Source organism: Streptomyces tailanensis (assembly GCF_008386495.1).
GTDB classification, from domain to species: domain Bacteria; phylum Actinomycetota; class Actinomycetes; order Streptomycetales; family Streptomycetaceae; genus Streptomyces; species Streptomyces tailanensis.
In genome coordinates this window covers 73,983-120,460 of sequence record NZ_VTHJ01000024.1, presented here as the reverse complement: position 1 = coordinate 120,460, position 46,478 = coordinate 73,983, and the positions used below count along the sequence as shown (strand labels likewise).

The window sequence follows — 46,478 nt, the reverse complement described above, 5'->3', positions numbered from 1 at the left end:
CTGGTGAATCTCCTTCGCCAGGACCGTAACCCTGGCATCAGGGACTCCACAAATCTCAGTACAGCTCAAGTGTGGCTGCTGCTGGGGCGTCGGTTACAGGCGCTTCGCTGTGCGGTCGCGCAGCAGAAGCCACTGACTCGCGTCGGCGCCGCCTGAGCGCGCAGCCGGTCCATGCAGCAGCACGGCGTAAGCCGTCCTCTCCGCCTTGCCCGGGGCGGCATACTGGCCGGGCGCCTCCGGGGTCGGGAATGACTTCGTCATGCCTTTCCAGGCATTGTCCGCGTTCGGAGTGCTGAGCATCGGCCCTCCCGGGCTCAATAGGGTCATGCAGTGAAGTAGACGCACGCGTGCGTGCAGCCCCGATAGGCATTCACCGTCCATTCGAACGGCATCCGGGAGGCCCCGGGCGCCCGGTTCAGGATCGTCTTCGCCCGGACTTCGTGGAACGTCATACTGCGGAACTCGGGGGTGTCGAAGGTGCGGCTCGTCACCGCCTCCGCGCCGAACAGCGCGGCGTCCCGGGCCGTGGCGGGGTTCTCGGCCAGATGGTCCCAGCGCATGGACGCCTCCTCGGTTGCTCTGCGCCTCAGAATGGAACACACGTTCCCTTGATCGTGCGAACTGGTTTTCGAACATCGTGTGGAGGTCTCGTCGGGCGCTCTCTGGGCCCGCCGCACTCGGCCCTTCGGGCACCCCGATTTGGGCCGTCCGGCCGGGTGGTGGTTGGCTTTCCGCACACCCCCGAGTTACCGAGTGCTGGAGGAACGCAATGGCGCAGGTCGAGGCCACGACGGAGCGAATCGTCGCGGCGGACGCGGAGACGGTGTTCGACACCCTGGCCGACTACAGCGGCACCCGCGGGAAGGTGCTGCCCGAGCACTTCAGCGAGTACGAGGTCCGCGAGGGCGGTGACGGCGAGGGCACGCTCGTCCACTGGCGGCTCCAGGCCACCAGCAAGCGCGTCCGCGACTGCCTCCTGGAGGTCACCGAGCCCTCCGACGGTGAGCTCGTCGAGAAGGACCGCAACTCCTCCATGGTCACCGTCTGGCGGGTCACCCCGGCCGGCGAGGGCGCGTCCCGTGTCGTCGTGACCACCACCTGGCAGGGCGCCGGCGGCATCGGCGGCTTCTTCGAGAAGACCTTCGCCCCCAAGGGCCTCGGTCGCATCTACGACACCCTTCTCGCCAACCTCGCCGCCGAGGTCGAGAAGTAGGTAAGTAGGTCCGCTCAACGGGCAACAGAGCCGGGCGTGTTGCCGCCCTCACCGGTTCGAGTGGATCTCTCTGACGCTCCCCGGAATGCCGTAACTCGTCGCACTTGCCGACAGTTGCCGCTTAATGCGGCAATTGGGCGGTAAGTGCGACGAGGAGAGCGGTACGCATGGGCGCGATCACACTGGTGAAGGACGAACCGGCCACCACCCCCGCACCACCACCGGTCGTCGATCCTCCCCGACCCGGCCCGCACCGCGTGCGGTGGGTCTTCTTCGCCCTCATGCTCGTGCTGCTCCTCGCCGCACTGGAACAGATGACCGTGGCCACCGCGCTCCCACGGATCGCCGGCGAACTGCACGGCACGGACCGGATGTCCTGGGCGATCACCGCGTACCTGCTCACCGGCACCGTCGGACTGCCCATCCACGGCAGGCTCAGCGAACGCCGTGGCCGCAAGGGCGTCTTCCAGTTCGCGATCCTGGTCTTCGTGATCGGCTCCGTGCTCGCCGGCTCCGCACACACCATGGACCAGCTCATCGCCTTCCGGGCGCTCCAGGGCGTCGGCGCGGGCGGACTCATGACCGGCGTCCAGGCGATCATCGCCGACATCGTGCCGCCCCGCGCGCGCGGCCGCTTCATGGCCCTGGCCGGCGCCGCGTTCGGACTCGCCTCCCTCACCGGCCCGCTCCTCGGGGGCTATTTCACGGACCACCTCTCCTGGCGATGGTGCTTCTTCGTTAACGTGCCCTTCGGGCTCCTCACCCTGGCCGTCGTCAGCCTCGCCCTGAAGCTGCCGAAGACCGCCCCCGGAAGGCGCTTCGACGTGCTCGGAGCGCTGCTGCTGACCGTCGCTTCCACCTGCCTGGTGCTGGTGGCCAGTTGGGGCGGCGGGACGTACGCGTGGGACTCGCGGGTCGTCCTCGGACTCGTCGCCGGGGCGGTGGCGGCGACCGGCCTCCTCCTCGTCGTCGAACGGTTCGCGGCCGAACCCCTCATGCCCCTGCGGCTGTTCAGGGACCGGGCCTTCGTCGTCACCGGGCTCGTGGGAGCGGCCATCGGCGGCGCGCTCTTCGCTGCCGTCAGCTACCTGCCGGCCTATCTGCAGACCGTGGAAGGGACGTCCGCGACGGAGTCCGGGCTGCTCATGCTGCCGATGCTGGCCGGCATCGTCGGCGCGTCCGTCGTCTCCGGCCAACTCATCGGCCACACCGGGCACTACAGGACGTACCCGATCCTCGGCAGCGCCCTCGCCGCCATCGGCATGTGGCTGCTGTCCCGCCTGGAGACCGACACCCCCCGGCTGCACTTCGGCCTCTGGACAGCCGTCCTCGGCACCGGCATCGGCATGGTGATGCCGGTCCTGATCCTCGCCGTGCAGAGCTCCGTGCGCCCCTCCGACACAGGCAGCGCCACCCACGCCAACAACTACTTCCGGCAGCTGGGCGGGATCGTGGCCGTGGCCGTCCTCGGCACACTCCTGACGGACCGGCTCGCCCAGGTGCGCGACACCCCCGCCGAGGCCTACGCCGACGCCGTGCCCCGGATGTTCCTGTACCTCGTGCCGGTGCTCGTCCTCGGGCTTCTCATCGCCTGCTTCCTCAAGGAGCAACCCCTGGTGTCCCACGACGAGGCTCTCGCCGAGCCCGTGCCGCCCGACCACATCCCGCAGGCGCGATCCCCGTACGAACCCGGGGTCCCCGTCTGCGGCACGGTCCAGCGTCCCGACGGCACCGTCATGCCCCGGGCCGCGCTCACCCTCATCGACGCCACCGGCCGGCAGACCGGGCGCGGCGACAGCGGCGAGGACGGGCGGTACGCGCTGTCCGTCCCCGAGCCAGGGGCGTATGTGCTGATCGCGGCCGCGGGCGGCCACCAGCCGCAGGCGGTGAGCGTGACCGTCGGCGAGCGTCCCGTCGAGGTCGACATCGTGCTCGGCGGCGCGGGGCGGCTGGTCGGTGTGGTGCGCACGGCCGACGGCAGGCCGGTGCCCGACGCGACGGTCACGCTCACCGACGTCCACGGCGAGGTCGTCGTGACCACGCGCAGCGGCGAGGAGGGCGAGTACCGCATCACCGAACTGGTCGCCGGGGAGTACACCCTCGCCGCCGGCACCCACTCCTACCGCCCGGCCGCGCTGCCCGTCGCCGTCCGGGCCGCCGGCGAGACCCACCAGGACGTCGAACTCGCCGGGGGCGCCGTCCTGACGGGCACGGTCCGCGCCGGCGGCGGCCGTCCCGTCGAGGACGCCCGCGTCACCCTCCTCGACGCCGCCGGAAACGTGGTCGACACCCTCACCACCGGCCTCGACGGAACATTCCGGTTCGCCGACCTGGCCTCCGGCGAGTACACGGTGATCGCCACCGGATACCCACCGGTCGCGACGGTGCTCCAGATCGCCGCAGGCGGCAGCACGGAGCGGGATCTGCAACTGGGCCACATGGACTGAGCGTTGGCCGTTCACTGACCAGGGGGCGTGCGAGTGAATCGTGCGCCGTGTGTGCGACCGGCGGTGCGCGGGAGGCTCCTCCTGTGTAATTCGCGTATTGGCACACATCGCGACGCTACGCCGCCGTACGGTAGTGGGGGCGCGGCAGATCTTGCGAGCCGTGGGGAAGAAAGGGCCTTGGCCATGGACCGTGGCACCGACACGGGCGCGACAACCGGCCCCGGAGCCGGTGACGGCACGGCGGAACACGCCGCGGCCGGCCGCGTCCCCCTTGCCGTGGTCGTCGTCGACCGCGGCGGTCTCGTGTCGCACTGGAGCAGCCGAGCCCGGCGGCTCTTCGGCGCCACGAGGGACGACGCGGTGGGCCGCCCCGTCCTGGACCTGCTGCCCGTATCCGGCGCCCTCCCCGAGGAGGAGGACGACCCCCCGCGCTCCGGGGCGTACGGCCCGTACGACGGACCCGGCCACGACCTGGAGTCCTCCCTCGACGGACAGCTCTCCTACCCGGCGGCCGGCCGGGCCCGGATCACCGTGCCCGGGCGGGAGCGCGTGGACGTCCTGTGGTGGGGCTATCCGCTGGTCGTCCCCGGGCCGGAGCGCCTTCTCGTGCTGGCCGCCGACGCCGGGGCGCTGCGCCACGAGGACGAGGACGTGGCCGTCGAACGCATCGTGCCCGGCTTCGCCCTGCACACCGACTTCCCCGGCGCCGAGGAACTCGCCCGCCGCCTCCCCGAGATCCTGCCCAGCATGAGCGTCGGCGAGAGCACCCGCATCGTCGCGCAGGTCCTCGAACTGGGCTATCCGATACTGGAGTTCAGCCAGAACGACCGGGTGCCCGTCACCCCCGACTGGGGCGTGGCCCGGCGCACCGAGCGGCAGGCGCGCCGGGAGCGCGCGGCGCGCGCCGTCGCCGAAGGGCTGCCGGTACCGGAAGGCCTGGAGGACGAGCGCCAGGACCTCGAACACGCCGCCGTACGCGAGCGCCTGGAGTTCCTCAACGAGGTGAGCGGACGCATCGGCACCTCCCTCGACCTCTCCCGGACCATCATCGAGGTCAGCAAGGCGGTCGTACCCCGTTTCACGGACGTGGCCGGCACCTACCTGCGCGAGCAGGTCGTCGCCGGTGAGGGCTTCCCCGACGGGGTGCCGGACACCAGCACCATGTGGCACCGGGTCGCCGTCGAGCACACGGACGAGCCCGGCCGCTGGGACGACGTCGTACCGGTCGGCGAGGCCATGCCCTTCCCGGCGCACACCCCGTTCTTCCAGTGCATGACCACCGGCGAGCCCGTGCTCGTGCCGCGCATCAGCGAGCAGATGGGGCACGCGATCGCCGCGCAGTTCGAGAAGCGCGACATCCGGCCGCTGATCACGGGCCGTTCCATGCTGGTCGTGCCGCTCAAGGCCCGCAACGTGGTGCTCGGCTTCATGATCCTGCTGCGCCACCCGGAGCGCGAGGTATTCAACGACATGGACCGCGTCACGGGCGCCGAACTCGCCGCCCGCGCGGGCCTCGTCCTCGACAACGCGCGCATGTACACCTACCAGGAGAACGTCGCCGAGACGCTCCAGGACAGCATGCTGCCGAACATCGCGGGCCACATGGCGGGCTGCGACATCGCCACCCGCTACCTCCCGGGCACCCTGCTCGGACGCGTCGGCGGCGACTGGTTCGACTCGGTGAAGCTGCCGGGCGCCCGGACCGCCCTGGTCGTCGGCGACGTCATGGGGCACGGCCTCAACTCGGCCGCGATGATGGGCCAGTTGCGCACCGCCGTGCAGACCATGGCCGCGCTCGACCTGCCGCCCGCGCAGCTCCTGCGCAACCTCGACGACCTCGCCCAACGCCTCGGCGAGCACTACCTCGCGACCTGCCTGTACGCCGTCTACGACCCCATAGCGAGCGAGCTGCACCTCGCCAACGCCGGCCACATCCCACCCGTGCTGGTCCGCGCGGAGGACGGCCGCAGCGAGCTGCTCGACCTGCCCACGGGCGCGCCCATCGGCGTCGGCGGGGTGCCGTTCCAGGCGGTACGCGTACGGGTGGAGCCCGGCGACCGGCTGGTGATGTGCACCGACGGCCTCGTGGAGGTGCGCGGCGAGGACATCGGCCTGGGCCTCGCGACCCTCTGCGAGTCGGCCGCCCATCCCGCGGCCTCCATGGACGACGCCTGCGACACCGTGATCCGCGCCCTCGCCGCGACCTTCTCCGAAGCGGGCCGCGGCGGCCGGAAGGACGACGTGGCCCTGCTCATGGCCCGCCTCAACGGCATCGAGCCGGAGGACGTCGCCGAGTGGCGGCTCTCCCCCGACCCGATCGAGGTCGGCCGGGCCCGTGCCGTCGTCCGCGAACAGCTCTGCGTCTGGGGGCTTCAGTCGCTCACGGACACCACCGAGTTGCTGGTCGGTGAGCTCGTCACCAACGCCGTACGCCACGCGCGCGGCCGCCGGATCGAACTGCGGCTCGTACGCGGCGACACACTGCTGTGCGAGGTCTACGACGAGGACCAGACCCTGCCGACGCTGCTCAGCGCGGGCCCCACCGACGAGCTCGGGCGGGGGCTGCGGGTGCTGAGCACACTGGCGCGGGAGTGGGGCACCAGCCGTACCGGCGGGGGCAAGACCGTGTGGTTCGAGCTGACGCTGCCACGACGCCGCTGAGCTGCCGGTTCCTCAGGGGGCGTGCGAGGGCGCGCGTATTCGGAACAAGAGGTGAAGGTACGCGCCTGGTGCTTGTCGCCGCGGGCCGGGCGCGGTAGACCGATCTCGGCCACCGCGACGGGCGGATCGGCGTCGTACCCAGGGGAGTTGGGCATGAGCGTGACGAGTCGGTACAAGGAGGCATGGGAGGGGTTCTGGCGGGAGGCGCCCCAGGAACCGGGCGCCGTCTTCTGGGACGCCGAGCCCGAGCGCACCGTGGGCGTCCATCTCGCCCTGTTCGAGCCGTACTTGACCGCCCCCGGCCTGCCGCTGGTGGACCTGGGCTGCGGCAACGGTACCCAGACCCGGTTCCTGGCGGACCGTTTCGCCCGGGTGATCGGCGCCGATCTGTCGGCCGCCGCCCTCGACCACGCCCGGCGCGCCGACCCTGACCACGGGGCCGAGTACCGGCTCCTTGACGCGGCGGAGAAGACCGAGACCGAGGCGCTGCACACGGAACTCGGCGACACCAACGTCTATCTGCGGGGCGTCCTGCACCAGTGCGAGCCCGACGACCGGCAGGGCCTCGTCGACACCGTCGCCACGCTGGTGGGGGAGCGCGGCCGGGCCTGTCTGGTCGAACTCGCCGAGGCCGCCAAGCCCGTGCTCATGGGCCTGGCACAGAACCCCTCCGGCCCACCGGCCAAGCTCGCCCCGATCTTCCGGCACGGCATCGCCCCCGGCGAGGTCACCGACGAAGCGATCCCGGAGTACCTGAGCGCGGCCGGGCTCACCGTCCTCACCAGCGGTGAACTGCCGCTGATCACCACCGAGTACACGCCCGAGGGCACCCGGATCGAGCTGCCGTCGAAGTGGTACGTGGCGGGGCGTTCGGCCTGACATCGGCCGTGCCCGGGCCTCCGCGGGCGGTCCCCGTCAGTCGCCGCCGAACGCCTCCAGAATGCGCTCGGCGGCCAGTGTCGCCGTCAACTCCCCGTTCCTGACCTGCTGTTCCAGGCCGGGTGCGAGGGCTCGTACGGCCGGATCCGCGTGCAGGCGGGTCAGGAGTTCGTCGCGGACCATGGTCCAGGTCCAGTCGACCTGCTGCTCGCGGCGCTTGGCGGTGAGGCGGCCGGTCGAGTCCAGGAGGGTGCGGTGCTGTTCGAGGCGGTCCCAGACGGTGTCGAGGCCGGTGGACTCGCGGGCGCTGCAGTGCAGAACGGGCGGGGTCCAGGCGGCGTCCTTGCCGTGCATCAGCCGCAGGGCGCCGGAGAGTTCGCGGGCGGCGGCGCGGGCGTCGCGCTCGTGCGGGCCGTCCGCCTTGTTGACGGCGATGACGTCGGCCAGTTCCAGGACGCCCTTCTTGATGCCCTGGAGCTGGTCGCCGGTGCGGGCGAGGGTGAGGAGGAGGAAGGAGTCGACCATGTTGGCGACGGCGGTCTCGGACTGGCCGACGCCGACCGTCTCGACGAGGACCACGTCGTAGCCGGCCGCCTCCATCACCACGATCGACTCGCGCGTCGCCTTCGCGACCCCGCCCAGGGTGCCCGCGGTGGGGGAGGGCCGGATGAACGCGGCCGAATCGACGGCCAGGCGTTCCATACGCGTCTTGTCGCCCAGGATCGACCCGCCCGTCCGGCTGGAGGACGGGTCGACGGCGAGCACCGCCACCCGGTGCCCGAGCGAGGTGAGCATCGTGCCGAACGCGTCGATGAACGTCGACTTGCCCACGCCGGGCACCCCGCTGACCCCGATCCGCCGGGCCCGGCCGCTGTGCGGAAGCAGCTCCGTCAGCAACTCCTGGGCCAGCGCCCGGTGCCCGGGCCGGGTGGACTCGACGAGCGTGATGGCGCGCGCGACGATCGCCCGCTTCCCGTCGAGTACACCCTTCACATACGCGTCGAGGTCGATCACCGGTCGTGCCCGAGGTCGGCCGACAGCCGCTCGACGAGGTCGTACGCCGCGTCCGGGATCACCGTGCCGGGCGGGAACACGGCCGCCGCGCCCATCTGAAGCAGGGTCGGCACGTCCTGCGGCGGGATCACCCCGCCGACCACGATCATGATGTCCTCCCGGCCCTCCGCCGCCAGCTCCTCGCGCAGCGCCGGTACGAGGGTGAGGTGCCCGGCGGCCAGCGAAGAGACGCCCACGATGTGCACGTCCGCCTCGACGGCCTGACGGGCCACCTCCGCCGGGGTCTGGAAGAGCGGGCCGACGTCGACGTCGAAGCCGAGGTCGGCGAAGGCGGTGGCGATGACCTTCTGGCCCCGGTCGTGGCCGTCCTGGCCCATCTTGGCGACCAGGATGCGCGGCCGGCGGCCCTCGGCCTCGCCGAAGGCGTCCACCAGGGTCCGGGTGCGCTCCACCGACGGGGACTGGCCTGCTTCGTTGCGGTACACGCCGGAGATCGTACGGATCTGGCTCGCGTGCCGCCCGTACACCTTCTCCAGGGCGTCGGAGATCTCCCCGACGGTGGCCTTGGCCCGGGCCGCGTTCACCGCGAGCTCCAGCAGGTTGCCTTCGCCGCCGGCCGCCCGGGTCAGAGCGTCGAGCGCGCCCTGGCATTCCCGGTCGTCCCGCTCCTCGCGCAATCGCCGCAGCTTCTCGATCTGCTGGGCGCGTACGGAGGAGTTGTCGACCTTGAGGACCTCGATCGCCTCGTCGCTGTCCACCCGGTACTTGTTCACGCCGATGACCGGCTGGCGCCCGGAGTCGATCCGCGCCTGCGTGCGCGCCGCCGCCTCCTCCACGCGCAGCTTCGGGATACCGGCGTCGATGGCCTGCGCCATGCCGCCCGCCTGCTCGACCTCCTGGATGTGCTGCCAGGCCCGGCGCGCGAGGTCGTACGTCAGCTTCTCGACGTAGGCGCTGCCGCCCCACGGGTCGATGACCCTGGTCGTGCCGGACTCCTGCTGGATGAGCAGCTGCGTGTTGCGGGCGATACGTGCCGAGAAGTCCGTCGGCAGGGCGAGCGCCTCGTCGAGGGCGTTGGTGTGCAGCGACTGGGTGTGGCCCTGGGTGGCCGCCATAGCCTCCACACACGTACGGGTCACGTTGTTGAACACGTCCTGCGCGGTCAGCGACCAGCCCGAGGTCTGCGAATGGGTGCGCAGGGAGAGGGACTTGGTGTTCTTCGGATCGAACTGCCTGACCAGCTTCGCCCACAGCAGCCGGGCCGCCCGCAGCTTGGCGATCTCCATGAAGAAGTTCATGCCGATCGCCCAGAAGAACGACAGCCGGGGCGCGAACGCGTCCACGTCCAGCCCCGCCTCGCGGCCCGCCCGGATGTACTCCACGCCGTCCGCGAGCGTGTACGCCAGCTCCAGGTCGGCCGTCGCGCCCGCCTCCTGGATGTGGTAACCGGAGATGGAGATGGAGTTGTAGCGGGGCATCCGCTGGGAGGTGAAGGCGAAGATGTCGGAGATGATCCGCATCGACGGCTTCGGCGGGTAGATGTAGGTGTTGCGGACCATGAACTCCTTGAGGATGTCGTTCTGGATGGTCCCCGCCAGCTTCTCCGCCGGAACGCCCTGCTCCTCGGCCGCCACGATGTACAGCGCGAGCACGGGCAGTACGGCGCCGTTCATCGTCATCGACACGGTCATCCTGTCGAGGGGAATCCCGTCGAAGAGTTGCCGCATGTCGAGAATCGAGTCGATCGCCACGCCCGCCATTCCGACGTCACCGGTCACGCGCGGGTGGTCGCTGTCGTAGCCGCGGTGGGTGGGCAGGTCGAAGGCGACGGACAGGCCCTTCTGACCGGCCGCCAGATTGCGGCGGTAGAAGGCGTTCGACTCCTCGGCCGTGGAGAAGCCCGCGTACTGGCGGATCGTCCAGGGCTGGTTGACGTACATCGTCGGGTAGGGGCCGCGCAGATACGGGGCGATGCCCGGATAGGTGCCCAGGAAGTCCAGGCCCTCCAGGTCCTGCCCGGTGTACAGCGGCTTGACCGGGATGCCCTCCGGGGTCTCCCAGAGCAGGTCGTTCCCGTCGGTGGCCCGCTTCACCGCCGTACGCCACTCGTCGGTGCCGGCGGCGGGGGCCGGGGATCCGAGCTCGATCCCGGAGAAGTCGGGGATGGGCATCAGGACACTCCCATACGGTCGAGGGTGGCGGAGAGTACGGCGACGGCGTCGCAGCCGGCGAAGACGTACCCGTCGACACCGGTGTACTCGGCGGGGCGGCCGGCGAGGAACACATGCTGGGCGCCTGCCTGGGCGAGGCCTGCGGCGACGTCCTCGGCCCGCTCCTCGTACAGCGCGTCGCTGGAGCAGAGGCAGACCTCGGTGGCGCCGCTGTCCTCGAAGGTGCCCTCGGTGACCGGTTCGATGCCGCCGGCCTGGAAGAGGTTCGAGGCGAACGTGAGGCGGGCGGTGTGGGCGGCGGCGGGGCCGAGGGCGGCGAGGAAGATCCGTGGGCGGGTGCCGGTCGCCGCGAGATGGGCGTCGGAGCGGGCACGCAGTGCCTCGTACGCGTCGTCGCGCCGCACGCGGGGCAGACCGCCGGAGGGGCGTGCGGGGGCCGGGGCGCGTTCCACCGGCTTCTCGGCGAGATGGGGGAACTCACTGACGCCGGTGATGGGTTCGCGGCGCTTGGCGAGCTTCGTGCCGCGCGCCTCCCAGGTGTCGGCGAGGTCCTGGCCCAGTCGGCCCGAGCGCAGGCTCTCCGCCTGGCCGCCGGTGCCCTCGATCTTCTGGAAGAACTCCCAGGCGGCGTGGGCGAGTTCGTCGGTGAGGCGCTCCACGTACCAGGAGCCGCCCGCCGGGTCGATGACCCGGGCGAGGTGGGACTCCTCGACGAGGATGGCGGAGGTGTTGCGGGCGATACGGCGGGCGAAGGCGTCCGGCAGGCCCAGTGCGTGGTCGAAGGGGAGCACGGTGACGGAGTCGGCGCCGCCCACCCCGGCGGCCAGCGTGGCGACGGTCGTGCGCAGCATGTTCACCCATGGGTCGCGGCGCGTCATCATCACCGGCGAGGTCACCACGTGCTGCACCTGCCCGGCCGGGGCCCCGCAGACCTCGGTGACCCGGGCCCACAGCCGGCGCGCCGCCCGCAGCTTGGCGATGGTCAGGAACTGGTCGGCGGTCGCCGCGTACCGGAACTCCAGCTGTGCGCAGGCCTGTTCGACCGACAGCCCGGCGTCGGTCAGCTCCCGCAGATAGGCCACCCCGGTCGCCAGCGAACAGCCCAGCTCCTGCGCGGCCGAGCCGCCTGCCTCGTGGTACGGCAGCGCGTCCACGGTCAGCGCGCGCACCCCGGCGTACGCGTCGGCGCACAGCCGCGCGAGGCCGGCCACGGGCGCGAAGTCCAACCGCTCACCCGTGCGGGCCTCATGGCCCAGCGGGTCCGCGCCCAGATTGCCGCGCGCCGCCGACTGCGCGACGCCGCGCTCCTCGTACAGCCGCAGCAACTCCCGTGCGGCGGGCTCCACTTCGCGGCCGACGTCGAGGACGACGGGCGCCAGGTCGAGAAGGACGCTGTCGAGGACCCGGCCGAGCGACGACACCGGGATGCCGCCCTCGCCGAGCACCAGCCACAGGGAGGTGACGCCGTTCTCCAGGTCCGCCAGTACGGCGTCCCCGTCGGCGGCGGTGTGCTGCTGCCGGATGTCCCAGCCGCCGGGGGCGTTGCCCTCGGGCCGGCTGCCGCGTACGAACGGGGCGAAGCCGGGGACACCTGGATCGGGCACGGAGTCGAGCGCGTTGTAGAGGGGGCGGACGCGCAGTCCGTCTTCCAGCGCGGTGGACAGAGCCTCTCCCGCCGCCGCGTCCGAGACGTCCTTGCCCGCCTTGCGCAGCACACCCGCCACAAGGCGCTGCCACTGCTCAAGGGTCGCGTCAGGGAACTCGGCGGCCAGGGAAAGCCCGTCGTCAGGCAGGACCGTCATGCTCGGATGATAGCTGTCGTTAGCAAAGGAGCAGCAGAGGATCCGGCTGTGACCTATCCCTCTTGGGGTGATCACCACACTTCGACGGAAGGGCCTTGCTCCCGGCCGCCGTCGATGCAGGCAAGCCGTCGATGCAGGCAAGCCGTCGATGCCGGCAAGCCGTGCGCCCGTCGTACGTGGCCGGTTTCCGCCCGGGTGCGTAACGTGACGGAACATGAAGATCCTCATCAGCGCAGACATGGAGGGCGCGACCGGTGTCACCTGGCCGGCCGATGTGCTGCCGGGTACGCCGCAGTGGGAGCGGTGCCGGTCGATGTTCACCTCGGACGTGAACGCCGCCGTGCTCGGGTTCTTCGACGGCGGCGCGGACGAGGTGCTGATCAACGAGGCGCACTGGACGATGCGCAATCTGCTGTTGGAGCGGTTGGACGAGCGGGCGCAGATGCTCACCGGGCGGCACAAGGCGCTGTCCATGGTCGAGGGGGTCCAGCACGGGGACGTGGACGGCATCGCGTTCGTCGGCTACCACGCGGGCGCCGGCATGGAGGGCGTCCTCGCCCACACCTATCTCGCGAACTCCATCACGGGTGTGTGGGTCAACGACGAGCGGGCAAGCGAGGGGCTGCTGAACGCGCATGTCGTCGCCGAGTTCGGGGTACCGGTGGTGCTGGTCACCGGTGACGACGTGGCCTGCGAGGACGCGTTGGGGTACGCGCCCGAGGCGCTGAAGGTGGCGGTCAAGGACCATGTGTCGAGGTACGCGGCGGTGTGCCGCACACCCGCGCGCACGGCCGCCGACATCCGCGCGGCGGCGAAGGAGGCCGCGTCGCTCGCGGTGCGTCATGAACCGGTCGACGGCGGGCCGTTCACCGTGGCGCTGGAGTTCGACGCCGAGCATCTGGCGATGGCCGCGACCGTCGTGCCCGGTGTGGCGCGTATCGGGGAACGTAAGGTCGCATACACCAGTCCGGCCATGTACGAGGGAATCCGTACGTTCAAGGCGGTCACCACGATCGTCTCGGCGGCGGTGGAGGAGCAGTATGGCTGACAGCACGCCAGAGCAGGTCGACGAGCAGGCGCTGGACGAGGTGGTCCGTTTCACCTCCGACCTCATCCGCATCGACACCACCAACCGCGGCGGCGGCGACTGCCGGGAGCGGCCCGCCGCCGAGTACGCCGCCGCGCGGCTGGCCGAGGCCGGGCTGGAACCCACGCTGCTGGAGCGCACCGAGGGCCGTACGAACGTCGTCGCCCGTATCGAGGGCACCGATCCGTCCGCCGACGCGCTGCTCCTCCACGGTCACCTGGACGTCGTACCCGCGCAGGCCGAGGACTGGAGCGTGCACCCGTTCTCCGGGGAGATCCGCGACGACGTGGTCTGGGGTCGGGGCGCGGTCGACATGAAGAACATGGACGCGATGATCCTCGCGGTCGTACGGCACTGGGCGCGCGAGGGCGTACGGCCCCGCCGGGACATCGTGATCGCGTTCACCGCCGACGAGGAGGCGAGCGCCGAGGACGGCTCGGGGTTCCTCGCCGACGCACACCCCGGCCTCTTCGAGGGCTGCACCGAGGGCATCAGCGAGTCGGGGGCGTTCACCTTCCACGACGGCAGCGGCCGGCAGATCTACCCGATCGCCGCCGGGGAGCGCGGCACCGGCTGGCTGCGGCTCACCGCGCGCGGCCGGGCCGGCCACGGCTCCAAGGTGAACCGCGACAACGCGGTGACCCGCCTCGCCGCCGCGGTCGCCCGGATCGGTGCGCACGAGTGGCCCGTCCGGCTCACCCCGACCGTGCGCGCCGCCCTCACCGAACTGGCCGCGCTGTACGGCATCGCCACCGACCTCGACGACCTCCAGGATATCGACCGCCTGCTCGACAAGCTCGGCCCGGCCGCCGCCCTGGTCGAGGCGACCGTGCGCAACAGCGCCAACCCGACCATGCTGGACGCCGGTTACAAGATCAATGTGATCCCGGGGGAGGCCGTCGCGTACGTGGACGGCCGGTATCTGCCGGGCGGGGAGGACGAGTTCCGGGAGACCCTCGACCTGCTCACCGGGCCCGATGTGGAGTGGGAGTACCACCACCGCGAGGTGGCCCTCCAGTCGCCGGTGGACTCGGTGACGTACGCGCGGATGCGGGCCGCCGTGGAGGAGTTCGCGCCCGAAGGGCACGTCGTGCCGTTCTGCATGCCGGGCGGCACGGACGCCAAGCAGTTCTCACGCCTCGGCATCACCGGCTACGGCTTCACCCCGCTGAGGCTCCCCGAGGGCTTCGACTACGGGGCCATGTTCCACGGTGTCGACGAACGCGTCCCGGTGGAGGCGCTCCACTTCGGTGTTCGGGTGCTCGACCGTTTCCTGCGGGCCGCGTAGGGACATGGAACACGGGACCGAGGGAAGTAGGGAAGTGGGGAACAGCGTGCAGACCCTGGCGTACGGTTCGTGGCCCTCACCGATCGACGCGGCGCTCGCCGCCGCGCACGACGGGCATCCCGAGTTCGTGGGCTTCGTCGGCGACGAGGCGTGGTGGACCGAGCCCCGGCCCACCGAGGGCGGCCGGCGCACCCTCGTCCGGCGCACCGCCGACGGCACGGAGGAGTCGGTGCTCCCGGCGCCGTGGAACGTGCGCAGCCGGGTCATCGAGTACGGAGGGCAGCCCTGGGCCGGCGTCATGCGGGACGACGGCCCCCTCGTGGTGTTCGTGAACTTCGCCGACCAGCGCCTCTACCGGTACGAACCCGGCGGCGAGCCCCGCCCCCTCACTCCCGTGTCCCCGGTGGGCGGCGGACTGCGCTGGGTCGACCCCCAGCCGCACCCGGAGCGGGGCGAGGTGTGGTGCGTGCTGGAGGAGTTCACCGGGGAGGGGCCCACCGACGTACGCCGGGTCGTCGCCGCCGTACCGCTGGACGGCTCGGCCGCCGAGGACCGGACCGCCGTACGCGAACTCACCGACGACAACCGCCGGTTCGTCACCGGGCCCCGCCTCTCGCCCGACGGCCGACGCGCGGCATGGCTCGCCTGGGACCATCCGCGCATGCCCTGGGACGGCACCGACCTCGTGGTTGCCGAGGTCGCCGACGACGGCACCCTGCGCGGCGCCCGGACCGTCGAGGGCGGCCCGGACGAGTCGATCGCCCAGGTCGAGTGGGCCGCCGACGGGACACTCGTGTACTCCAGTGACCGCACCGGCTACTGGAACCTGTACCACCGCGACGACGACGGCCGCTGTACCGCTCTGTGCGCCCGTGAGGAGGAGTTCGGCGGACCGCTGTGGAAGATCGGATGGCGCTGGTTCGCCCTGCTGGACGACGGGCAGATCGCCGTGGTGCACGGCCGGGGCGCCACCGCGCTCGGCATCCTCGACCCGGAGACCGGCCAGGTCGTGGACGCGGCGGGCCCCTGGACCGAGTTCACCCCGACCCTCGCCACGCACGGCGGCCGCGTCCTCGGTATCGGCGCCAGCCCGCGCAGCGCGTACGAGGTGGTCGAACTCGACGCCGTCACCGGCGAAGCCCGGGTGATCGGGGCCGCGCACGACGACCCGGTGGACCCCGCCTACTACCCGGAACCCCAGATCCGCACCTTCCTCGGCCCCGCCGGACGCGAGATCCACGCCCACATCTACCCGCCTCACCACCCCGACCACGTCGCCCCCGGCACCGAACTGCCCCCGTACGTGATCTGGGCGCACGGCGGACCCACCAGCCGCGCGCCCCTGGTCCTCGACCTGGCGATCGCCTACTTCACCTCGCGCGGCATCGGCGTCGCCGAGGTCAACTACGGAGGGTCCACCGGATACGGGCGGGAGTACCGCAACCGGCTGCGCGAGCAGTGGGGAGTCGTCGACGTGGAGGACTGCGCGGCGGTCGCGCTCGCCCTCGCCGACGAGGGCACCGCCGACCGGACCAGACTCGCCGTCCGGGGCGGCAGCGCCGGGGGCTGGACCACGGCGGCGTCCCTCGCCACCACCGACGTCTACGCCTGCGGAACCATCCTCTACCCGATCCTCGACCTCACGACCTGGGGCTCGGGAGAGACCCACGACTTCGAGTCCCAGTATCTGGAGAGCCTGGTCGGGCCGCTGGCCGAGGAGCCGATGCGGTACACGGAACGGTCGCCCGCCGAGCATGCCGACCGGATCAGCGCGCCCTTCCTGCTGCTCCAGGGCCTCGACGACGTGATCTGCCCGCCGGCGCAGTGCGAGCGGTTCCTGGCCCGGATGGAGGGGCGGCGGCTGCCGCACGCGTACATCGCCTTCGAAGGGGAGGGGCACGGGTTCCGGCGGGCGGAGACGATGGTGCGGGTACTGGAGGCCGAGCTCTCGCTGTATGCGCAGGTCTTCGGGTTGAATCCCCCGGGAATACCTACTCTGGAGCTCGCCAAGTGACACTGTCTTCGCCGACCCGCCCCGCCGTCTCCCCCCTGACCCGGCCACCCTGCCTCGCCCCCGGCGCCCGCGTGGCCGTCGTCGCCCCGAGCGGGCCGGTGCCCGAGGAGCGGCTCGGCGCCGGCCTCGACATCCTGCGCGGCTGGGACCTCGACCCCGTCGTCGCACCCCACACGCTCGACCGGCACCCCGGGTTCGACTACCTCGCGGGCACGGACGCGGACCGCGCCGCCGACTTCCAGGCTGCCTGGTGCGACCCTTCCGTGGCCGCCGTGCTGTGCGCCCGCGGCGGCTACGGGGTGCAGCGGATGGTCGATCTGCTCGACTGGGACGCGATACGGGCGGCGGGCCCGAAGACGCTCGTCGGGTTCAGCGACATCACCGCACTCCATGAGGCGTTCGCCACCCGGGCCGGGCTGGTCACCCTGCACGGTCCGATGGCCGCGGGCGTCGACTTCATCAAGAACACCCGTGCGCAGGAGCATCTGCGGGCCACGCTCTTCGCCCCCGAGTCGGTCCGCACGATCACGGCCGCCGAGGGCAGCACCGCGCTCGTACCCGGCCGGGCCCGGGGCCTTCTCCTCGGCGGCTGCCTGTGCCTGCTCGCCGCCGAACTCGGCCACCCGCACGCCCGCCCCTCCGCCCGGGGCGCCCTCCTCTGCCTGGAGGACGTCGGCGAGGAGACCTACCGCCTCGACCGCTACCTCACCCAACTCCTGCGCGCCGGCTGGCTCGACGGCGTCGCCGGGATCCTCCTCGGCTCCTGGGCACAGTGCGAGTCGTACGACAGGGTCCGCGCACTCCTCGTCGACCGGCTGGGCGGACTCGGGGTCCCGATGGTGGAGGAGTTCGGCTTCGGCCACGACGAAGGGGCGCTGACGATCCCGTTCGGAGTGACGGCCGAACTGGACGCGGAGGCGGGGACGCTGACGCTGGACGAGCCGGCGCTGGTCTGAGGGCGGCCCGGGAGCCTCCTCCCGCCGGGCGCATCCGGCTCGCGCGCGTCATCCTGGAGATATGAGCCCGAAGACGTCGGACCGTGTCCGGACGCGCGGTCACCGGCAGTGGGGTGATCTGCTGACGCCCGGCAGGGTGACCGTGGGGGGCTCACGGTGCTGGCTCTCGTGTTCATCTTCGAGAACACCCGGAGCATCGAGATCCGGCTGCTGATCCCCGAGGTCACCATGCCGCTGTGGATGGCGCTGCTGGGGACGGGAGTGATCGGGGCGCTCTGCGGGGTGTACTTCATGAAGCGGCGCGGGTGACACCCGGTGCGGCTTACCGTTGCGGTGTGTCCGAGAACGTTCGCTACCTCGCCGTAGGTCCCCGCGTGGGGATACGGCACTTCACGCTCGACGACGGGCCCGAGTTCACCGCGCGGGCGCGGGAGAGCAAGAGCCTGCACCAACCGTGGCTGTTCCCGCCGACCACATCCACCGCGTACGCCGCCTACGCGGGGCGGCTCATCGAGGGCCCGACGAGGGCCGGGTTCCTGGTGTGCGAGCGGGAGGATGGCGGGATCGCCGGGTTCATCAACATCAACAACATCGTCGGGGGTGGCTTCGCGTGCGGGGCGCTCGGATACGGGGCCTTCGCGCACGCCGCCGGGCGGGGGCTGATGAGCGAGGGGCTCGGGCTGGTCGTCGAGTACGCGTTCGGAGCGATGGGGCTGCACCGGCTGGAGATCAACGTGCAGCCGCGGAACACCGCCTCCATCGCCCTGGCCCGGCGGTGCGGCTTCCGGCTGGAGGGGTTCTCCCCGGACTTCCTGTTCATCGACGGGGCATGGCGGGACCACGAGCGATGGGCCCTCACGACCGAGATGCGCCCTGGGGGCCGGGCCGGGCGATGAGGGTTTCCCGGCCCGGCCGGGAGATGACGATTTCCGCCCACCCGCGGCCTGCCGTCCCGCAGGATGAGTCCCATGCCGAAGAACATCGTCGTCCTGGACGCCCCCTCCAACCTCGGTCTCAGGCCGCCCGCCCCGGGTACCGTCCCCGGCTGTTACAAGCTCGCCGGCGCCCTGCGGGAGCAGGGCGTCGTACGGCGGCTCGGGGCGCAGGAGGGCTCGACGAGCGGGCTGTCCGCCGAGGAGTCCGCGGTGCGGATCGGGGACGAAGAGGACTTCGGGGACGACGAGTTGACGTAGGCGACCTGTGCTACCCGGCCGCGCGCCGGTCCGCGTACTCGTACACCGAGCCGTCCGGGTGCACCGCGATCAGGTTGCGGCCGACGGGAGTCGGCACCGGGCCCGCCAGGACGCGGGCGCCCGAGTCTGTGAGGACCTGATGGGCCTCGTCGACGTCCTTGACCGCGATGGTGGCGGTGACCTTCCGCAGCACCTCCAGCTCGGACTCGGGGCCGCTCATCAGCAGAAAACAGCCGACAGCGGCGACCTGGACACCACCGCGCTCGAAGCGCATCGCCGGTCCGCCCGAGAGTCTCTCGTAGAAGGGGACGGCGGCTTCCAGGTCGTCGACACAGATACGGAGCGTGGTACCGAGAATCTCCATGCGTACGAGCCTAGTTGGGGCCGACCGGGGACGAGATCGTTTCGGCTGGTTCAAACCGGTTGACGTCTGCTTGGGTGCGACGTTATGCGGGCGTGCGCTCGGGTACTCGGGTGCCATGGACCGCTTGGATCATCTGGAACATCTGGACAAGGACCTGGTCGACGAACTGGCGCTGGTGGCCCGTGAGACCGTACGCGACGAGCTGCGGCAACAGACCCGCAAGCAGCGCCGTACGGCCGCCCTGTACGCCGCGTCCGGCGCCGTCGCCCTGTACGCGGGTGCCGCCCTGGCGCTCGCCCTCGGTCTGGCGCTCGCGCTGGGCCTCCCCGACTGGGCCGCCGCGCTGATCACGGCCGTCGTCCTGGCAGCGGTGGCCTACGCGCTGCGGAGCGCCGCCCGGCCTTCGGCGTCCCGGCCGACGCCCGAGCGTGAGGCGGAGCTCGCGGCGGGCCGTGACCGGGCCGGTGGTGGTGGCGGCGGTGTCGGTGGCTTTACGGCGCCGGGGGTGCCCCCGGGTGGCGCCGGGCCGGCCGGCTATCCGCCGGTGCCGCCCGTCGCGCCCGGCGGTACGGCCGCCGGGGGTCCGCCGCCGACCGGTACCGATCCCGAGGCGCCGCATCACCGGGCCCGGTGAGCGGTGCTTACGTCAACCCGTACGTCATCCCTGTCGCGCCGCCGCAGAGCCGTCGTGGTGACGGGTGCCAGCGGTGGCGTCGGCCGGGCCACCGCCGTGGCCTTCGCCGCCCGGGGGGGACCGGGTGGCGTTGCTCGCCCGGGGACGCGAAGGGCCCGCGGCGGCCGCAGACGAAGTGGAGCGGGCCGGGGGCGAGGCGCTCGTCGTCAGCGTCGACATGGCCGACGCCAAGGCGGTCGAGGACGCGGCCCATCAGGTCGTCGACGCCTTCGGGTGCATCGACGTGTGGGTCAACAACGCCTTCGCCGGGGTTTTCGCGCCGTTCCTGGACATCACGCCCGACGAGTACCGGCGGGTCACCGAAGTGACCTACCTGGCTATGTGTTCGGTACGCGGGCCGCGCGGGTCGTCGCTGGACAGGCATGACCTGTCGAACTCCCCGGAGCGATCCAGGGGAGAATCTCCCGGATTCATCCGGGAGAGAACTTCAACAGCCGGAGGTCGCCGCGCGCTCCGTCGTCGTCGTCCATGCGGCGGCACATGGGTGGCGGCGGGAGTACTGGGTGGGCGGATCCACGGTGGCGGCGCTGATCGCGAACGCGGTGGCCCCGGGTCTGCTCGACCGGTATCTCGCTCGTACGGGGTTCGAGTCCTAACCGGACGAGCAGGGAGTGGTGGGTTCCCGTGGCCACGGGAACCTGCGGAGCCCCGCCGACGGGCCGCACGGGCGGGACTTCGGGGCGCACGGGCGCTTCGACGACGAGGCGCGGCCGAAGAGCGCGCAGGAGTGGGTTTCACGCAACCGGAACCGCGTGGGTGCGGGCTTGGTGGTGTGCGGGTTGAGCGCCGCGACGACCGCCGCACTCCGTCGGCTGGGACAGAAGACGGTCTGGGCTCGGCCCAGATGATGGGGAGAGGAAGCACCATCTGGGCCGAGGACTGGGGGAACTCGGGGGCCCGTCAGCGGTTTCCCTGCTGGAGTTGTGGGAGCACCTTCGTGCGGTAGAAGTCGAAGAAGCCGCGTTGGTCGGGGCCGATCTGGCTCACGTAGACGCGGTCGAAGCCGGCGTCGGCGAAGGCGGACAGCGCGGCGACGTGTTCGTCGACGTCGTCGCCGCAGACCGTGTTCTCGGCGACCATCTGCTCGGTGACCAGGGGCTCCAGCTGCTCGAAGTGGCGGGGAGTGGGCAGGACCTGGCCCATCTCGCCGGGCAGGAGCTGGTTGGACCAGAGGCGGTGGACCGTGCGGACGGCGGCCTCGCGGTCCTGGCCCCAGCACAGCTTCGTACCGCCGCTGACGAGGTTGCCGCCCCCGCCGCCCTTGCGGTACTGCGCCACCAGCTCCTCGTTGGGCCCCATGGTGATGAAGCCGTCGCCGACGCGGGCGGCGAGCCCGGCGGCGCTCGGGCCGAAGGCGGAGACGTCGATCGGGACGGGCTCGTCGGGCACCGTGTAGAGGCGGGCGTTCTCCACGGTGTAGTGGACGCCGTGGTGTGTGACCTCCTCGCCGGTGAACAGGCGCCGGATGATCTGGATCGCCTCCTCCAGCATCTCCAGACGGACGTTCGCCGGCGGCCAGTGCGTGCCGAGGATGTGCTCGTTGAGGGCCTCGCCCGAGCCGAGGCCGAGACGGAACCGGCCGCCGGTCATCACCGCGCTGGTCGCCGCGGCCTGCGCCACGACCGCCGGGTGGATCCGGACCGTCGGACAGGTCACCGCCGTCTCGATCGGCAGCGACACCGCCTCCGAGAGGCCGCCGATCACCGACCACACGAACGGGCTGTGACCCTGCGCGTCGTTCCACGGGTGGTAGTGGTCCGAGATCCACAAGCACTCGAATCCGGCCTGCTCGGCCATCCTCGCCTGCTCGATCAGGTCGGCGGGACCGAACTCCTCGGTCGCCAGGAAGCAGCCGAACTCGGGCATGGGGGCACCTCCGCGACGGATGCGGGCCGGGTCTCGCGGTCCGGGTACCCGGGGGTCACAGCGGAAACCCACGGACGAAACCCACGGACGTTCGGGCGCCCCGATCGGCTCCCCACCGGTTTGGGCGCCTTGACCAGGGGGACGCGGAAGGCCCGTACGCCACAGGACCCGTATGTCCGAGGGCCCTAACGCGCGACCGCCGGAGGCGAACCGTGAGTCGACCCCGCATCGTGATCGTCGGTGCCGGCTTCGCCGGTTACCGGACGGCCCGCACCCTGTCGCGGCTGACCCGGAACCATGCCGACATCACCCTGCTCAACCCGACCGACTACTTTCTGTACCTGCCCCTGCTGCCCCAGGTCGCCGCAGGCGTCCTGGAGCCGCGTCGGGTCACCGTCTCCCTCACCGGCACCCTGCGCCACGTACGCCTGGTGCTCGGCGAGGCCGACGACATCGACCTCGACGCCCGTACCGTGCACTACTCGGACCCCGAGGGCGGCATCGGCACCCTCACCTACGACCGGCTCGTGCTCGCGGTCGGCAGCGTCAACAAGCTGCTGCCCATCCCGGGCGTCGCCGAGCACGCCCACGGCTTCCGCGGTCTGCCGGAGGCGCTGTACCTCAGGGACCACGTGACCCGGCAGGTGGAGCTGGCCGCCGGTGCCGAGGACCCCAAGAGCTGCCGGTCGCGCTGCACCTTCGTGGTGGTCGGCGCCGGGTACACGGGGACCGAGGTCGCGGCCCAGGGGCAGCTGTTCACCGACGAACTGGTACGCAAGCAGCCGCTGTGGCAGGGCGTCCGGCCCCGCTGGCTGCTGCTCGACATCGCCGGGCGGGTCATGCCGGAGATGGACGAGAAGCTGTCGCGGACCGCCGACCGGGTGCTGCGGCAGCGGGGCGTCGACGTACGGATGGGGACCGCCGTGAAGGAGGCCACGCACACCGGAGTGCTGCTGACGGACGGGGAGTTCGTCGACACGCGCACGCTGGTGTGGTGCGTGGGCGTACGGCCCGATCCGCTCGCCGAGTCGCTCGGGCTGCCGATGGAGCGGGGGCGGCTGCTCGTCGAGCCGACGCTGCATGTGCCGGGCCGCCCCGAGGTGTTCGCCTGTGGGGACGCGGCCGCCGTGCCCGATCTGACCAAGCCCGGTGAGTACACGCCGATGACCGCCCAGCACGCCTGGCGGCAAGGCAAGGTCGCCGGCCACAACGTCGCCGCCTCCCTCGGCCGCGGCGAACCCAAGCCCTACCGCCACAGCGACCTGGGCTTCGTCGTCGACCTCGGCGGGGTCAAGGCCGCCGCCAACCCGCTCGGCGTACCCCTGTCCGGCCCCGTCGCCGGAGCGGTCACCCGCGGCTACCACCTCGCCGCGATGCCCGGCAACCGCGTCCGCGTCGCCGCCGACTGGCTCCTCGACGCCGTACTCCCGCGCCAGGGCGTCCAGTTGGGGCTCGTACGGTCCTGGTCGGTACCCCTCGACACGGCGTCACCGGAGCTGGCGCGGGTGCCGGGCGGGCAGAAGAAAGCGGGGCAGGAGAAGACCGGGGTCAAGTCCTCGGCGGCGTCCGGTGGCCGGGGTGGCGCACAGAGGCAGGAAACCCCTGACAAGCCGGGGCCTGTGGCGGTGCCGGGGGCCTCCGGGAAACCGCACGCCTCACCGGTGCCCGGGGCGTCGGAGCGGTCCGGGCCCGCCCGCCGGCAGGACGCTCCCGAGAAGCCCGGGCCGACCGCGGTGCCGGGCGCCCCAGACAGCCCCCGGCGACAGCGCGGGACGTCGGCGCCCGAAGCCGTGCAGGAGCCCGCCGAGGGTTCGGAAGGAGACTCATGAACACCCGTCAACTGACCGAGCTGGCCCAGCAGTTGCGGGTCGACAGCATTCGTGCCTCGACCGCCGCCGGTTCCGGGCACCCCACGTCGTCCATGTCGGCGGCCGAACTGATGGCGGTGCTCCTCGCCCGGCACCTGCGCTACGACTTCGAACGCCCCCAGCACCCGGGCAACGACCGCTTCGTGCTGTCCAAGGGCCACGCCTCGCCCCTGCTGTACTCCGCGTACAAGGCGGCCGGCGCGATCAGCGAGACCGAGCTGATGACCTACCGCAAGCACGGCAGCCGCCTCGAAGGGCACCCCACGCCACGGCGCCTGCCCTGGGTCGAGACGGCCACCGGCTCACTCGGCCAGGGGCTGCCCGTCGGCGTCGGCCTCGCGCTGGCCGAGAAGCGGCTGGACCGCACCGGATACCGGGTGTGGGTCCTGTGCGGGGACAGCGAACTCTCCGAGGGCTCGGTGTGGGAGGCCGCCGAGCACGCCTCGTACGAGCATCTGGACAACCTCGTCGCGATCGTCGACGTCAACCGCCTCGGCCAGCGCGGGCCCACCCGGCACGGGCACGACCTGGACGCCTACGCCCGCCGCTTCGCCGCCTTCGGCTGGCACACGATCGAGATCGACGGGCACGACGTGGACGCCGTCGACCGCGCGTACGGCGAGGCCGAGTCCACCAGGGCCCAGCCGACCGTGATACTCGCCCGCACCCTCAAGGGCAAGGGCGTCGAGTCCGTCCAGGACCGCGAGGGACTGCACGGCAAACCGCTCAAGGACCCGGACGAGGCGATCCTCGAACTCGGCGGCGTACGTGACATCCGAGTCGAGGTGCAGCCACCGCCCGCCGCACGCATGCTGCACGCCGTACGGACCGGACATCTGGAGCTGCCGCGCTACGAGATCGGCGAGGAGGTCGCCACCCGCGACGCCTACGGGCAGGCCCTCGCCGCGCTCGGCACCGCACGCGGCGACATCGTCGCCCTGGACGGCGAGGTCAGCGACTCCACGCGCGCCGAGTTCTTCGCCAAGGAACACCCCGACCGGTTCTTCGAGTGCTACATCGCCGAACAGCAGCTGGTGGCCGCCGCGGTGGGGATCGCGGCGCGCGGCTGGCTGCCGTACGCCTCCACGTTCGCGGCGTTCCTCACCCGCGCCCACGACTTCATCCGCATGGCCTCGATCGGCGGCGCCGGCATCAACCTCGTCGGCTCGCACGCGGGCGTCGCCATCGGACAGGACGGCCCCTCGCAGATGGGCCTGGAGGACCTGGCGACCCTGCGCGCGGTGCACGGCTCGACCGTGCTGTATCCGTGCGACGCCAACCAGACCGCCAAGCTGGTCGGGGCCATGGCCGGGCTCGACGGCATCCGCTATCTGCGGACGTCCAGGGGCGAGACCCCCGTCATCTACAGCCCCACCGAGGAGTTCGAGATCGGCGGCAGCAAAGTGCTGCGCGCCTCGGACAGCGACCGGCTCACCGTCGTCGCGGCCGGCGTCACCGTCCACGAGGCCCTGAAGGCCGCCGAGGCGCTGGACGGCGAGGGCATCCAGGTCCGGGTGATCGACCTCTACTCGGTCAAGCCCGTCGACCGCCCCACCCTGCGCGAGGCCGCCGAACGCACCGGCTGCCTGCTCACCGTCGAGGACCACTACGAGGAGGGCGGCCTCGGCGACGCGGTCCTCGACGCCTTCCTCGACGGCCGCCCGGTGCCCCGCCTGGTACGCCTGGCCGTCCGCACCATGCCGGGCTCGGGCACCCCCGAGGAGCAGCTCCACGAGGCGGGCATCGACGCGGAGTCGATCGCGGCGGCCGGGCGGTTGCTCGTGGAACACGCCATCGTGCGCTGAACGGGCGTCCTCAAGAGGGGAGTTGGAGAATGGGCGACGACGACGCCGCGAGCACGCTGCGGGTCGGCCGCCGCACGGTCGAGATCCACCGCCCGGAGAAGGTGCTGTACCCCGCCGACGGCCACGGTGAGGAGTACACCAAGGGCGATCTCATCGCGTACTACCGTGCCGTCGCCCCCTTCATGCTGCCCCATCTGCGCGGGCGCCCGCTGATGCTGGAACGGCACCCCGACGGGCTCGACGGGCCCATGTTCATGCAGAAGAACACCCCCGAGCACTACCCGGACTGGATCGAGCGGGTCGAGGTGCCCAAGGAGGGCGGCACGGTCGTGCACACGGTGTGCGCGGACGCCGCCACCCTGGTCTTCCTCGCCGACCAGGCCTGCCTGACCCTGCACCGCTGGCTCTCCCGGGTCAGCGGCCTCGACCGGCCCGACCGGATGGTGTTCGACCTCGACCCGGCCGCGGACGACTTCGAGCAGGTACGTCAAGCGGCAAGGGCCGTAAGGGAGTTGCTGGACGAGATCGAGCTGCCGTCCGCGCCGATGACCACCGGCTCCAGGGGCCTGCACATCGTCGTACCCCTCAACGGGCATGACGATTTCGACACCGTGCGCGACTTCGCCAAGGACATCGCCGAGGAGCTCGTACGGGGCCGGCCCGAGCGGTTCACCACCGCCGTCCGCAAGAAGGACCGCGGCGACCGGCTCTACCTCGACGTACAGCGCAACGCCTACGCCCAGACCGCCGTCGCCCCCTTCACCGTACGCGCCAAGCCCGGAGCGCCCGTCGCCACGCCGATCGCCTGGGAACAACTCGACGACCCCACCGTCCACGCCCGCCGCTGGACCCCGGCCGACGCCGTCGAACAGGCCCGCACCAAGCCCTGGTCCGGGCTGATGAGCAGGGCCCGCGCCCTCGGCCCGGCCCGTCGGCGGCTCGCGGCGCGGCGCGGCTGACACAGACAGGTATCGACAGGTACCGACAGGTTTGGCCAACGGCCGTGGGGCCACTCGGTGTTCGAGGGGTGGCCATGTCGAACACATCCAACACATCCAACACATCCAACACGTCCAACACATCGAAATCCCGCCCGATGCAGGTGCTGCGCCACGCGCGGGCTCAGTTCGCGGAGCTGACCGGCATGGCGCCCGAGTCCGTCTCGTCCTTCGAACCGACCGAGAACGGTTGGACGTTGGAAGTCGAGGTCCTGGAAGTCGCCCGGGTACCCGACACGATGAGCCTGCTCGCGAGCTATCAGGTGAAGCTCGACCCCGAGGGGGAGCTCACCGGCTATCGGCGCGTTCGCCGTTACGAACGCGGGAGAGCCGACCCGCATCGCCCCCGCGGCCGCTAGGCCGCCCTCTTGCTCACCCGACAGACAAGCCATCCACAGACAAGGAGGACCGGCCGGCATGACCGTAGTCCCGGCACAGCAGTCCGGCGGCGGTGGCACCAGCGGCCTCTACGACGTCCTGGAACTCATTCTCGACCGAGGAATCGTCATCGACGCCTTCATCCGCGTGTCCCTCGTCGGGATCGAGATCCTGAAGATCGACGTGCGTGTCGTCATCGCCAGCGTCGACACCTATCTGCGTTTCGCCGAGGCGTGCAACCGACTCGACCTGGAGGCCGGGCCGCGCAAGGAACCCGGCCTGCCGGACCTCGTCGGTGAGATCACCGAGTCCGGCGCGCGCGGCAAGTCCAAGGGGGTGCTGTCCGGTGCCGCCGAGACGGTCTCCGACGCCTTCCGGCAGGCCCGTGGGGAGGGCCAGTCCGAAGAGCGGCCACGGGCGCGCAAGACCACGAGCTCGCGCAAGAAGGAGGAACAGGAGTGAGCACGTACGTGTACGGGATCAGCGCGCGCTCACATCCCGCACTCCCCGAAGGCATGGGCGGCGTGGGCGACCCCGCGTTTCCCGTGCGCGTCCTGGAGGAGGGCGAGCTGGCGGCGATCGTCAGCGACGCCCCCGAGGGGCTGCGCCCCAAGCGCCGGGATCTGCTCGCCCACCAGAACGTGCTGGACGAGGTGGGAGCCGGCGGCCCCGTGCTGCCCATGCGGTTCGGCAGCGTAGCCCCGGACGACCCGGCCGTCACCGGCGTGCTCGCCGAACGCGGTGAGCACTACCGGGAACGGCTGGGCGCCCTGGACGGCAAGGTCGAGTACAACGTCAAGGCCACCCATGACGAAGAGGCCGTGCTGCACCGCGTGATGGGGGAGAACCCCGAGCTGCGCGCACTCACCGAGGCCAACCGGCAGGCGGGCGGCGGCACTTACGAGGACCGGCTGCGGCTCGGCGAGATGGTGGTCGCCGCCGTACAGACCCGGGAGGCCGAGGACGCGGCGGAAGTCCAGCGCGTGCTCGAACCGGCCGCCACGGCCGTCAGCGTGGGCCCCGACTCCACCGGCTGGCTGGCCAACGTGTCGTTCCTCGTCGACCGGCGCTCGGCCGAGGTGTTCCTCGCCGCGGTGGACGAGGTCCGCGAGAGCCACCCGCACATCGAACTGCGCGTCAACGGCCCGCTGCCGCCGTACAGCTTCGTGGAACCGGGCCCGTCACAGCCCGCGGAGCCGAGGGAGGCGAGCACATGGGACTGATCACCGAGGTCCTGCTGCTGCCGTTCGCACCGGTCCGCGGCAGCTTCTGGGCGATCGGACAAGTAGTCGCCGAGGCGGAGCGCCAGTACTACGACCCGGCGGCCGTGCGCGCCGATCTCGCCCGCCTCGGGCAGCGGCTCGAAGCGGGCGAGATCGATGAGGAGGAGTTCGACCGCCTGGAGGACGAGCTCCTGGACCGGCTGGAGATCAGCCTGGCCAGAACCACCGGAACACGAAGGGGCGACGGGACGACAGGATGAACCGACTGGGACCGGGCCTCGCCATCGGGGCCGGCTACGTCCTCGGACGTACGAAGAAGACGAAGCTCGCGCTCGCCGCCGACAAGCGCCTGCACCTGAGCCCACGGGCGCTCGCGTACCTGGTGAACAACCCGCACTTCGAGGAGGCAGGCGACCAGCTTGACGAGGCCCCGGAAATTCCAGCCCTTGGGCGGGGGCCGAGCCGGGGTGATGCTGACGCGGAAATCCGGGAAAATTCAGCCCCTCCGGCGTTTGAGGAGCGGGGTCTGGGGCGGAGCCCCAGATGGGGGTCCCCCCGCTCGAGCGAAGCCGAGAGTGGGGGAGGGACGGGTAGGGGCGGCGGGGGCGAGAAACCGCGGTCCGTCTCCTTCGGAGAGGACACCGAGGAGGAACCGTACGAGGATGAGGACGAGGAACGGGCCACCGTGGGCGGGAGCCGACGATGACATTCCCGAGCCGAGTCCCGGAGCCGTACGGCCAGAACGGCAGCGCCAACCTGGCCGACATCCTGGAGCGCGTGCTCGACAAGGGCGTGGTGATCGCGGGCGACATCCGCGTGAACCTGCTCGACATCGAGCTGCTCACGATCAAGCTGCGCCTCGTCGTCGCCTCCGTCGACAAGGCGAAGGAGATGGGCATCGACTGGTGGGAGACCGACCCCTCCCTGTCGTCCCACGCCCGCCGCGACGAACTCTCCCGTGAGAACGCCGAGTTGCGTGCCCGGCTCGCCGAGCCGGCCGACGGCGGGCACCGGCGGGAGCCGGAGCCGGCCATCGAGCGCCGCGCCAGAGAGGAGCCCTCATGACCGGACTGCGGTACGTGTACGCCGTCTGCCGCCCCTTCGACGCGGCTCTGCAACGCCAGCTCACCGGGGTCGGCGGCGCGCCGCCCCGGCTGCTGCGCCACCACGACCTGGTCGCCGTCGTCAGCGAGGTACCGGAGCGCGACTTCGCCGAGCGGCCGTTCCGCGCCCATCTGGAGGACCTGGACTGGCTGACCGAGACCGCCCACGCCCACCAGAACGTGATCGACGCGCTCACTGCCGTCACCACCCCCCTGCCGCTGCGACTCGGCACCGTCTTCCACGACGACAGCGGCGTACGGGTCATGCTGGAGGCCCGCGAAGAGGGCTTCCGGCGGACCCTGGACCGGCTGGCGGGCCGGGTGGAGTGGGGCGTGAAGGTGTACGCGGCTCCCGAGGCCGAGCAGCAGCCCCGGGAGCCGGCGAAGGCCACCAGCGGGCGCGACTACCTGCGGCAGCGGCGCCGGAGCCACCAGGCCGACGAGGAGCTGTGGGAGAGGGCGGAGAGGTTCGCCCGCCGCTTGCACGAGACGCTCTCGGAACGCGCCGAGGACACCCGGTTGCACGCGCCCCAGAATTCCGCGCTTTCCGGCGTACCCGGCCGCAATGTGCTCAACGCGGCCTATCTGGTCTCGCGCGCGCATTCCGAGGAGTTCGTGGAACTGGTGGACCGCACGAAAAGCGAGGAACCGGGGTTGCGCGTGGAACTCACGGGGCCCTGGGCGGCGTATTCCTTCAGCGGGGAAGAACCGAACGGAGAGGAAGTGAATGGAGACGAAATGAACGGTGACGGGGTGGGCACATGACCGTCATAGAACGCCGTGAGGTGGCCCTCGTCGACCTCCTCGACCGGCTTCTCGCGGGCGGGGTGGTCATCACCGGCGACCTCACCCTCCGGATCGCGGACGTCGACCTCGTCCGTATCGACCTCAACGCGCTCATCAGCTCGGTGAACGCACAGGTCCCGGCGCCCTGGGGATGGTTGGAGTGACCAACCCCGACCGTTTGCCAGACCGTTTGTCCGGCCGTTTGGAAGGCCGTAACCGGCTCGAACTGGAACCCGACACGGTGGAGCGCGACCTGGTCAAGCTGGTGCTGACCGTCGTCGAACTCCTCCGCCAGCTCATGGAGCGCCAGGCCGTGCGTCGCTTCGACACCGGGGAACTCACGGAGGAGCAGGAGGAGCGCATCGGGCTCACCCTGATGCTCCTCGACGACCGCATGACGGAATTGCGCGAGCGCTACGACCTCCGGCCCGAGGACCTGAATCTGGACCTCGGGCCGCTCGGGCCGTTGCTCCCCAGGGAGTGAATACCTCCCCAGGGTGGTGCATTCACCACCTGTACGGGAGTGAATTCACCACCTGTACCAGCGGCCCCTGCCCCCGGCGGCGGTGGTGCCGCGCACCAGGAAACCGAGCAGCCACAGGACGAGAACGGCCAGTGCCAGATACCAGAGAACTTCCACTGCGAATCCGGCGCCGAAAAGAATCAGCACCAGAAGCAGTACCAGCAGGATGGGAACCATTTCCGAACCTCCTGACGGCTCGAGTTTCCAGAATACGCCCGATCAGGCCGTTCTGCGGCAGAGAATCTCTCCGTGCAGAACGGCGAACCAGCCGTCCTCCTGCCGCCCCCATTCCCGCCAGGCCGCCGAGATGGCCCGCAGCTGCTCGACCGTCGCGTGACCGGCTTCCGTCGCGCGTTCGGCGTAGGCGGAGGCGACCGTCCGGTCCGCCCACAGTCCGCTCCACCAGGCCCGCTCCTCCGCCGTCGCGTACGTCCAGGTGGCGGAGGTGGCCGTGATCTCGGTGAGCCCGGCCCGCAGGGCCCAGGACTTCAGCCGGCGCCCGGCGTCCGGCTCCCCGCCGTTGGCGCGGGCCACGCGCCGGTAGAGGTCCAGCCAGTCGTCCATGCCCGGGGACTCGGGGAACCAGGTCATCGCCGCGTAGTCGGAGTCCCGGACGGCGACGATGCCGCCCGGTTTCGTGACCCGGCGCATCTCGCGCAGCGCCTGCACCGGGTCGCCGACGTGCTGGAGCACCTGGTGCGCGTGGACCACGTCGAAGCCGGCGTCCGCGTGGTCCAGCGCGTGGACGTCCGCGACCGCGAAGTCGACGTTGTCCAGGCCGCGTTCGGCCGCCGTGGCCCGGGCCTGGTCCAGGATGCCGGGGGCGTGGTCGACGCCGGTGACGTGCCCGTCCGGGACCAGGGCGGCCAGGTCCGCGGTGATGGTGCCCGGGCCGCAGCCGATGTCCAGGATCCTCATGTGCGGCTTCAGCGAACCGAGCAGGTACGCCGCCGAGTTGGCGGCCGTCCGCCAGGTGTGCGAGCGCAGCACCGACTCGTGGTGTCCGTGCGTGTAGACGGCGGTCTCCCGTGCCTTCGACATGACAGTTCCCCTTCCGCGAGATCCCCGAAATCCCCGAGGTCCGCGAGGTCCGCGAGGTCGTACCCGAACCGTACGCCTCATGTCGAATATTGAGACCGCCGTCTTGAATGTTGGACGGTGCTGGTCGGTGATCGGTTGTCGTCAGTGGACGGGCAGGGGGCTGTAGACCGTGAGCGCCTCCGGGAGCTTCCGGAGTGTCAGATCCCCTTCCGCCATGGCGACTTCGCCGTCGTACGCGAGGGGCGTGCCCGGCGCGATGCCCTCCACCCGGAGCTGTCGTACGCGCACGGCCGCGTGCGCCGGATGGGGGTACCTCCCGCTCGAGCGAAGCCGAGAGTGGGGGAGGGTCAGCGGGCCCGCGATCGCCGCCGCCAGCAGTCGCAGGGCCGGGCGGCGGCCGCCGTGCACGACCCGGACGTCCAGCAGGCCGTCGGCCAGGTCGTAACGGCGGGCCGGGGTCAGGCCCAGCCGGTGGTACGTGCCGTTGCCGGCGAAGAGCAGCCACAGCGGGTGCGGGCGGCCCTTGACGGTTGCCTGGAGCGGACGGCGGTCGGAGCGCAGGACGCGCAGCGCCGCGATCACCCCGGCCGGCCAGCCGCCGATCAGCCGCTCCCAGCGCTCGCGTTCCCCCACCAGCTCCGGATAGACGCCCAGGCTGAACGTGTTGAGGAAGTGCCCCTGCGTCTCACCGGACGCGAAGTGCCCCAGGTCTACGCGGACGGCCTCGCCCCGGCTCAGCGCGCGGCTCAGGTCACGGGCGTTCTCGACGCCGAGGTCGTACGCGAAGTGGTTGAGCGTGCCGCCGGGGAGTACGGCGAGGGGGAGGCCGTGGCGCAGGGCCACCTCGGCGGCGGCGTTCACCGTGCCGTCGCCGCCGCACACGCCGAGCACCCGCGCGCGTGCGGCCGCCTTCTCCAACTCGGCCCTCACATCCTCCGGTTCGCACTCCACGGTCTCGGCGGCGGGGAGCGCGTCCCGCAGGGCGTGTACGCGGTCGGCGGTCGCCGCGGCCCGGTTGGCGACGACGACCAGGCCGTCCCCGTCGGGCAGCGCGGGCGCGATGGGGGTACCTCCCGCTCGAGCGAAGCCGAGAGTGGGGGAGCGCGGGCGACCGGGTGCCGGGAGCTGGTCGCGGGACGGCACGAGACCCCGTACGGCGTAGGCGGCGCCCACGCCCAGGGCGGCGCCGACCAGGACGTCGCTCGGGAAGTGGACACCCGTGTACACGCGGGACAGTGCGACCGCGGCCGCCAGCGGGGCGACGGCCGCGCCCCAGCCGCGGGACTCCAGGGCGACGCCCGTCGCGAAGGCGGCGGCCGACGCGGAGTGGCCCGAGGGGAAGGACGTGGTGATCGGCTGGCGCTTCAGCTGGCGCATCAGCGGGACGTTGTCCAGGACCGGGCGGGGGCGGCGTACCGAGCGCTTGCCGAGGGTGTTGATGGTGGCGGAGGCGAGGGCGAGCGAGGCCACGCCCCTCGCGGCCGCCCTGCGGGCCCTGGGACTCCGGGTCGCCGCGATGGCCGCCGCCGTGGCGAACCACAGCACGCCGTGGTTCGCTGCGCGGCTCAGCCTCGGCAGCATGGGGTGGGCGCCGGGCCAGTGGCGGGTCGCCACCGCGTTGAACAGGCGGCTGTCCGCGGCGAGGAAACGGTCCCTGAGGATGTGGTGGCCGGGCGGGCGTACGGTGAGGTCGACGTCTGCGGTCATGGGTCCACGGGTACCCCATGGCCGTGGGATTGTGTCGGGCGGGGTCCGCGTAGGAGCCCGGTGTCTGCGGCTGGGCTGGGGCGGGGTTTCGCTCACCGGCGCTTGCCGGGTGCCGCTGCGCCCACCTGTGCCGCCCCAGCGGCACGACTGCCCGCAGCTATGACCGGTGGGTGGGCAGCCGCCTCAGCGGCACGATTGCCCGCGGCTGCGACGAAATGGATTTGCTCCCGCGTTGCCCGTCCTCGGACAATGCGCCCCATGGGACACCTCGAAGCCGCTCACCTGGAGTACTACCTACCGGACGGGCGGGCGTTGCTCGGTGATGTGTCGTTTCGGGTGGGGGAGGGGGCCGTGGTGGCCCTGGTCGGGCCGAACGGGGCCGGGAAGACGACGCTGCTGCGGTTGATCTCGGGGGAGCTGAAGCCGCACGGGGGGTCTGTCACCGTCACCGGTGGGCTCGGGGTGATGCGGCAGTTCGTGGGGTCCGTGCGGGACGAGACGACCGTGCGGGACCTGCTCGTGTCGGTGGCGCAGCCGGGGATCCGGGAGGCGGCCAGGGCGGTCGACGCCGCCGAGCACGCGATCATGACCGTGGACGACGAGGCCGCCCAGCTGACGTACGCGCAGGCCCTCTCCGACTGGGCCGAGGTGCGCGGCTACGAGGCCGAGACGCTGTGGGACATCTGCACCATGGCCGCGCTCGGCGTGCCGTACGAGAAGGCGCAGTGGCGGCAGGTGCGCACGCTCTCCGGCGGTGAGCAGAAGCGGCTCGTGCTGGAGGCGCTGCTGCGCGGCACCGACCAGGTGCTCCTCCTCGACGAGCCCGACAACTACCTCGACGTACCCGGTAAGCGCTGGCTGGAGGAGCGGCTCAAGGAGACCCGCAAGACCGTGCTCTTCGTCTCGCACGACCGCGAACTCCTCGCCCGCGCCGCCGGGAAGATCGTCAGCGTGGAGCCGGGCCCGGCGGGCGCCGACGCCTGGGTGCACGGCGGCGGCTTCGACACGTATCACGAGGCCCGGCGGCAGCGGTTCGAGCGCTTCGAGGAACTGCGGCGCCGCTGGGACGAGAAGCACGCCCAGCTGAAGAAGCTCGTGCTGAACCTTCGTCAGGCCGCCGCCGTCAGCCATGAGATGGCCTCGCGGTACGCCGCCGCCCAGACCCGGCTGCGCAAGTTCGAGGAGGCCGGGCCGCCGCCGGAGCCGCCGCGCGAGCAGGACATCACCATGCGGCTCAAGGGCGGCCGTACCGGCGTAAGGGCCGTGACCTGCAAGGGACTTGAGCTGACCGGCCTGATGAAACCCTTCGACCTGGAGGTCTTCTACGGCGAACGCGTCGCCGTCCTCGGCTCCAACGGCTCCGGCAAGTCCCACTTCCTGCGCCTGCTCGCCGGCGACGACGTGGCCCACACGGGGGAGTGGAAGCTCGGCGCCCGGGTCGTACCCGGGCACTTCGCGCAGACGCACGCGCACCCCGAGCTGGAGGGCCGGACGCTGCTCGACATCCTGTGGAAGGAGCACGCCCAGGACCGCGGCGCCGCCATGTCCCGGCTGCGCCGCTACGAGCTGACCAAGCAGGCCGAGCAGCCCTTCGACCGGCTCTCCGGCGGCCAGCAGGCCCGCTTCCAGATCCTGCTGCTTGAGCTCCAGGGCGTGACCGCCCTGCTGCTCGACGAGCCCACCGACAACCTCGACCTGGAGTCGGCGGAGGCCCTCCAGGAGGGCCTGGAGGCCTTCGACGGTACGGTCCTCGCGGTCACGCACGACCGCTGGTTCGCTCGTTCGTTCGACCGTTATCTCGTCTTCGGCTCCGACGGCCGCGTACGGGAGACCCCGGAACCGGTATGGGACGAGCGGCGGGTCGTGAGGGCCCGCTAGCCGATCCGGCCCGCGGTGGCTACTTCCAGCGCAGCAGCGCGCCCAGCCCGCCGACCGGCACCTCACCCTCCGTCGCCCCGGTGGCCGCCGTCACCGAGATCGCCGGGGCGTTCGTGGCCACGGCGGACCGCAGCAGCGCGTCGTCCGCACGGGCCGACCAGGTGTGTTCCTCGTCGAGCCCGCGTCCCTGCCCGAGCGTGCGCAGCTCCGTACGGCGTACGGCCAGCTGGTCGGGATCCTCGCCGACCCACAGCGCCCGATGCGTGTCGGGCCCCGCGGGGCGGACGAGCAGCTCGTCGATACGGTGCTCGCGCGCCGCTTCCACCAGGTCGGCGACGTCCTCGACGGCACCCCGGCGCCCCTCGGCGTCCGGGCCGCGCGCCGCCAGGAACCGCCCGACCTCGTCCGAGGCCCGTCGGCGTACATGCTCGACGCGGGCCCGCGCCACGTCCTCGTCCAGCAGCCTGCTGCCGGGCCCGTGCGGGGCCTCCACCACACGGTCGAGGAGCGGCTGCGGCAGCCGGTCCCGCACGGCGTGCCGCTCACGGTCCTCACCCACGAGGATCAGCAGATCGGCGCGGGTCTCCTCCTGACAGACGGCGAGAGCCTCGGCGACCTCCGCCGCGTTGTGCTCCCAGGTGTTCTCCACCCGTAGCTGGAAGTGCCGCTCGGACCAGTCGACCGTGCTCGTACGGTGCAGGGGCCACTGCCGCCCGGCCACCGCCCCGGCGTCCTCGCTGCCCAGGGCGCCGCGCAGCTCGAACCGCGCGCCCCGCCGGTCCACGTACGCCACCAGACACACCGGGTCCTCCCCGGCCAGGTCCAGCAGCGGCGCCGTACGGGGCAGCGGGGTCCAGAAGGCCTCCGGTGCCGGGGGCGGGGAGGCCAGCGGCGGGTCAAGGACCACCTGGCCGTCGCGCGCGAAGAACGCCCGGCCGTGCGGATCGGCCTCGTGCCGCATCTCGTCCACGGCCTCGCGCAGGGCCCGGCAGGTCGCCGCGTCCGCTCCCTGCTCGGCCAGCTCACGGGAGACGGCCGCCGCCGCCAGGGACTGCTCATGGGCCGTGGACTCCGAGGGGACGGCCGGACCGAGGTACACGGAGGCCCAGGGCCCGGGATGTTCGTACAGTGGATTGAGGAACGCGAGATCCATGGCTCCCTCCCGGAGGCCGCTCGGGCTGACGATTGCCGGGCGGGTACCCGGACCTCATGGAGGAACACGAAGATCGGGGTACCACCATGACCGGAGTGCACCCGGACAAGCTGGACGACCAGCAGTTGATGAAAGAGCTGGAGTCGATCCACCGCACGCGCCACGACACGCTGCTGCACGGATCGAGCGAAGCGTTGCGCACCCACAACGAACGGATGGCGCAACTGGAGGGGGAGTATCTGCGCCGGCACCCACGCCGCCCGATCGTCTCGGGCCGCACGCGTGAGGGCGCCCGGGAGCGAGGATGTGCGTCGTCATGACCGGCACGACTTCAGGCACAGCCGAGACAAGCGATGCGGCGGTGCCGAATCCGCTGCTCACCCGGCACTCCGAGGCACAGGACCTCTTCGGTGACCGGGTGCACGCCGTCCGTCACGACCAGTGGGGCGCGGCTACGCCGTGCCACAAGTGGACGGTCCGTGACCTCGTCAACCACCTCGTCTCCGAGCAGCTCTGGGTGCCCGTGCTGGTGCGGGACGGCTGCATGATCGAGGAGGTCGGCGACACGTTCGACGGGGACCTGCTGGGGCCCGACCCGGCCGCCTCCTGGGACACGGCGGCCCGCTCCGCGCGCGACGCGTTCGCGGCGCCGGGGGCGCTGGAGCGGACGGTTCATCTGTCGTACGGCGACACGCCGGCGACGGCGTACTGTGCGCAGATGATCGCGGATCTCGTGGTCCACGCGTGGGATCTGTCCCGGGCGATCAGTTTCGAGGAACGGCTTCCCAGGGAGTTGTTGAAGTTCGCGGTGGAGGGGATCAGTCCGTACGCCGGGGATCTGGAGAAGAGTGGGTTGTTCGCGTCGCCGGTGGAGCCGCCGGTGGGGGCCGATGAGCAGACCAGGTTGTTGTGTCTTCTTGGGCGGCGGCCGTAGAGAGCCGGTGAGAGCTCGGGGCTGGTTGTGCTTTGCGGGCTGCGGGTGCGTTGTGGTTGCTCGCGCGGTTCCCCGCGCCCCTAAAAGCATGGGGGGCGCCCTTCGTTTCATAGGCACCCCCCACTAGTCCCTCCTCAGCAGCGCACCCGTGGCCTGTCCCAGTGGCGGTGGGCCGCTATCGCCGTCACGAACTCGCGGGTGAATTCCTCGCCGGCCGTGCCCTGGGCCGTGTCCGTGACCACGCCGTGGTCGCAGACCACGTGGTGGAACTCGGAGGACAGGCGCAGGCCCTCGGGTTCCAGGGCGGCGAGGATGCCGACGCCCGAGCCGAGGGCGGCGATGGGTTTGCCGTGGCGGTAGGCGTCGCGGACGAAGCGCATCGCGTCCGGGTCGGTCACCGGGGACGGGGTGCCCACGGGGCCACCCGGCAGCAGGACCGCGTCGTACAGGACGGACGCCACGGTCGGCAGGGCCCGGTCCACGGTGTACTCGGCGCCGTCCGCGCCGCGCACGGTGCCGTCCCGCGCGGCCAGCGCCTCCACGATCGCGCCCTCGGCGGCCAGCGCCTCGCGCACGGTGGTGACCTGTTCGGCGTCCACGCCGTCGGCGACCAGCACCGCGATCCGGCGGGTGCGGATCGAGCCGTCGCCGCGCTGGGACTCCAGACTGAGGGCGGGAGAGGTCAGCTTGTACGACACCGGCTCGGCCGGCGTCGGCACGGGTACTCCGATGCCCTGGGCGACCTCGGACGCCAGCTCCGGGTCCACCTTGGCGAGTTCCCCGACCGTGCGGGTGCGGACGGACAGTGCGCCGACCTTGCCGAGTTCGAAGCGGAAGGCGGCGACGATGTGCTGCTTCTCCCAGGGCGCCATGCTGTTCCAGAACATCGCGGGCTGGCTGTGATGGTCCTTGAAACTCTCGCTGCGGCGGCGGATCTTGGCGCCGTCGACGCGCTCGGCGTAGTGCGTGTAGGCGTTGCCGTCGACGCCCGCGTGGGCCGGGCAGCCGCCGCCGAGGGAGTTCGGGAAGTAGTTGGTGCCGCCGTGGATCGTGGACTGGTGGTAGCCGTCGCGCTGGTTGGTGCGTACGGGAGCGACCGGGCGGTTCACGGGCAGCTGGCTGAAGTTGGGGCCGCCGAGGCGGATCAACTGGGTGTCCAGGTAGGAGAAGTTGCGGGCCTGGAGCAGCGGGTCGTTGGTGAAGTCGATGCCCGGGACGACATTGGCGGTGTGGAAGGCGACCTGCTCGGTCTCCGCGAAGAAATTCTCCGGGTTGCGGTCGAGGACCATGCGGCCGATCGGGCGGACCGGCACCTGCTCCTCGGGAATGATCTTCGTGGCGTCGAGCAGATCGAAGTCGAAGGCGAACTCGTCCTCCTCCGGCACGAGTTGGACACCCAGTTCCCACGCCGGGTACTCACCCGCCTCGATCGCGTTCCACAGGTCCCGGCGGTTGAAGTCCGGGTCCCGGCCCTGGCACTCCTGCGCCTCGTCCCACACCAGCGAGTGGGTGCCGAGCTTGGGCTTCCAGTGGAACTTGACGAACGTGCCCCGGCCGGCCGCGTTGACGAAGCGGAAGGTGTGCACACCGAAGCCCTGCATCATGCGGAAGCTGCGCGGGATGGCCCGGTCCGACATCAGCCACATGATCGCGTGCAGCGTCTCCGGCTGGAGCGACACGAAGTCCCACAGGGTGTCGTGCGCGGACGCGCCCGTCGGGATGTCGTTGTGCGGCTCCGGCTTCACCGCATGCACGAAGTCGGGGAACTTGATGCCGTCCTGGATGAAGAAGACCGGGAAGTTGTTGCCGACGAGGTCGTAATTTCCCTCCGACGTATAGAACTTGGTCGCGAAACCGCGCACGTCCCGCACCGTGTCCGCCGAGCCCTTCGGCCCCTGCACGGTCGAGAACCGCACGAAGACCGGAGTCCGTACGGCGGGGTCCTGGAGGAACGCCGCCCGGGTGAACTCGGCGCAGGACTCGTACGGTTCGAAGTACCCGTACGCGCCCGCGCCCCGCGCGTGCACCACCCGCTCCGGGATCCGCTCATGGTCGAAGCGGGTGATCTTCTCCCGGAAGTGGAAGTCCTCCATCAGCGTCGGCCCACGCTCGCTGACCGTCAGCGCGTCGTCGGTGTGGTCGACGGTCACACCCTGGTCGGTGGTGAGCGGACCCGACGCCGGGTCGTCCGCGTGGAACGCCTCACGCTGTCGCTGCTTGCGATCGGACACCGGATCCATCAGGCCGCCTCCTCGGTGAACACGTCCAGGAAGGCCTCGCAGAACGCCTTCAGGTCGTCCGGCCTACGGCTGGTGATCAGCTTGTTCGGGCCGTGGTCGCACACCTTGACCTGCTCGTCGATCCAGGTGCCGCCCGCGTTCTGGATGTCCTTGCGCAGGCTCGGCCACGAGGTCAGCACCCGGCCGCGTACGACATCGGCCTCGACCAGCGTCCACGGAGCGTGGCAGATGGCGGCCACGGGCCGGCCCTGCTGGAAGAAGTCCTGGACGAACGCCACGGCCTTGTCGTCCATCCGCAGGAAGTCGGGGTTGGCCACCCCGCCCGGCAGCACGAGCCCGTCGAACGACTCGACCGGCACCTCTCCCACGACGTCGTCCACGGGGAAGGTGTCCGCCTTGTCGAGATGGTGGAAGGCCTGGATGTGGCCGGGCTTCGTCGACACCAGCACGGGCTCGTGACCGGCGTCCGTCACCGCCTGCCAGGGGTCGGTCAGCTCGATCTGCTCGACACCCTGGGGTGCGGTCAGGAATGCGATACGCATGGGTGCTCAGTCTCCTTTCGCTCCGTGTTCCGCCGCCCGCCACGTCGCAGCGTCGGCGGTGGTGTACCACCGGTGGTTCCCGTGGTTCCCGTGCGTCTCGTGCTTCTCGTCCCGGCGTCGCCGACGCGCCGCCCGTACGCAGCGCAGCAGTTCCTCGCCGTACGGCAGCAGGACGCACGTACCGATCGCGAGGCCGATGCCCGTGAGATAGCCGCGCGACAGGGGCCTTCGGCGCGGTACGAGCCGCCAGGCGTCCGGGTCCCCACGCCCGCCTCGCAGGAGGGACTTGACCTGGTCGTTGCGCAGGCACATCAGGGCGGCGAGCGCCCCGAAGGGCAGTGACTCCAGGAAGCTGTGGATGTGCTGCTCGATCGGCTTGACCTCACGGTCGCTGTCGACGGCGGTCCGCACGTCCCACAGCGCGGTCGCCTCGTGCGCGGCCGCTCCGGCCAACTGCACCGACAGCAGCAGGGGGTTGACCTCATAGCGCAGGGTCAGCGCGATGGGGACGCCGACCTCGGTCATCATCAGCGAGTGGATCAGCGACTCCTTCGTACCCGCCGTCTCCTCGATACGGGTCCGCCGGTGCATCACCCAGTCGGCCACTCCCGGGACGAACCAGGACGGCAGCAGGCCGTACAGCAGATACCGGGTGGTCACCTCGCCGACGTCGACAGAGTGGGACGTCGCGCTGATCTCGGCTGTCTGGTCTCGGGTCATGACGCCACCACCCTCAGGGTGCGTAGTTCCGGGTCGGAGGGGTCGGGCACGTACATGCCTTGCCCGACACCGGACATGAGGTACTCGACCACCTCCCGGTTGATCCGCTCGCCCGGACAGACGACCGGCACGCCGGGGGGATACGGGCTCGCGGGCTCCGCGGCCACCCGCCCCACGGCCTGAGCGACCGGCACCTCCTCGACGGGCCCGAAGAGGGCGTCACGGGGTGACATCACCTCCGCGAGTTCCAGTCCCTCGGGCGTCGGCAGCCGGATGGGCGGCGGCGACGGCAGGCTCCCGCGCTGCTTGACGAGTTCCGTCAGGGCGTCCAGCAGGGCACCGCAGGTCTCCTCGGTGTCGGCCTGGGTGAGCTGGGCGACGACGCGACGGTGGTCGCCGAGACCGAGGTCGACCTGACGGTGGGCGCGCAGCCGGTCGACGGCCGCGTAACCGCTCGTACCGAGCCCGGAGACGTCGATGACGATCATCAGCGGGTCGTACGCGAACGACCGCCCGGCACCGACGAGTTCGGCGGCCCCGAGCGGGGAGAGCCCGGACAGCGCCGCCACCTCCTCGCGCACTCGGCGCGCCAACGTCAGCGTCTGGTCGAGGAGTTCGTGGCCGCGCTCCACCATCTGCCGCCGCCAGCCGTCCAGCGCCGCCCACATCAGCACCGACGGGTTGGTGGTGTTGAGCAGATCGCCGCGCAGCCTGAGCACCGCCGGGTCGACCAGATCGCCCCGCAGATGGAAGACCGAGCCCTGCTCCAGGCCCGCGCCCATCTTGTGCACGGACGTCACGCACAGGTCGGCGCCCGCGTCCATCGCCCAGCTCGGCAGGGCCTCGTGGAACGGCAGATGGGCGCCCCACGCCTCGTCCACGATCAGCGGACGGCCCCGCGCGTGACACACCTCGGCGATGCCGGCGATGTCCGCGCACGTGCCGTACGCGGTGGGCGAGACCAGCAGCATGCCCTTCGCGTCCGGTGCCCGCTCGAAGGCCTCGGCGGCTTCCTCCGGGTCCGGCGGATGCGACAGATGGTGCCCGGCGTCCCAGCGCGGGCGCACCCACACCGGCTCGATCCCGGCGAGGACCACGCCCGCGATCACCGACTTGTGGGCGTTGCGCGCGATCAGCAGCCGCTCGCCCGGTCCCGCCACCGCCAGCATCGACGCCTTCACCGACAGGGAGCTGCCGCAGGTGGAGAAGTACGCGCGGTCCGCGTCCACCGCGTCCGCCATCAGCTCCTCGGCCCGTTCCAGGAACCGGCCGGACATCCGCCGGTCGTCCAGGCCGTTGAGGGCGAGTATGTCGGACGCGAACACGTCGGGGCCGAGGGTCAGGGCGGCCCGGGCGTCGACACCCGTACCGCCCTTGTGGCCGGGCGGCGTGAACGCGTGCCGGCCGGAACGCCGGTGGTGCTCCAGCGCCTCCAGGACGGGGGCCCTGGAATGGTCGAGCTTCCGTTCATGTGCGCTTGCGTAGGTCATGTGCGCTCGCTCGTCGGAGTCGTCCGTGTCGTCCGTGTCGTCGATGTACGCTCGCTCGCTCGCTCGTCAGCCGGGGGCCGCGCCCGGCCAGCTGTCCGGTTCGGCGCGGCTGATGTCGGCGAGCGCGGAGCCCGGGTCCTGCGCGACGGCCAGGTCGCCGAGGCTCACCATGCCCACGGGATGGCCCTCGTCCAGGACCGGAAGCCGGCGTACCGCGTGGTCGCGCATCAGCTCGACCGCGGCCGACACCGCGTCGTCGGGACCGATCACCACCGGGTTCGGGGTGCACACCGCCTGGGCGCTCACCGTCAGCGGATCGGCGCCATCGGCGACGGCGCGCAACGTGATGTCACGGTCGGTCAGGACCCCGACTAGCTGACCGTCCGTGGCGACGAGGACATCGCCGATGTCCTGCGCGCGCATCACCTGCGCCACTTCGACGAGCGAGGCGTCCGGGCGGACCGCGACGACGCCCGGTGTCATGACTTCCCTTACGAAATCGGCCATGGATCTGGGCCTCCTTACGTGCTCCCCGGCTGCGGGGGGGGCACGATGTCCGGTGGCGTGACGACGCCCGCAGTGCCCCTGCGCAGGGCGGCTATGCGTCGGTGCCGTGTGCGGGTTCCGTGCCTGGGTTCCGTGCCTTCCGTGCCTTATGCGGTGGATCCCCGGGCGCCTCGCCCGCTTCCCTCCTGGGCGCGCACGACCGCCTGCGCGAGCTGGTGCACGGAGTCGTAGTGCTGCTTCCTCGGCAACCGCTCCAGCGACTCGACGAGCCCGTCCGGAGCGTGCCGGTCGCGCAGGACGCGGATCAGTTCACCGGGACCCGCCGGGAAGGACGTACGGCCCAGGAGCCGGGCCAGTTCGAACCGCACCGTCTCGACGCGCTCCCGCGCCCGGCCCGGCGTCACCGGCCCGTACGCGACATCCGGGTCGTCCTCGGCGGGCGGTTCCGGGTCGTGCCACTCCTCGACCCGGGTGGGGTGCCCCGAACGGAGCAGCCCCTGCAGTTCATGCTTCATCTCGTCGTCACGGTGGACGCTCAGCCGGTCGCTGCCTCGCTGCATGGCTCCCTCCAGATCTTCGAGGCCCACCGCGTACCCGAAGACCAGCAGCCGACACGGGGTTCTTAGCTCTTGTCCCTGTGGCCCGGCAGGAACTCCTGCATCTTTGCCTTGAAGCCCTGTTTGATCATTGAGCCTCGGTCGGGGTCGCCCTTGAGGATCGAGGCGGCTGTGGACTCCATCTGCTCCCAGGTGGCGTGGGGCGGGATCGGGGGGACCGCCGGGTCGGTGAGGAACTCGATGACGGCGGGGCCGTCGGCCTCCAGGCCGGCGCGCCAGCCGGCCTCGACGTCCTCCGGCTTCTCCACGCGGACGCCGGTCAGGCCGAGGGAGCGGGCGAAGGCGCCGTACTGGACGTCCGGGAGCTCCTGCGAGGGCAGGAAGGACGGCTCGCCGCCCATCGCGCGCAGCTCCCACGTCACCTGGTTCAGGTCGTGGTTGTTCCACACGCCCACGACCAGCCGCGGGTCCTCCCACCGGTCCTTGTACTTCGCCGCCGTGATCAGCTCCGCCAGCCCGTTCATCTGCATCGCCCCGTCCCCGACCAGCGCGATCGCCGGACGGTTCGGATGGGCGAACTTCGCGCCGATCGCGTACGGCACCCCGCAGCCCATCGTCGCCAGCGTGCCCGACAGTGACGCGCGCATGCCCTCCCGCATGGTCAGATGCCGGGCGTACCAGTTCGCCGCCGAACCGGAGTCCGAGGAGATGATCGCGTTGCCCGGCAGCAGCGGATCGAGCGCGTGGGCCACATACTCCGGGTTGATCGGGTGGGCCGACAGCTCCGCCCGCCGCGCCATCACCTCACGCCAGCGCGCCACGTTCGCGCACACCTCGTCGTACCACTCACGTCCCCGCTCCTCCGCCCTGATCAGCGGGATCAGCCGCTCCAGCGTCGCCCTGGCGTCACCGACCAGGTTCACCTCGTACGGGTAGCGCATCCCGACCATGTGCGGATCGATGTCGATCTGGACCGCCCGCGCCTTGCCGAAGTCCGGCAGGAACTGGGAGTACGGGAACGACGAGCCGATGGTCAGCAGTGTGTCGCAGTCGCGCATCAGCTCGTACGAGGGGCGCGTGCCCAGCAGACCGATCGCGCCGGTGACGTACGGCAGTTCGTCGCTCAGCGCGTCCTTGCCGAGCAGCGCCTTGGCGACTCCCGCGCCGAGCGCCTCGGCGATCCGCTCGACCTCGGCAGGGGCCCCGGCCGCGCCCTGGCCGACCAGGATCGCGACCTTGTCCCCGGCGTTCAGGATCTCCGCCGCCCGCTCGACCGACTCCGCCGAGGGGACCGCCGTCCAGCCGCTGCGGTCCAGGCTGGAGGGCACCATCTTGAACTCGTGCGTCGGCGCCGCGTAGTCCAGTTCCTGCACGTCACCGGGGATGATGACGGCTGTCGGGGCGCGGCGGGCGTACGCGGTGCGGATCGCCCGGTCCAGGACGTTCGGCAGCTGCTCGGGGACGGTCACCGTCTCGACGAAGTCCGAGGCCACGTCCTTGAACAGGGTGTGCAGGTCCACCTCCTGCTGGTACGAGCCGCCCATCGCGCTGCGGTGCGTCTGGCCGACGACCGCGAGCACCGGCACGTGGTCCAGCTTGGCGTCGTACAGGCCGTTGAGCAGATGGATGGCGCCCGGCCCCGAGGTCGCCGCGCACACTCCGAGCCGACCCGAGAACTTCGCGTAACCCACCGCCTGGAACGCGGACATCTCCTCATGCCGCGACTGGATGAACCGGGGCCTGTCCTCGGCCCGCCCCCAGGCGGCGAGCAGGCCGTTGATGCCATCGCCCGGGTAGCCGAATACGTGTTCGACTCCCCATTCGCGCAACCGCTGCAGGATGTGATCGGCGACCGTGACGCTCATACTGGACCTCCCGGGAGTTTTCGTGATCCTCCGCCCGAGTCACCCTCCCGGCACAGGAAAAACCTGCGTGTGTTTGTCGCGTATGGACCGGGGCAGGCGCACGACAGTGCTTCGGACAGGAGGCACGTCCGTGGGAGAGGCGATGTTTCCATCACGGGTGTGCCGACTCCTGCGCACGCCCGCGCCCCCACGGTGACCGTCCACCCCAGAGCACCATCCAGGGAGTTGCGACGCACCATGCGTACTCAGGACAACGCGAAGCGCCACCCGCACGACGACGCCCCCGACACCGCGGAGGCATTCCGGAAGCTGGCCTCGCTTCCGCCGGGCCCGCAGCGGGACACCCTCCGCGACGAGATCGTCGAGGCGTGGCTGCCCATGGCCGAACGGCTCGCCGGACGCTTCCGCAGCCGGGGCGAGAGCTACGAGGACCTGCGCCAGGTCGCCGCGCTCGGCTTGGTCAAGGCCGTCGACCGCTACGATCCCGCACGCGGCAACGCCTTCGAGAGCTACGCGGTACCCACCGTCACCGGTGAGATCAAGCGGCACTTCCGGGACCACATGTGGACCCTGCATGTGCCGCGCCGGGTCCAGGACCTGCGCAACCGTGTCCGGTTCGCCAGCCAGGACCTGTCCCAGACCATCTCGGGCCGCCGGCCCACCGTCGCCGAGATAGCCGAACACGCCGACATGAGCGAGGAGGACGTCCAGGTCGGACTGGAGGCCCTGGAGAGCTTCACCGCGCTGTCGCTGGACGCGGAGCTGCCCGGCAGTGAGGACGGGTACTCGCTCAGCGACGCGCTCGGGGCGCCCGATCCCGCGCTCGACACGGTGGTGGACAGGGAGGCCGTGAAGCCGCGGCTGGCCGCCTTGCCGGAGCGGGAGCGGGCCATCTTGTACATGCGGTTCTTCGGGGACATGACGCAGAGCCGGATCGCCGAGCAGTTGGGGATCTCGCAGATGCATGTGTCTCGGTTGATCAGTCGGTGCTGTGATCGGTTGCGGGATCAAGTGATGCGGGACGCGGCTTAGCTCCGCCGGTTGAGCCGGGGGCGCCGTTGGGGCGTGGGGCTGCTTTGGGCTGCGGGGTCGTCGTGGCTGGTCGCTCCCCCACTCTCGGCTTCTCCCCCACTCTCGACTTCGCTCGAGCGGGAGGGGCCCCCATGAGCGGGAGGGACCCCCATCGCGGCGGAGCCGCAAATCGATACAGCCCCGCGCCCCTTAGGGGGCGCTCCTGCGGGCGTCTCGTTTCATGGCCAGGGCGATGTGGCGGGCCATCGTGTCCATCGCCTTCGCCTCGGCCATCGAGAACGCCAGGCGGGCTCCTGTGCGGAAGAGGGTCAGGACGGCCTTGACGTGGCCGTCGGGGGTTGTCAGGGGGACCGACAGGTACGAGGTGACGTTCGCTCGTACGAGGACGGGGGCGCCCGAGTCGTCGTGGCCGAAGGCTTCGGGGGAGGCGGGGCGGACCTGGAGGGCGGTGGAGCCGCCCCGGGCGGCCTCGACGACCA

The 46,478-nt window shown here is 71.4% G+C and carries 44 protein-coding genes and 3 pseudogenes; 29 read left to right on the top strand and 18 right to left on the bottom strand.

Translation table 11 applies throughout. The features are described 5' to 3' along the window. Nucleotides 1-335 precede the first annotated feature (335 nt). Nucleotides 336-560: pseudogene (locus tag F3T56_RS21130) on the bottom strand (Rv2578c family radical SAM protein); the annotation flags it as partial. 209 nt (nucleotides 561-769) lie between these two features. Between F3T56_RS21130 and F3T56_RS21125 the strand changes: the two are divergent. The 4 genes from F3T56_RS21125 to F3T56_RS21110 all read left to right on the top strand — a co-directional run bounded on the left by F3T56_RS21125 (nucleotide 770) and on the right by F3T56_RS21110 (nucleotide 7,200). Next, nucleotides 770-1,213: an SRPBCC family protein gene (locus tag F3T56_RS21125; protein WP_149826758.1), complete on the top strand. Its 444-nt coding sequence runs from the start codon at nucleotides 770-772 to the stop codon at nucleotides 1,211-1,213. A gap of 167 nt (nucleotides 1,214-1,380) precedes the next feature. Further along, the gene (locus tag F3T56_RS21120) at nucleotides 1,381-3,660 is read left to right on the top strand and encodes an MFS transporter (protein ID WP_149826757.1); all 2,280 of its coding nucleotides are present in this window, start codon (nucleotides 1,381-1,383) and stop codon (nucleotides 3,658-3,660) included. 183 nt (nucleotides 3,661-3,843) lie between these two features. Beyond that, nucleotides 3,844-6,321 carry a SpoIIE family protein phosphatase gene (locus tag F3T56_RS21115; RefSeq protein ID WP_149826756.1) on the top strand — a complete coding sequence of 826 codons (2,478 nt, stop codon included), beginning with the start codon at nucleotides 3,844-3,846 and terminating at the stop codon, nucleotides 6,319-6,321. Between the two features lie 153 nt (nucleotides 6,322-6,474). Further along, nucleotides 6,475-7,200, top strand: a complete 726-nt coding sequence (locus tag F3T56_RS21110; RefSeq protein WP_149826755.1) for a class I SAM-dependent methyltransferase — start codon at nucleotides 6,475-6,477, stop codon at nucleotides 7,198-7,200. 36 nt (nucleotides 7,201-7,236) lie between these two features. Here F3T56_RS21110 and meaB read toward each other — a convergent pair whose 3' ends face one another. The 3 genes from meaB to F3T56_RS21095 are packed head-to-tail and all read right to left on the bottom strand — an operon-like array spanning nucleotide 7,237 to nucleotide 12,187. Further along, nucleotides 7,237-8,214 (bottom strand): methylmalonyl Co-A mutase-associated GTPase MeaB, encoded by a 978-nt coding sequence (gene meaB / locus F3T56_RS21105; protein ID WP_149826754.1) that lies wholly within the window; start codon nucleotides 8,212-8,214, stop codon nucleotides 7,237-7,239. After that, nucleotides 8,211-10,385 (bottom strand): methylmalonyl-CoA mutase, encoded by a 2,175-nt coding sequence (gene scpA / locus F3T56_RS21100; protein ID WP_149826753.1) that lies wholly within the window; start codon nucleotides 10,383-10,385, stop codon nucleotides 8,211-8,213. The genes meaB and scpA overlap by 4 nt, the downstream gene beginning before the upstream one ends. Then, nucleotides 10,385-12,187, bottom strand: coding sequence for a methylmalonyl-CoA mutase subunit beta (locus tag F3T56_RS21095; protein WP_149826752.1), 1,803 nt, complete (start codon nucleotides 12,185-12,187; stop codon nucleotides 10,385-10,387). Before F3T56_RS21095 ends, scpA begins: the two co-directional genes overlap by 1 nt. A gap of 214 nt (nucleotides 12,188-12,401) precedes the next feature. Between F3T56_RS21095 and F3T56_RS21090 the strand changes: the two genes are divergently transcribed. The 7 genes and pseudogenes from F3T56_RS21090 to F3T56_RS21060 form a co-directional block, all read left to right on the top strand. Then, the gene (locus F3T56_RS21090; RefSeq protein WP_149826751.1) at nucleotides 12,402-13,235 is read left to right on the top strand and encodes a M55 family metallopeptidase; all 834 of its coding nucleotides are present in this window, start codon (nucleotides 12,402-12,404) and stop codon (nucleotides 13,233-13,235) included. Next, a complete protein-coding gene (locus F3T56_RS21085; RefSeq protein WP_149826750.1) occupies nucleotides 13,228-14,562 on the top strand; it encodes a M20/M25/M40 family metallo-hydrolase in 1,335 nt (444 codons plus the stop codon). The genes F3T56_RS21090 and F3T56_RS21085 overlap by 8 nt, the downstream gene beginning before the upstream one ends. A 4-nt stretch (nucleotides 14,563-14,566) precedes the next feature. Continuing rightward, nucleotides 14,567-16,576 (top strand): prolyl oligopeptidase family serine peptidase, encoded by a 2,010-nt coding sequence (locus F3T56_RS21080; RefSeq protein WP_172639051.1) that lies wholly within the window; start codon nucleotides 14,567-14,569, stop codon nucleotides 16,574-16,576. Between the two features lie 71 nt (nucleotides 16,577-16,647). Further along, nucleotides 16,648-17,532 carry an LD-carboxypeptidase gene (locus tag F3T56_RS21075; protein ID WP_172639054.1) on the top strand — a complete coding sequence of 295 codons (885 nt, stop codon included), beginning with the start codon at nucleotides 16,648-16,650 and terminating at the stop codon, nucleotides 17,530-17,532. Nucleotides 17,533-17,688: 156 nt separating this feature from the next. Continuing rightward, complete coding sequence (locus F3T56_RS50120) at nucleotides 17,689-17,841, top strand: LapA family protein (RefSeq protein ID WP_425473595.1); 153 nt, start codon at nucleotides 17,689-17,691, stop codon at nucleotides 17,839-17,841. A 26-nt stretch (nucleotides 17,842-17,867) separates the two neighbouring features. Beyond that, the gene (locus F3T56_RS21065) at nucleotides 17,868-18,428 is read left to right on the top strand and encodes a GNAT family N-acetyltransferase (protein ID WP_149826748.1); all 561 of its coding nucleotides are present in this window, start codon (nucleotides 17,868-17,870) and stop codon (nucleotides 18,426-18,428) included. Nucleotides 18,429-18,500: 72 nt separating this feature from the next. Further along, a pseudogene (locus tag F3T56_RS21060) lies at nucleotides 18,501-18,644 on the top strand (arginase family protein); the annotation flags it as partial. Nucleotides 18,645-18,735: 91 nt separating this feature from the next. Here the strand turns inward: F3T56_RS21060 and F3T56_RS21055 are convergent. After that, entirely contained in the window at nucleotides 18,736-19,089 is a 354-nt protein-coding gene (locus F3T56_RS21055; RefSeq protein ID WP_149826747.1) for a VOC family protein, read from the bottom strand. Between the two features lie 115 nt (nucleotides 19,090-19,204). Between F3T56_RS21055 and F3T56_RS21050 the strand changes: the two genes are divergently transcribed. Both F3T56_RS21050 and F3T56_RS47010 read left to right on the top strand, forming a co-directional pair. After that, nucleotides 19,205-19,723 carry a phage holin family protein gene (locus F3T56_RS21050; RefSeq protein ID WP_149826746.1) on the top strand — a complete coding sequence of 173 codons (519 nt, stop codon included), beginning with the start codon at nucleotides 19,205-19,207 and terminating at the stop codon, nucleotides 19,721-19,723. Nucleotides 19,724-19,726: 3 nt separating this feature from the next. Further along, a pseudogene (locus F3T56_RS47010) lies at nucleotides 19,727-20,631 on the top strand (SDR family NAD(P)-dependent oxidoreductase). A gap of 52 nt (nucleotides 20,632-20,683) precedes the next feature. Here the strand turns inward: F3T56_RS47010 and F3T56_RS21035 are convergent. Then, the gene (locus F3T56_RS21035; protein WP_149826745.1) at nucleotides 20,684-21,649 is read right to left on the bottom strand and encodes an LLM class F420-dependent oxidoreductase; all 966 of its coding nucleotides are present in this window, start codon (nucleotides 21,647-21,649) and stop codon (nucleotides 20,684-20,686) included. 212 nt (nucleotides 21,650-21,861) lie between these two features. Here F3T56_RS21035 and F3T56_RS21030 point away from each other — a divergent pair, with 212 nt between their 5' ends. From F3T56_RS21030 to F3T56_RS20975, 12 genes are all read left to right on the top strand, one after another. Continuing rightward, a complete protein-coding gene (locus F3T56_RS21030) occupies nucleotides 21,862-23,478 on the top strand; it encodes an NAD(P)/FAD-dependent oxidoreductase (RefSeq protein ID WP_149826744.1) in 1,617 nt (538 codons plus the stop codon). Beyond that, entirely contained in the window at nucleotides 23,475-25,322 is a 1,848-nt protein-coding gene (locus tag F3T56_RS21025; RefSeq protein ID WP_149826743.1) for a transketolase, read from the top strand. The genes F3T56_RS21030 and F3T56_RS21025 overlap by 4 nt, the downstream gene beginning before the upstream one ends. Nucleotides 25,323-25,351: 29 nt before the next feature. Beyond that, nucleotides 25,352-26,281, top strand: a complete 930-nt coding sequence (ligD, locus tag F3T56_RS21020; RefSeq protein ID WP_149826742.1) for a non-homologous end-joining DNA ligase — start codon at nucleotides 25,352-25,354, stop codon at nucleotides 26,279-26,281. A gap of 74 nt (nucleotides 26,282-26,355) precedes the next feature. After that, the gene (locus tag F3T56_RS21015) at nucleotides 26,356-26,679 is read left to right on the top strand and encodes a gas vesicle protein GvpO (protein ID WP_149826741.1); all 324 of its coding nucleotides are present in this window, start codon (nucleotides 26,356-26,358) and stop codon (nucleotides 26,677-26,679) included. Nucleotides 26,680-26,737: 58 nt separating this feature from the next. Then, a complete protein-coding gene (locus F3T56_RS21010) occupies nucleotides 26,738-27,160 on the top strand; it encodes a gas vesicle structural protein GvpA (RefSeq protein WP_149826740.1) in 423 nt (140 codons plus the stop codon). Further along, on the top strand, nucleotides 27,157-27,921 hold the full coding sequence (locus F3T56_RS21005) for a GvpL/GvpF family gas vesicle protein (RefSeq protein WP_149826739.1): 765 nt from the start codon (nucleotides 27,157-27,159) through the stop codon (nucleotides 27,919-27,921). Before F3T56_RS21010 ends, F3T56_RS21005 begins: the two co-directional genes overlap by 4 nt. Then, nucleotides 27,912-28,181 carry a gas vesicle protein GvpG gene (locus F3T56_RS21000; protein ID WP_149826738.1) on the top strand — a complete coding sequence of 90 codons (270 nt, stop codon included), beginning with the start codon at nucleotides 27,912-27,914 and terminating at the stop codon, nucleotides 28,179-28,181. Before F3T56_RS21005 ends, F3T56_RS21000 begins: the two co-directional genes overlap by 10 nt. Continuing rightward, nucleotides 28,178-28,627: a hypothetical protein gene (locus F3T56_RS20995; RefSeq protein ID WP_149826737.1), complete on the top strand. Its 450-nt coding sequence runs from the start codon at nucleotides 28,178-28,180 to the stop codon at nucleotides 28,625-28,627. Before F3T56_RS21000 ends, F3T56_RS20995 begins: the two co-directional genes overlap by 4 nt. After that, complete coding sequence (locus F3T56_RS20990) at nucleotides 28,624-28,986, top strand: gas vesicle protein (RefSeq protein ID WP_149826736.1); 363 nt, start codon at nucleotides 28,624-28,626, stop codon at nucleotides 28,984-28,986. The genes F3T56_RS20995 and F3T56_RS20990 overlap by 4 nt, the downstream gene beginning before the upstream one ends. After that, nucleotides 28,983-29,789 (top strand): GvpL/GvpF family gas vesicle protein, encoded by an 807-nt coding sequence (locus tag F3T56_RS20985; protein WP_149826735.1) that lies wholly within the window; start codon nucleotides 28,983-28,985, stop codon nucleotides 29,787-29,789. Before F3T56_RS20990 ends, F3T56_RS20985 begins: the two co-directional genes overlap by 4 nt. Then, nucleotides 29,786-29,974 (top strand): gas vesicle protein, encoded by a 189-nt coding sequence (locus F3T56_RS20980; RefSeq protein ID WP_149826734.1) that lies wholly within the window; start codon nucleotides 29,786-29,788, stop codon nucleotides 29,972-29,974. The genes F3T56_RS20985 and F3T56_RS20980 overlap by 4 nt, the downstream gene beginning before the upstream one ends. 38 nt (nucleotides 29,975-30,012) lie before the next feature. Then, nucleotides 30,013-30,294 (top strand): gas vesicle protein K, encoded by a 282-nt coding sequence (locus F3T56_RS20975; protein WP_172639053.1) that lies wholly within the window; start codon nucleotides 30,013-30,015, stop codon nucleotides 30,292-30,294. A gap of 45 nt (nucleotides 30,295-30,339) precedes the next feature. Here the strand turns inward: F3T56_RS20975 and F3T56_RS20970 are convergent, their stop codons facing one another. The 3 genes from F3T56_RS20970 to F3T56_RS20960 all read right to left on the bottom strand — a co-directional run bounded on the left by F3T56_RS20970 (nucleotide 30,340) and on the right by F3T56_RS20960 (nucleotide 33,081). After that, a complete protein-coding gene (locus F3T56_RS20970) occupies nucleotides 30,340-30,510 on the bottom strand; it encodes a hydrophobic protein (RefSeq protein WP_149826732.1) in 171 nt (56 codons plus the stop codon). 42 nt (nucleotides 30,511-30,552) lie between these two features. Beyond that, nucleotides 30,553-31,374: a class I SAM-dependent methyltransferase gene (locus F3T56_RS20965; RefSeq protein ID WP_149826731.1), complete on the bottom strand. Its 822-nt coding sequence runs from the start codon at nucleotides 31,372-31,374 to the stop codon at nucleotides 30,553-30,555. Between the two features lie 141 nt (nucleotides 31,375-31,515). Further along, nucleotides 31,516-33,081 (bottom strand): bifunctional phosphatase PAP2/diacylglycerol kinase family protein, encoded by a 1,566-nt coding sequence (locus F3T56_RS20960; protein ID WP_149826730.1) that lies wholly within the window; start codon nucleotides 33,079-33,081, stop codon nucleotides 31,516-31,518. A 258-nt stretch (nucleotides 33,082-33,339) separates the two neighbouring features. Between F3T56_RS20960 and F3T56_RS20955 the strand changes: the two genes are divergently transcribed. Beyond that, nucleotides 33,340-34,959: an ABC-F family ATP-binding cassette domain-containing protein gene (locus F3T56_RS20955; protein ID WP_149826729.1), complete on the top strand. Its 1,620-nt coding sequence runs from the start codon at nucleotides 33,340-33,342 to the stop codon at nucleotides 34,957-34,959. Nucleotides 34,960-34,978: 19 nt separating this feature from the next. Here the strand turns inward: F3T56_RS20955 and F3T56_RS20950 are convergent, their stop codons facing one another. Beyond that, nucleotides 34,979-36,112, bottom strand: a complete 1,134-nt coding sequence (locus F3T56_RS20950; protein WP_149826728.1) for a baeRF2 domain-containing protein — start codon at nucleotides 36,110-36,112, stop codon at nucleotides 34,979-34,981. A gap of 56 nt (nucleotides 36,113-36,168) precedes the next feature. Here F3T56_RS20950 and F3T56_RS20945 point away from each other — a divergent pair, with 56 nt between their 5' ends. Further along, nucleotides 36,169-36,432 carry a DUF6158 family protein gene (locus tag F3T56_RS20945; protein ID WP_172639050.1) on the top strand — a complete coding sequence of 88 codons (264 nt, stop codon included), beginning with the start codon at nucleotides 36,169-36,171 and terminating at the stop codon, nucleotides 36,430-36,432. Further along, nucleotides 36,429-37,046 carry a TIGR03086 family metal-binding protein gene (locus F3T56_RS20940; RefSeq protein WP_149826727.1) on the top strand — a complete coding sequence of 206 codons (618 nt, stop codon included), beginning with the start codon at nucleotides 36,429-36,431 and terminating at the stop codon, nucleotides 37,044-37,046. The genes F3T56_RS20945 and F3T56_RS20940 overlap by 4 nt, the downstream gene beginning before the upstream one ends. Before the next feature lie 134 nt (nucleotides 37,047-37,180). Here the strand turns inward: F3T56_RS20940 and F3T56_RS20935 are convergent, their stop codons facing one another. The 7 genes from F3T56_RS20935 to F3T56_RS20905 all read right to left on the bottom strand — a co-directional run bounded on the left by F3T56_RS20935 (nucleotide 37,181) and on the right by F3T56_RS20905 (nucleotide 44,967). After that, nucleotides 37,181-39,286, bottom strand: coding sequence for a catalase (locus tag F3T56_RS20935; RefSeq protein ID WP_149826726.1), 2,106 nt, complete (start codon nucleotides 39,284-39,286; stop codon nucleotides 37,181-37,183). Then, entirely contained in the window at nucleotides 39,286-39,828 is a 543-nt protein-coding gene (locus F3T56_RS20930) for a type 1 glutamine amidotransferase domain-containing protein (protein WP_149826725.1), read from the bottom strand. The genes F3T56_RS20935 and F3T56_RS20930 overlap by 1 nt, the downstream gene beginning before the upstream one ends. 6 nt (nucleotides 39,829-39,834) lie before the next feature. Continuing rightward, nucleotides 39,835-40,548 carry a diguanylate cyclase gene (locus F3T56_RS20925; protein ID WP_246203728.1) on the bottom strand — a complete coding sequence of 238 codons (714 nt, stop codon included), beginning with the start codon at nucleotides 40,546-40,548 and terminating at the stop codon, nucleotides 39,835-39,837. Beyond that, a complete protein-coding gene (locus F3T56_RS20920) occupies nucleotides 40,545-42,038 on the bottom strand; it encodes an aminotransferase class I/II-fold pyridoxal phosphate-dependent enzyme (protein ID WP_149826724.1) in 1,494 nt (497 codons plus the stop codon). Before F3T56_RS20920 ends, F3T56_RS20925 begins: the two co-directional genes overlap by 4 nt. Nucleotides 42,039-42,104: 66 nt before the next feature. Beyond that, nucleotides 42,105-42,545: a CBS domain-containing protein gene (locus F3T56_RS20915; RefSeq protein WP_149826723.1), complete on the bottom strand. Its 441-nt coding sequence runs from the start codon at nucleotides 42,543-42,545 to the stop codon at nucleotides 42,105-42,107. A gap of 146 nt (nucleotides 42,546-42,691) precedes the next feature. Beyond that, nucleotides 42,692-43,105 (bottom strand): DUF2795 domain-containing protein, encoded by a 414-nt coding sequence (locus F3T56_RS20910; RefSeq protein ID WP_149826722.1) that lies wholly within the window; start codon nucleotides 43,103-43,105, stop codon nucleotides 42,692-42,694. 62 nt (nucleotides 43,106-43,167) lie between these two features. Beyond that, nucleotides 43,168-44,967, bottom strand: a complete 1,800-nt coding sequence (locus tag F3T56_RS20905; protein ID WP_149826721.1) for a thiamine pyrophosphate-requiring protein — start codon at nucleotides 44,965-44,967, stop codon at nucleotides 43,168-43,170. 237 nt (nucleotides 44,968-45,204) lie between these two features. On the opposite strand from F3T56_RS20905, the gene F3T56_RS20900 reads away from it, so the two are divergent. Beyond that, on the top strand, nucleotides 45,205-45,999 hold the full coding sequence (locus tag F3T56_RS20900; protein ID WP_149826720.1) for an RNA polymerase sigma factor SigF: 795 nt from the start codon (nucleotides 45,205-45,207) through the stop codon (nucleotides 45,997-45,999). Between the two features lie 189 nt (nucleotides 46,000-46,188). Here F3T56_RS20900 and F3T56_RS47995 read toward each other — a convergent pair. Continuing rightward, nucleotides 46,189-46,478: GAF domain-containing protein (locus F3T56_RS47995; protein ID WP_149826764.1), on the bottom strand; the 290-nt coding region annotated here is incomplete at its 5' end.

Bases quoted from the DNA above. Each gene is read 5' to 3' on its own strand.
- F3T56_RS20985 (WP_149826735.1), top strand. From the start codon at position 28,983: ATGACCGGACTGCGGTACGTGTACGCCGTCTGCCGCCCCTTCGACGCG.
- F3T56_RS20925 (WP_246203728.1), bottom strand. From the start codon at position 40,548: ATGACCCGAGACCAGACAGCCGAGATCAGCGCGACGTCCCACTCTGTC.
- F3T56_RS21015 (WP_149826741.1), top strand. From the start codon at position 26,356: ATGTCGAACACATCCAACACATCCAACACATCCAACACGTCCAACACA.
- F3T56_RS21080 (WP_172639051.1), top strand. From the start codon at position 14,567: ATGGAACACGGGACCGAGGGAAGTAGGGAAGTGGGGAACAGCGTGCAG.
- F3T56_RS20945 (WP_172639050.1), top strand. From the start codon at position 36,169: ATGGAGGAACACGAAGATCGGGGTACCACCATGACCGGAGTGCACCCG.
- F3T56_RS20940 (WP_149826727.1), top strand. From the start codon at position 36,429: ATGACCGGCACGACTTCAGGCACAGCCGAGACAAGCGATGCGGCGGTG.
- F3T56_RS21055 (WP_149826747.1), bottom strand. From the start codon at position 19,089: ATGGAGATTCTCGGTACCACGCTCCGTATCTGTGTCGACGACCTGGAA.
- F3T56_RS20920 (WP_149826724.1), bottom strand. From the start codon at position 42,038: ATGACCTACGCAAGCGCACATGAACGGAAGCTCGACCATTCCAGGGCC.
- scpA (WP_149826753.1), bottom strand. From the start codon at position 10,385: ATGCCCATCCCCGACTTCTCCGGGATCGAGCTCGGATCCCCGGCCCCC.
- F3T56_RS21025 (WP_149826743.1), top strand. From the start codon at position 23,475: ATGAACACCCGTCAACTGACCGAGCTGGCCCAGCAGTTGCGGGTCGAC.
- F3T56_RS20970 (WP_149826732.1), bottom strand. From the start codon at position 30,510: ATGGTTCCCATCCTGCTGGTACTGCTTCTGGTGCTGATTCTTTTCGGC.
- F3T56_RS21115 (WP_149826756.1), top strand. From the start codon at position 3,844: ATGGACCGTGGCACCGACACGGGCGCGACAACCGGCCCCGGAGCCGGT.
- F3T56_RS21120 (WP_149826757.1), top strand. From the start codon at position 1,381: ATGGGCGCGATCACACTGGTGAAGGACGAACCGGCCACCACCCCCGCA.
- F3T56_RS20900 (WP_149826720.1), top strand. From the start codon at position 45,205: ATGCGTACTCAGGACAACGCGAAGCGCCACCCGCACGACGACGCCCCC.
- F3T56_RS21090 (WP_149826751.1), top strand. From the start codon at position 12,402: ATGAAGATCCTCATCAGCGCAGACATGGAGGGCGCGACCGGTGTCACC.
- ligD (WP_149826742.1), top strand. From the start codon at position 25,352: ATGGGCGACGACGACGCCGCGAGCACGCTGCGGGTCGGCCGCCGCACG.
- F3T56_RS21110 (WP_149826755.1), top strand. From the start codon at position 6,475: ATGAGCGTGACGAGTCGGTACAAGGAGGCATGGGAGGGGTTCTGGCGG.
- F3T56_RS20930 (WP_149826725.1), bottom strand. From the start codon at position 39,828: ATGCGTATCGCATTCCTGACCGCACCCCAGGGTGTCGAGCAGATCGAG.
- F3T56_RS20955 (WP_149826729.1), top strand. From the start codon at position 33,340: ATGGGACACCTCGAAGCCGCTCACCTGGAGTACTACCTACCGGACGGG.
- F3T56_RS21125 (WP_149826758.1), top strand. From the start codon at position 770: ATGGCGCAGGTCGAGGCCACGACGGAGCGAATCGTCGCGGCGGACGCG.
- F3T56_RS20965 (WP_149826731.1), bottom strand. From the start codon at position 31,374: ATGTCGAAGGCACGGGAGACCGCCGTCTACACGCACGGACACCACGAG.
- F3T56_RS20910 (WP_149826722.1), bottom strand. From the start codon at position 43,105: ATGCAGCGAGGCAGCGACCGGCTGAGCGTCCACCGTGACGACGAGATG.
- F3T56_RS20990 (WP_149826736.1), top strand. From the start codon at position 28,624: ATGACATTCCCGAGCCGAGTCCCGGAGCCGTACGGCCAGAACGGCAGC.
- F3T56_RS20935 (WP_149826726.1), bottom strand. From the start codon at position 39,286: ATGGATCCGGTGTCCGATCGCAAGCAGCGACAGCGTGAGGCGTTCCAC.
- F3T56_RS20915 (WP_149826723.1), bottom strand. From the start codon at position 42,545: ATGGCCGATTTCGTAAGGGAAGTCATGACACCGGGCGTCGTCGCGGTC.
- F3T56_RS21010 (WP_149826740.1), top strand. From the start codon at position 26,738: ATGACCGTAGTCCCGGCACAGCAGTCCGGCGGCGGTGGCACCAGCGGC.
- F3T56_RS20995 (WP_149826737.1), top strand. From the start codon at position 28,178: ATGAACCGACTGGGACCGGGCCTCGCCATCGGGGCCGGCTACGTCCTC.
- F3T56_RS21000 (WP_149826738.1), top strand. From the start codon at position 27,912: ATGGGACTGATCACCGAGGTCCTGCTGCTGCCGTTCGCACCGGTCCGC.
- F3T56_RS21035 (WP_149826745.1), bottom strand. From the start codon at position 21,649: ATGCCCGAGTTCGGCTGCTTCCTGGCGACCGAGGAGTTCGGTCCCGCC.
- F3T56_RS20980 (WP_149826734.1), top strand. From the start codon at position 29,786: ATGACCGTCATAGAACGCCGTGAGGTGGCCCTCGTCGACCTCCTCGAC.
- F3T56_RS21095 (WP_149826752.1), bottom strand. From the start codon at position 12,187: ATGACGGTCCTGCCTGACGACGGGCTTTCCCTGGCCGCCGAGTTCCCT.
- F3T56_RS21085 (WP_149826750.1), top strand. From the start codon at position 13,228: ATGGCTGACAGCACGCCAGAGCAGGTCGACGAGCAGGCGCTGGACGAG.
- F3T56_RS21050 (WP_149826746.1), top strand. From the start codon at position 19,205: ATGGACCGCTTGGATCATCTGGAACATCTGGACAAGGACCTGGTCGAC.
- F3T56_RS20960 (WP_149826730.1), bottom strand. From the start codon at position 33,081: ATGACCGCAGACGTCGACCTCACCGTACGCCCGCCCGGCCACCACATC.
- F3T56_RS20905 (WP_149826721.1), bottom strand. From the start codon at position 44,967: ATGAGCGTCACGGTCGCCGATCACATCCTGCAGCGGTTGCGCGAATGG.
- F3T56_RS20950 (WP_149826728.1), bottom strand. From the start codon at position 36,112: ATGGATCTCGCGTTCCTCAATCCACTGTACGAACATCCCGGGCCCTGG.